The organism is Cupriavidus sp. FW305-27 (assembly GCF_058787995.1).
In genome coordinates, this window is the sequence record NZ_JBYTAG010000046.1 from 1 (window position 1) to 47815 (window position 47815).

General features: G+C 67.1%; 45 protein-coding genes. 16 read left to right on the forward strand and 29 right to left on the reverse strand.

What is annotated here, in order from left to right:
- Positions 1 to 17 precede the first annotated feature (17 nt).
- Both fliR and nadC read left to right on the forward strand, forming a co-directional pair.
- Positions 18 to 803, forward strand: a complete 786-nt coding sequence (gene fliR, locus AC3WRI_RS21275) for a flagellar biosynthetic protein FliR (RefSeq protein ID WP_011616678.1) — start codon at positions 18 to 20, stop codon at positions 801 to 803.
- Between the two features lie 123 nt (positions 804 to 926).
- A complete protein-coding gene (nadC, locus tag AC3WRI_RS21280; protein ID WP_492294031.1) occupies positions 927 to 1760 on the forward strand; it encodes a carboxylating nicotinate-nucleotide diphosphorylase in 834 nt (277 codons plus the stop codon).
- Between the two features lie 100 nt (positions 1761 to 1860).
- Here the strand turns inward: nadC and AC3WRI_RS21285 are convergent, their stop codons facing one another.
- On the reverse strand, positions 1861 to 2406 hold the full coding sequence (locus AC3WRI_RS21285; RefSeq protein WP_010810401.1) for a MarR family winged helix-turn-helix transcriptional regulator: 546 nt from the start codon (positions 2404 to 2406) through the stop codon (positions 1861 to 1863).
- Positions 2407 to 2760: 354 nt separating this feature from the next.
- Between AC3WRI_RS21285 and phnN the strand changes: the two genes are divergently transcribed.
- Positions 2761 to 4566, forward strand: coding sequence for a phosphonate metabolism protein/1,5-bisphosphokinase (PRPP-forming) PhnN (gene phnN, locus AC3WRI_RS21290; RefSeq protein WP_011616677.1), 1806 nt, complete (start codon positions 2761 to 2763; stop codon positions 4564 to 4566).
- Positions 4567 to 4609: 43 nt separating this feature from the next.
- Positions 4610 to 5602: a tripartite tricarboxylate transporter substrate binding protein gene (locus AC3WRI_RS21295; RefSeq protein WP_010810403.1), complete on the forward strand. Its 993-nt coding sequence runs from the start codon at positions 4610 to 4612 to the stop codon at positions 5600 to 5602.
- 156 nt (positions 5603 to 5758) lie between these two features.
- Here AC3WRI_RS21295 and AC3WRI_RS21300 read toward each other — a convergent pair whose 3' ends face one another.
- Positions 5759 to 6136, reverse strand: coding sequence for a TonB-dependent receptor domain-containing protein (locus tag AC3WRI_RS21300; protein ID WP_492294033.1), 378 nt, complete (start codon positions 6134 to 6136; stop codon positions 5759 to 5761).
- A 127-nt stretch (positions 6137 to 6263) separates the two neighbouring features.
- Between AC3WRI_RS21300 and AC3WRI_RS21305 the strand changes: the two genes are divergently transcribed.
- A complete protein-coding gene (locus AC3WRI_RS21305; RefSeq protein WP_492294035.1) occupies positions 6264 to 7082 on the forward strand; it encodes a hypothetical protein in 819 nt (272 codons plus the stop codon).
- A 90-nt stretch (positions 7083 to 7172) separates the two neighbouring features.
- Here the strand turns inward: AC3WRI_RS21305 and AC3WRI_RS21310 are convergent, their stop codons facing one another.
- On the reverse strand, positions 7173 to 8402 hold the full coding sequence (locus AC3WRI_RS21310; protein ID WP_492294037.1) for an RtcB family protein: 1230 nt from the start codon (positions 8400 to 8402) through the stop codon (positions 7173 to 7175).
- Between the two features lie 75 nt (positions 8403 to 8477).
- A complete protein-coding gene (locus tag AC3WRI_RS21315; RefSeq protein ID WP_010810406.1) occupies positions 8478 to 9443 on the reverse strand; it encodes a threo-3-hydroxy-L-aspartate ammonia-lyase in 966 nt (321 codons plus the stop codon).
- 336 nt (positions 9444 to 9779) lie between these two features.
- On the opposite strand from AC3WRI_RS21315, the gene AC3WRI_RS21320 reads away from it, so the two are divergent.
- Positions 9780 to 11231: a serine hydrolase gene (locus AC3WRI_RS21320; protein ID WP_492294039.1), complete on the forward strand. Its 1452-nt coding sequence runs from the start codon at positions 9780 to 9782 to the stop codon at positions 11229 to 11231.
- A gap of 110 nt (positions 11232 to 11341) precedes the next feature.
- Here the strand turns inward: AC3WRI_RS21320 and dmpG are convergent, their stop codons facing one another.
- The 17 genes from dmpG to AC3WRI_RS21405 all read right to left on the reverse strand — a co-directional run bounded on the left by dmpG (position 11342) and on the right by AC3WRI_RS21405 (position 27340).
- Positions 11342 to 12406: a 4-hydroxy-2-oxovalerate aldolase gene (gene dmpG / locus AC3WRI_RS21325; RefSeq protein ID WP_010810408.1), complete on the reverse strand. Its 1065-nt coding sequence runs from the start codon at positions 12404 to 12406 to the stop codon at positions 11342 to 11344.
- 17 nt (positions 12407 to 12423) lie between these two features.
- Positions 12424 to 13368: an acetaldehyde dehydrogenase (acetylating) gene (locus tag AC3WRI_RS21330; protein WP_454749404.1), complete on the reverse strand. Its 945-nt coding sequence runs from the start codon at positions 13366 to 13368 to the stop codon at positions 12424 to 12426.
- Positions 13369 to 13392: 24 nt separating this feature from the next.
- Positions 13393 to 13611 (reverse strand): 2-hydroxymuconate tautomerase, encoded by a 219-nt coding sequence (gene thmT, locus AC3WRI_RS21335; protein ID WP_255266301.1) that lies wholly within the window; start codon positions 13609 to 13611, stop codon positions 13393 to 13395.
- Entirely contained in the window at positions 13608 to 14396 is a 789-nt protein-coding gene (gene dmpH / locus AC3WRI_RS21340; RefSeq protein ID WP_492294041.1) for a 2-oxo-3-hexenedioate decarboxylase, read from the reverse strand. Before dmpH ends, thmT begins: the two co-directional genes overlap by 4 nt.
- Positions 14397 to 14432: 36 nt before the next feature.
- Positions 14433 to 15215 (reverse strand): 2-oxopent-4-enoate hydratase, encoded by a 783-nt coding sequence (gene dmpE / locus AC3WRI_RS21345; protein WP_011616672.1) that lies wholly within the window; start codon positions 15213 to 15215, stop codon positions 14433 to 14435.
- Positions 15216 to 15224: 9 nt separating this feature from the next.
- The gene (locus tag AC3WRI_RS21350) at positions 15225 to 16679 is read right to left on the reverse strand and encodes a 2-hydroxymuconic semialdehyde dehydrogenase (protein WP_492294042.1); all 1455 of its coding nucleotides are present in this window, start codon (positions 16677 to 16679) and stop codon (positions 15225 to 15227) included.
- Positions 16680 to 16794: 115 nt separating this feature from the next.
- The gene (locus AC3WRI_RS21355; RefSeq protein WP_011616670.1) at positions 16795 to 17730 is read right to left on the reverse strand and encodes a catechol 2,3-dioxygenase; all 936 of its coding nucleotides are present in this window, start codon (positions 17728 to 17730) and stop codon (positions 16795 to 16797) included.
- 71 nt (positions 17731 to 17801) lie between these two features.
- Positions 17802 to 18125 (reverse strand): 2Fe-2S iron-sulfur cluster binding domain-containing protein, encoded by a 324-nt coding sequence (locus AC3WRI_RS21360; protein ID WP_010810415.1) that lies wholly within the window; start codon positions 18123 to 18125, stop codon positions 17802 to 17804.
- An 11-nt stretch (positions 18126 to 18136) separates the two neighbouring features.
- Complete coding sequence (locus AC3WRI_RS21365) at positions 18137 to 19204, reverse strand: NADH:ubiquinone reductase (Na(+)-transporting) subunit F (protein WP_011616669.1); 1068 nt, start codon at positions 19202 to 19204, stop codon at positions 18137 to 18139.
- 37 nt (positions 19205 to 19241) lie between these two features.
- On the reverse strand, positions 19242 to 19601 hold the full coding sequence (locus AC3WRI_RS21370; protein WP_010810417.1) for a phenol hydroxylase subunit P4: 360 nt from the start codon (positions 19599 to 19601) through the stop codon (positions 19242 to 19244).
- Between the two features lie 32 nt (positions 19602 to 19633).
- Positions 19634 to 21154, reverse strand: coding sequence for an aromatic/alkene/methane monooxygenase hydroxylase/oxygenase subunit alpha (locus AC3WRI_RS21375; RefSeq protein WP_010810418.1), 1521 nt, complete (start codon positions 21152 to 21154; stop codon positions 19634 to 19636).
- 35 nt (positions 21155 to 21189) lie between these two features.
- Positions 21190 to 21471 (reverse strand): MmoB/DmpM family protein, encoded by a 282-nt coding sequence (locus tag AC3WRI_RS21380; protein ID WP_010810419.1) that lies wholly within the window; start codon positions 21469 to 21471, stop codon positions 21190 to 21192.
- Positions 21472 to 21503: 32 nt separating this feature from the next.
- The gene (locus AC3WRI_RS21385) at positions 21504 to 22499 is read right to left on the reverse strand and encodes an aromatic/alkene monooxygenase hydroxylase subunit beta (RefSeq protein WP_010810420.1); all 996 of its coding nucleotides are present in this window, start codon (positions 22497 to 22499) and stop codon (positions 21504 to 21506) included.
- A 50-nt stretch (positions 22500 to 22549) separates the two neighbouring features.
- Positions 22550 to 22774, reverse strand: a complete 225-nt coding sequence (locus AC3WRI_RS21390) for a phenol hydroxylase subunit (RefSeq protein ID WP_010810421.1) — start codon at positions 22772 to 22774, stop codon at positions 22550 to 22552.
- Between the two features lie 502 nt (positions 22775 to 23276).
- On the reverse strand, positions 23277 to 25004 hold the full coding sequence (gene poxR, locus AC3WRI_RS21395) for a phenol degradation transcriptional regulator PoxR (RefSeq protein ID WP_011616668.1): 1728 nt from the start codon (positions 25002 to 25004) through the stop codon (positions 23277 to 23279).
- 156 nt (positions 25005 to 25160) lie between these two features.
- Entirely contained in the window at positions 25161 to 26156 is a 996-nt protein-coding gene (locus AC3WRI_RS21400) for a tripartite tricarboxylate transporter substrate binding protein (protein WP_492294044.1), read from the reverse strand.
- A gap of 65 nt (positions 26157 to 26221) precedes the next feature.
- Entirely contained in the window at positions 26222 to 27340 is a 1119-nt protein-coding gene (locus tag AC3WRI_RS21405) for a muconate/chloromuconate family cycloisomerase (RefSeq protein ID WP_010810424.1), read from the reverse strand.
- 112 nt (positions 27341 to 27452) lie between these two features.
- Here AC3WRI_RS21405 and AC3WRI_RS21410 point away from each other — a divergent pair, with 112 nt between their 5' ends.
- Positions 27453 to 28343 carry a LysR family transcriptional regulator gene (locus tag AC3WRI_RS21410; RefSeq protein WP_010810425.1) on the forward strand — a complete coding sequence of 297 codons (891 nt, stop codon included), beginning with the start codon at positions 27453 to 27455 and terminating at the stop codon, positions 28341 to 28343.
- Positions 28344 to 28349: 6 nt separating this feature from the next.
- On the opposite strand, the gene AC3WRI_RS21415 is transcribed toward AC3WRI_RS21410, so the two are convergent.
- A complete protein-coding gene (locus AC3WRI_RS21415; RefSeq protein ID WP_492294046.1) occupies positions 28350 to 28523 on the reverse strand; it encodes a hypothetical protein in 174 nt (57 codons plus the stop codon).
- Between the two features lie 286 nt (positions 28524 to 28809).
- Between AC3WRI_RS21415 and AC3WRI_RS21420 the strand changes: the two genes are divergently transcribed.
- Both AC3WRI_RS21420 and AC3WRI_RS21425 read left to right on the forward strand, forming a co-directional pair.
- Positions 28810 to 29019, forward strand: coding sequence for a hypothetical protein (locus AC3WRI_RS21420; RefSeq protein ID WP_037025585.1), 210 nt, complete (start codon positions 28810 to 28812; stop codon positions 29017 to 29019).
- Positions 29020 to 29065: 46 nt separating this feature from the next.
- Entirely contained in the window at positions 29066 to 31270 is a 2205-nt protein-coding gene (locus tag AC3WRI_RS21425; RefSeq protein WP_011616665.1) for a phosphocholine-specific phospholipase C, read from the forward strand.
- A 123-nt stretch (positions 31271 to 31393) separates the two neighbouring features.
- Here AC3WRI_RS21425 and AC3WRI_RS21430 read toward each other — a convergent pair whose 3' ends face one another.
- The gene (locus AC3WRI_RS21430; protein ID WP_492294048.1) at positions 31394 to 32320 is read right to left on the reverse strand and encodes an MBL fold metallo-hydrolase; all 927 of its coding nucleotides are present in this window, start codon (positions 32318 to 32320) and stop codon (positions 31394 to 31396) included.
- A 327-nt stretch (positions 32321 to 32647) separates the two neighbouring features.
- Here AC3WRI_RS21430 and AC3WRI_RS21435 point away from each other — a divergent pair, with 327 nt between their 5' ends.
- The gene (locus AC3WRI_RS21435) at positions 32648 to 33622 is read left to right on the forward strand and encodes a Bug family tripartite tricarboxylate transporter substrate binding protein (RefSeq protein WP_010810430.1); all 975 of its coding nucleotides are present in this window, start codon (positions 32648 to 32650) and stop codon (positions 33620 to 33622) included.
- Positions 33623 to 33651: 29 nt separating this feature from the next.
- Complete coding sequence (locus AC3WRI_RS21440; RefSeq protein ID WP_051398593.1) at positions 33652 to 35103, forward strand: N-acyl-D-amino-acid deacylase family protein; 1452 nt, start codon at positions 33652 to 33654, stop codon at positions 35101 to 35103.
- Between the two features lie 13 nt (positions 35104 to 35116).
- Here AC3WRI_RS21440 and AC3WRI_RS21445 read toward each other — a convergent pair whose 3' ends face one another.
- The gene (locus tag AC3WRI_RS21445; RefSeq protein WP_136227853.1) at positions 35117 to 36025 is read right to left on the reverse strand and encodes a LysR substrate-binding domain-containing protein; all 909 of its coding nucleotides are present in this window, start codon (positions 36023 to 36025) and stop codon (positions 35117 to 35119) included.
- A gap of 192 nt (positions 36026 to 36217) precedes the next feature.
- Here AC3WRI_RS21445 and AC3WRI_RS21450 point away from each other — a divergent pair, with 192 nt between their 5' ends.
- Both AC3WRI_RS21450 and AC3WRI_RS21455 read left to right on the forward strand, forming a co-directional pair.
- Positions 36218 to 37684, forward strand: a complete 1467-nt coding sequence (locus AC3WRI_RS21450; protein WP_231881490.1) for an amidase — start codon at positions 36218 to 36220, stop codon at positions 37682 to 37684.
- Between the two features lie 66 nt (positions 37685 to 37750).
- Entirely contained in the window at positions 37751 to 38686 is a 936-nt protein-coding gene (locus AC3WRI_RS21455; protein WP_011616661.1) for a LysR family transcriptional regulator, read from the forward strand.
- 31 nt (positions 38687 to 38717) lie between these two features.
- On the opposite strand, the gene AC3WRI_RS21460 is transcribed toward AC3WRI_RS21455, so the two are convergent.
- Positions 38718 to 39689, reverse strand: a complete 972-nt coding sequence (locus AC3WRI_RS21460; protein ID WP_011616660.1) for an aliphatic sulfonate ABC transporter substrate-binding protein — start codon at positions 39687 to 39689, stop codon at positions 38718 to 38720.
- Positions 39690 to 39843: 154 nt separating this feature from the next.
- Between AC3WRI_RS21460 and AC3WRI_RS21465 the strand changes: the two genes are divergently transcribed.
- Entirely contained in the window at positions 39844 to 40209 is a 366-nt protein-coding gene (locus tag AC3WRI_RS21465) for a glyoxalase superfamily protein (RefSeq protein ID WP_010810436.1), read from the forward strand.
- A gap of 40 nt (positions 40210 to 40249) precedes the next feature.
- On the opposite strand, the gene AC3WRI_RS21470 is transcribed toward AC3WRI_RS21465, so the two are convergent.
- From AC3WRI_RS21470 to AC3WRI_RS21485, 4 genes are all read right to left on the reverse strand, one after another.
- Positions 40250 to 41626 carry a DUF1214 domain-containing protein gene (locus AC3WRI_RS21470; RefSeq protein WP_492294050.1) on the reverse strand — a complete coding sequence of 459 codons (1377 nt, stop codon included), beginning with the start codon at positions 41624 to 41626 and terminating at the stop codon, positions 40250 to 40252.
- A gap of 178 nt (positions 41627 to 41804) precedes the next feature.
- The gene (locus AC3WRI_RS21475) at positions 41805 to 43601 is read right to left on the reverse strand and encodes an ATP-binding response regulator (protein ID WP_011616658.1); all 1797 of its coding nucleotides are present in this window, start codon (positions 43599 to 43601) and stop codon (positions 41805 to 41807) included.
- Positions 43598 to 44287 (reverse strand): LuxR C-terminal-related transcriptional regulator, encoded by a 690-nt coding sequence (locus AC3WRI_RS21480; RefSeq protein WP_492294052.1) that lies wholly within the window; start codon positions 44285 to 44287, stop codon positions 43598 to 43600. The genes AC3WRI_RS21475 and AC3WRI_RS21480 overlap by 4 nt, the downstream gene beginning before the upstream one ends.
- A gap of 249 nt (positions 44288 to 44536) precedes the next feature.
- Positions 44537 to 45145 (reverse strand): glutathione S-transferase family protein, encoded by a 609-nt coding sequence (locus tag AC3WRI_RS21485; protein WP_011616656.1) that lies wholly within the window; start codon positions 45143 to 45145, stop codon positions 44537 to 44539.
- A gap of 116 nt (positions 45146 to 45261) precedes the next feature.
- On the opposite strand from AC3WRI_RS21485, the gene AC3WRI_RS21490 reads away from it, so the two are divergent.
- Positions 45262 to 46002, forward strand: coding sequence for a DUF3348 domain-containing protein (locus tag AC3WRI_RS21490; RefSeq protein ID WP_011616655.1), 741 nt, complete (start codon positions 45262 to 45264; stop codon positions 46000 to 46002).
- A 10-nt stretch (positions 46003 to 46012) separates the two neighbouring features.
- A partial coding sequence (locus tag AC3WRI_RS21495; RefSeq protein WP_492294054.1) for a DUF802 domain-containing protein occupies positions 46013 to 47815 on the forward strand: 1803 nt, incomplete at its 3' end.

The window sequence follows — 47815 nt, forward strand, 5'->3', positions numbered from 1 at the left end:
CCCCCTGACTCCCCGCCGTGGTCGAATTCACCTCAGCCCAGCTCTACAGCTGGCTCGCGGCGTTCCTGTGGCCTTTCTTCCGCATCCTGGCCCTGATCGGCACCGCGCCGCTGTTCGGTGAGTCCACCATCCCGCGCCGCGCCAAGATCGCGCTGTCCGCGATGGTCGCGGTGGTGGTGTCGCCCACCATCGCGCAGCTGCCGGTGGTGCCGGTGTACTCCTTCGGCGGGCTGATGATCATCCTCAACGAAGTCGGCATCGGCCTGGCCACGGGCTTTGCCATGCGGCTGGTCTTTGCCACCGTGCAGCAGGCCGGCGAAATCATCGGCCTGCAGATGGGCCTGTCCTTTGCCTCGTTCTTCGACCGCGCCGCCGGCGGCCAGACCATGGTGCTGTCGCGCTTCCTGAACCTGATCGCGATGCTGCTGTTCCTGGCGCTGGACGGCCACCTGCTGATGCTGGGCGCGCTGGTCGACAGCTTCAGCGGCCTGCCCATCGGCGGCACGCCGCTGTCCGCCGGCGGCGCCATGGCCGTGGCCCGCGCCGGCGGCATGGTGTTCTCGTCCGGGCTGCTGCTGGCGCTGCCGATGATCGCGGCGCTGCTGACGCTGAACCTGGCGATGGGCATCCTCAACCGCGCCTCGCCGCAACTGTCGATCTTTGCGGTCGGCTTCCCGGTCACGCTGTCCGGCGGCCTGCTGGTGCTGATGCTGGTAATGCCGCAGATGGGCACCTACATGCAGCATATGATCGGGGCGGGGCTGGAGGCGGTCGGGACGGTGCTGGGGCAGTTTGCGCGGTAGGTTTGCGCTTTATCTTAGATCTCGAATATTACTTGACATGGCGCCTGAAAGGGCTAGTATTGCGCCATGTACTTCGATCTCTAAGATTTATGAGGTACCGCAACCACCGTTCAGGAGCCCTTCATGTACGACATTTTCGCCACCGACAAGCTGATCGACCTCTGGCTGACCGAAGACATCGGCATCTGCGACTTGACCGTCCAGACCATGATTGAACCGGGAGAGACCGGCACCTTCTGCATGAACGCCCGCGAGCCGATGCTTATCGCCGGCATCGACGTGGCGGCACGCATCTTCGCGCGCTACGATCCGACGCTGTCGGTCGATGTGCGCGTCGCCGACGGCGACAAGGTTGAAAAAGGCGCGGTGCTGCTTAACGTGAGCGGCAATGCACGCAGCGTCCTGACGGCCGAGCGCACCGCGCTGAACATCATGCAGCGTCTGTGCGGCATCGCCAACCATACGGCAACCTATGCCCAGGCCATTGTCCATACCAAGGCGCGCCTGATCGACAGCCGCAAGACCACGCCGGGCCTGCGCGCGCTGGAAAAGCATGCGGTGACCTGCGGCGGCGGCCTGAACCACCGGCTGAGCCTGGACAACGGCGTGATGATCAAGGACAACCACATCGCCGTGTGCGGCAGCATCGCTGCCGCCGTGGCACGCGTGCGCCGCAAGCTGCCCGTGCTGACCAAGCTGGAAGTGGAATGCGACCGGCTGGAACAGGTGCACGAAGCACTGGCAACCGGTGTCGACGTGATCATGCTGGACAACATGTCGGTGCCCGACATGAAGGAAGCCGTGCAGATCGTCAACGGCCGGACCAAAGTCGAGGCGTCAGGCGGCATCCGCCTGGAAACGATCCGGGCCGTGGCGGAAACGGGCGTGGACTACATCTCCACGAGCAAGATCACCCAGTCGGCCCCTGCCGTGGACATCGGGCTCGACGAAGCCTGACACCCGCGGGGCTCAGGCCCCCTGACCGATTCACGCCTTCTACCCAAGGCATTCACCCTTGCCGTCTCGCCCGGCGAGGGTCTTTTCCGTTGCGGGTCGTCTACAGGTCCGAGAGCAGGCGCCCTACCTCCTGGGTGGACGGGACCCGCCGGCCATGTTCCGCCGACGCGGCTTCGTCGGCGACCAGCCGCTTCGCAATCGTGATCAGCACGCGGCGCGTGGTCAGCACGTCTTCTTCGCTCAGCCCTGCCACGCTGAGTTCATTCACCTCGGTCGCCAGCGGTTCAAGCTTGCGGCGCAGCCCGCGTCCGGTCTTGCTCAGGAACACATGCACCTTCTTCCTGTTGCCAGGAAGATGCGTGCGTTCCACGTAGCCCAGCGCCTCCAGCGCCTTGACTGCCGCAAACGTCGTCGGCTCGGTCACCCCGGCGCGTTCGCTCAGCTCTCGCTGCGACACGCCGTCATGGCGCCACAGGATACGCAGGATGGTCCAGTGGCCATACGAAACCGAATGTTCCGCCAGCCGCAGCTGCAGCGCCCGGATGTAGGCCCGGGCGGCATCCTTCACCAGGTGGGCAAGCCGTTCTTCATCGGCTTCATCCGCAGGCGTGATCGGGACCGGAGCATCCGGTTTCTTTGTGGCCATAGTCGTGAGGGAAAGTAGAGCGTATGCATGCGGCAGCGGACGGCCCGGTGCCAGCGACAGCGCACATGATAGCGCCTCCGGCGCTCGCACGCCGACATCACCGCTTCATCGGCCATGCCTCTCCATGTAGCGTTCACTCCATCAGTGCACGATGCCCGCAACCCATGCATGAGGCACCGTCACTGCGCACCCGTATCCCCGTGTTTTCCCCTACAAGTCCGCGAATCCCGCGTACACACTGGATTTGCGGGCGCTGGCCCGTTGTTTGCATTACCTTAGACATCGAACTTATCTTGACACCCCCCTGGCCGGTGCTAGCATAGCCACATAACTTCGACATCTAAGGTAATACTCATGAAGGCGACCGGCACATTCTTCTTTGTTGTGGGGCCCAGTGGCGCTGGCAAGGACTCCCTGATCGACGGTGCACGTGCCGCGCTCGACGGCGACTACGTTTTTGCGCGGCGCGTCATCACGCGTCCCGACGGGTCTGCTGGCGAAGAGCACGAAGGTGTCACGGAGGCCGAGTTCGCGCGGCGCCAGCGAAGCGGAGAGTTCCTGGTAACCTGGGACGCGCACGACCTGCGCTACGGATTGCCCAAGTCCCTGATGTGCGAGCTCGAACGCGGCCGCAACGTCGTGGCCAATGGCTCGCGCGGCGTCATCGCGGAACTCGCGGCGCGCTTGCCCCGTTTCGTGGTGGTCCTGGTAACGGCACCGCATGACGTGCTTGCCCGGCGCATTGCCGCACGCGGGCGGGAATCGGGCGACCAGGTTGCCAGCCGCGTGGCACGCGCGGGAGCTCCGGTGCCGCCACACGTCCCGTGTATCACGGTGTCGAACCACAGCACGCTGGAAGCAGGCACGGCACGCTTTGTCGAAGCCTTGCGCACCGGCACCAGGACATCCGCCGCCGAACGGCCGGCCAGCCGCACCAACCTTATGGCCAAGCTGCGCGGCGAGCCGCTCGACGAAGCGGCCTACGTTGCCGTGCTGCAGGACGCCATCGCCGGGCGCTACACCGAGGCCGAGCTGACCGAGTTCCTGGTTGCCGCAACCCGCACGCTCACGGACGAGGAAGTGGTGGCTCTGGCGCGCGCGCGTACCGCCTTCACACCCCGCATCGACTGGGACGAACCGGTAGTCGTCGACAAGCATTCGATGGGCGGCGTTCCCGGCAGCCGCATCACGCTGATCGTGGTGCCGATCGTCGCGGCCTACGGGCTGGCGATGCCCAAGACATCGTCACGCGCGATCACCTCTGCCGCCGGCACCGCCGATGCCATGGAGACCATCGCACGGGTCGACCTGGCGCATGAAGACGTGCGCCGATGCGTGGCCCAGGCACGCGCCTGCATCGCCTGGAACGGACGGCTGAACCATTCCGTGGTCGACGATGTGATGAACGCCATCACGCGACCGCTGCGGCTCGATTCGCGGCGCTGGTCGGTGGCGTCGATCCTGTCGAAAAAGTACACCGCCGGCGCCACCCACGTCATTGTCGACCTGCCCTACGGGCCGCAAACCAAGCTGGCAACACGCGCCGACGCCGAGGCGCTGGGCGCGCTGTTCGAACACGTCGGCAAGGGACTGGGCCTGCACGTACGCGCACTGGTCACGGACGGCAGCGGCCCGATCGGCCGCGGCATCGGCCCCGCACTGGAAGTGCGCGACGTCCGACTCGTGCTCGACAACGCTCCCGATGCGCCCGCCGACCTGCGCGACAAGGCCCTGCGCTTTGCCGGCGAAATCATCGCATTCGATCCCCGCGTGGACTCCCCCGAACACGGCATGCAAATTGCGGCGGCGCTGCTGCATGAAGGCAAGGCCAGGGCCGCGTTCGATCGCATCGCCGCCGCGCAGGGCGTCCGCTGCGATCCAGTGGCGCCGGGTACGCATACGCTGGTCGTTCCCGCCACCACGCGGGGCCGGGTGGCGGGCGTCGATGGCCTGCAGATTTCCGGCGTGGCGCGCGCCGCCGGCGCGCCGCGCGATGGCGGTGCCGGGGTCGACATGCTGTGCGCGATCGGTGCAAAGGTGGCGCCAGGGCAACCGCTCTACCGTATCCACTCGGACTCCGCTGAAGCGCTAGAGGCGGCTGCAGCACTGGTGCGCGCCGGCGGCGAGTGCTGCCAGGCGGTGCGTATAGACCCCGATTGACCGGCTTTCCCGCTTCCTTCACCCTAACCGACGAGGCATATCAATGAGACCCCTATCCGTCGTCAGCAGTCTGGCATCGCTCCTGTTTGTCGCAGGCAGCCTGGGCACCCTGCCCGGGCGCGCCGAAGCCAATATCGCCAGTACCTTCCCGCAAAAGCCGATCCGCATGGTGGTGACGTTCCCGGCCGGAGGGGGGACCGATTCTCTCGCGCGCCTGATCGGGGCCGACATCAGCAAGTCGCTGGGACAGCCGGTGGTGATCGACAACCGGCCCGGCGCCAGCGGCAATATTGGCGCCGAGTTCGTCGCCAAGAGTCCTGCCGACGGCTATACGCTGCTCATCGTCAACAGCAGCTTTGCCATCAACCCGAGCGTCTTCAAGAAGCTGCAGTTCAATCCCAAGTCCGATTTCAGCGCCGTCATCACCTTCGCTTCGGTGCCATCGGTGATCGCCGTGCCATCGCACTCGAAACTCCGCACCTTCAGCGACCTGCTGGCGGCGGGCAAGAGCCCATCACCCCCCAGCTATGCGTCGTGCGGCAACGGCACCCCGCAGCATCTGGCCGGCGAACTGCTCAAGGTCTCGGCAAGGATGGACATGCTGCACGTGCCGTACAAGGGTTGCGCCCCCGCCATCGCCGACGTGCTCGGCAACCAGGCCGATGTCAGCGTCAACACGCTGACCAACACCATCCCCTACCTGAAAAGCAACAAGCTGCGCGCGCTGGCCGTCACGTCGAAGGCACGCTCGCCGTTCCTGCCCGACGTACCCACCGTGAGCGAGCTTGGCGTGGCCGGCTATGACGTCGACCAGTGGTTCGGCATCCTCGCCCCGGCAAATACGCCGCCCGAGATCGTGCAAAGGCTCAACACGGAAATCGCCAGGGCCATCGCCAGGCCCGAGGTCAAGGCATCGCTGACGCAGCTCGGCTTTGCCACGACGACAAGCACGCCCGCTGAATTCCAGAAGCTGGTGAGCGCCGACATCGATCGCTGGCAGAAATTCACGACGAAGATAAATCTGCTCGTCGACTGACCCGGCTGGGGCACCGGCCAGGCCACAGCAGACGGATCCCCCGACTTCCCGTAGTACATCGTTGCCACGCGGGCGCAAGCCAGCCCCGTGAGAGCGCGTTCGTGCCTGCGGGATGGCCGCGACGATCCGGTGGCGCCGGGCCGCCTTCAGGCCGGATCAGAAGCCGACCGTCGCCGACATCATCAACGTACGCGGCTCGCCAATCGCGAGGCCGCCATAGCTGTCCACGGCCGCCCAATAACGGCGGTCGAACACATTGCGCAGATAGAGGCGAAGGGTCGCGTCTGTCCCGGCCATCCTGGTCCGGTAGCGCGCACCCAGGTCCATGCGCGTCCAGGCTGGCAAGCTCTGGGTATTGGCCTGGTCAACATACTGGCTCCCGGTGTAGGCAAGCGCGCCGCTCAGTGTCAGACCGGGCAGCCAGGCGGCATCCCATTCAGCGCCAAGGTTCACCTGCAGAGACGGGGCGCCGATGACGGCGCGTATCAAAAACGGAACCGATCTTGTTGTTTCGCATGTTTGCCGAATATACATGCTTGAAAAAACCGAGAAGAATCAAACGCGATGGCATGGATGGCATATTTGTTGCGGGAGCATTTTCGCGACGCCATCGTAAGCCAAGCCTTCCCGACAGCCTGGCATTTTGAGGATCGGCAGGAACGTGAAACCTGCGATTTATGCCAGAGCCTTCCTTTTCTGCCGCGGCGCGCCTAAAAAAATTTCGAATCCGGGGCACTTCCGTCAGGAGCCGGCGATGCCCAAGAGATTCTTATTTTTGTTCGCATTTTCGTTCTTACTTGGCAGCTGTGGCGGCGGCGGAGATGACGGCGGCAGCAGCGAGGCAGCGAGTCCGCCGGCGCAAACGCTGACAGTGCCGCTCACCACCGCCATGGCGGCGCTGGCGGCCAACGGCATAACCGCGAATTTTTCCATCTCCGGTTCAGTCGAGAATAAGCCAGTTTCAGGCTCAGGAACGCTCAACGCGGCGCCAGCCGATTCCGCCACGCTGAACAGCGCCGTTGTCCTGAAGACCACCGAAACCGTCATAGGCACAGTCATCACGAACGGAAACTCGGAGCCGTTTTCGGGCACCAGGTTAATCTTCAGAAACTCGGCAACCTTTGCCGTGGTCGCCATCGACCAGGGGGCGGATGGTTATGCGGCTTTCGCCGACTACACATTCCCGGCAACTGTAAAGGCTGGCGACTCCGGCCCGCTGGCAACCGCCACGATTTTCTCGGACAACACGCAAGCCGCGAAACTGGGCTCGCTCACCCAGTCCTTTTCCGTGGCACCCGATTCTGGGACCACGCTCCTCGTGACATTCCTCAACACAGAGTTCGATAACAGCAATGCCCGGGTCGGAGAGGAGGAAACCACGTTCCGGATCGACACCAGCGGAAACATCAGCTTTGTCTCGTCCAAGTCCACTTTCTTCGGTGCAAACGGACAACCGGTGGGCACGCTGATCTTCCAGTAGAGTGGCCCCGGCTGCAATGCCTCTGCGCAGGGCGGATTCAGTGCCGGATGCCCCTGCCAGAGGCCGCTCGGCGGCGAGGGCAACAGCCATTCAGCCTTTCACGCACACCACCTGCCGCAACGTGTGCACGATCTCCACCAGGTCAGCCTGCGCCGCCATCACCGCGTCGATGTCCTTGTACGCCATCGGAATCTCGTCGATCACCGCGGCGTCCTTGCGGCATTCGACCCCCTCGGTCGCATGCACCTGGTCGGCCACGGTGAAGCGGCGCTTGGCCTCGCTGCGGCTCATGGTGCGCCCCGCGCCGTGGCTGCATGAGCAGAAGGACTCCGGATTGCCCTTGCCGCGCACGATAAACGAGCGCGCGCCCATCGATCCCGGGATGATGCCCAGCTCGCCCACGCGCGCACTGACCGCGCCCTTGCGCGTTACCAGCACGTCGGCGCCGAAGTGATGCTCCTTCTGCACGTAGTTGTGGTGGCAGTTGACCGCCTCCAGCTGCGCCTGGAAGGGCTTGCGCAGCACGCGCTGCGCAGCGGCCAGCACCGCCTCCATCATCAGCTCGCGGTTGCGGCGCGCGTAGGCCTGGGCCCATGACACGGCGAAGATGTAGTCCTCGTAGTGCGTGGAGCCTTCGACCAGGTAGGCCAGGTCGCGGTCCGGCAGGTTGGCGAGGTGCTTGCGCATGTCCTGCTGCGCCAGCGAAATGAAGGTCGTGCCGATGGCATTGCCGACGCCGCGCGAGCCGCTGTGCAGCATGAACCAGACTGCCTGGGCCTCGTCCAGGCACACCTCGATAAAGTGGTTGCCGGTGCCGAGCGTGCCCAGGTGATTGCGATGGTTGGTGCGCGCCAGGTGCGGATACTTGTCGGTGATGCGGCGAAAGCCCGGCGCCATTTCGGCCCATGCCGCGTCAACGGGCGCCGGCGCCGAGCCCCAGGCCCCCTGGTCGCGCCGCCCGCCCTGCGCGGTGCGACCGTGAGGAACGGCGTGCTCGATCGCGCTGCGCAGCGGCCCGAGGTTGTCGGGCAGGTCAGCGGCGGTGAGCGAGGTCTTCACGGCCATCATGCCGCAGCCGATATCCACGCCCACCGCGGCGGGAATCACCGCGCCCACGGTCGGGATCACCGAGCCGATGGTCGAGCCCTTGCCCAGATGTACATCCGGCATCACCGCAAGATGGCGGAAGATGAACGGCATCCGCGCCGTGTTCAGCAGTTGCTCGCGGGCAGCGCCTTCCACCGGGACGCCGCGCGTCCACAGCTTGACCGGCTTGCCGGCGCCGGTGTCCAGCACGTCATAGTGGCGCTTGTCCGTCATGGCCGCCCCTGGCTTTGTCGTCGCGGATTGCAGGTTAGACGGCCAGGGCCAGTCCAGGATTCCCTGCCGCCCGACTCAGCCCAGCAGGAAGCTGCCGAAGGCGCCCAGGTCGACATTACCGCCCGAGATGATGATCCCCACGCGCTTGCCCTTCACATCCAGCTTGCCGTGCAGCACCGCGGCGGCGGCCAGGCAGCCGGTGGGCTCAGCCACGATCTTCATGCGCCCGGCGAAGAACTTCATGGTGTCGACCAGTTCCGCATCCGACACCGTGACGATGTCCGTCACCAGCTCGCGGATCACGGCAAAGGTGTGGTTGCCCAGGAACGGCGTCTGCGCGCCGTCGGCAATGGTGCGCGGGGTGTCGATGCGGACGATCTCGCCGCTGCGCAGGCTGCGCTGGCCATCGTTGCCGGCCTCGGGTTCGACGCCGTACACGGCACAGCCGGGCGACATCGCCCGGGCCGCCACCGCGCAGCCCGACAGCAGCCCGCCACCGCCGAGGCACACCACCAGCATGTCCAGCGGCCCGGTTTCCTCGAACAGCTCCTTGGCCGCCGTGCCCTGCCCCGCCATCACGTGCGGATGGTCATACGGCGGGATCAGCGTCATGCCGCGCTCGGCGGCGATGCGCCGGCCCAGCGCTTCGCGATCGTCCTGGTAGCGGTCGTACAGCACCACTTCGGCGCCATAGCCGCGCGTGGCTTCGATCTTGATCGCGGGGGCGTCCTGCGGCATCACGATCACCGCCTGCACGCCCAGCAACCGGGCCGACAGCGCGATCGCCTGCGCATGGTTGCCGGAAGAGAACGCCAGCACGCCGCCCGCCTTCTGCTGCGGCGTGAACTGGGCGATGGCGTTGTAGGCGCCGCGGAACTTGAAGGCGCCGATGCGCTGGAAGTTCTCGGCCTTGAAGAACAGTTGCGCGCCGGTGGCCACGTTCGCGGTGGCGGAGGTCAGCACCGGGGTGCGGTGAGCCGCCGCGCGGATGCGTTCGTGTGCGGCGGCGACGTCGTCGAAGGAGATAGGCAGGGCGGTCATGGCGGTGGCAAGGAGGCTGGGACCGGCCAGTTTACCCGCCCCGGGGCCACCTTGCAGCCAGGCCGGCCCGGCGTGGCGCTATGCCGCGGCCAGCCTGTGCGCCGCGCGCCGCTGCGTGGCCAGCGTATCGGCACCCCGGTCCGTGCTCCTGTTGCGCTGGCTAACGACGCGACGCGCCGAACTGATCCCTACGAGAGAGGGGCATGGCGTGGCCAGCAGGAGGAATGGCTGTCAACGCTGGGGATGTTGCAAGCAAGGCACAGTCACTTCGACCCGGCGATGACTGCGTCGCCAGGACATGGCAGCATACGGAGCCCATGCCCCCAGGAATGCCCCATGCTGAACGGATTCGATGCACTGGTCGAAGAGTCGATGGCGGACTGGAAGATCCCCGGGCTTGCGCTGGCCGTGATCCGCGACGGCGAGCCCGTCCTGATGCTGGGCTACGGCGTCCGCGACAGCGCCGGATCAGCACCGGTGACAACGGCCACGCAGTTCATGCTGTGCTCGATCACCAAGTCCTTCACCGCGGCCGGCCTGGGCCTGCTGGTGGACGAGCGCAGGCTGGACTGGGCCACGCCCGTGCGCGACCTGATCCCGGGATTCCGGCTGCACGATGCCGTCGCCACCGAGCGCATCACGGTGCGCGACCTGCTCTGCCACCACAGCGGCATGCCGCGCCACGACTGGCTCCATACCCCGGGTGACCTCGACACCGGCGAACTGCTGGCACGGCTGCGCCACCTGGCGCCCAGCCGTGACCTGCGCGAACGCTGGCAGTACCAGAACCTTGGCTACGTGATCGCCGGCCATGTGGCCGAGCGCCTCAGCGGCCAGCGCTGGGAGGACTTCACCGAGGAGCGCCTGCTGCGGCCGCTGGGCTTCTCACGCTTCGGTTTCTGCGCCGAGGCCCTGGCCGCCGCTCCCGACCACGCGCACCCGCATACGATGGTTGCAAGCGAGTGCTTGCGTGCGAACTGGTCCTCCATTGTGAAGCCGGCCGGTGGCCTCGCCACCTCGGTGGAGGACCTGGCGAAATGGATGCGCTGCCTGCTGGATGAAGGCAAGGTTGGCGGGCGTGCCCTGCTATCGCCGGCGATCGTGCGCGACATGATGACGCCAGGCGTGCATATCGGCATGTCGGAGTTCCCGGAGATCGGCGATCAGCATTACGGCCTTGGCCTCACGGTCGAGCAATACCGCGGCGAGCGCACGGTCTCGCACAGCGGCAGCTGGCTGGGCTGGGCGGCGCTGATGACGCTGATGCCATCCAGGCGTATCGGCATTGCGGTGCTGACCAACCGGGCACCCAGCGCGGTGACCGCGCTGCTGACCTATGCGGCCCTGGACCAGTTGCGCGACCATGCGCCCATCGACTGGCTCGGCCGCATGCGCGCCCGGCGCCAGGAAATGCTCGCGCAGCTGCGGGTCGACAAGTCGGCACGACAGGCGCGGCAACACACCGGCACCGCTCCCAGCCATCCGCTGCACGACTACGCCGGCGATTACTCCCATCCCGCCTACGGGCAGATCACCATCGATACCGATGGCGATGCACTCTCCTGGCGCTGGCGCGGCATGTCCGGCCAGCTCGCCCATCGTCATTACGATGTGTTCACCACCGCCGAAAAACCCGCCGAAATCCATCCCGACAACCTGGCCCTCACCTTCCTCTACAACCGGGAAGGCACCATCGACCGCATTGCGGCACCGCTGGAACCGCTGGTCGACGATATTGTCTTCCACCGCATGGCAAGCGGCGACGCGACCACGGCGGGGACCGACTGACGCGCAGGTTGCCGCGCAGCCGGCCCTGGCCATCGAGCGTGAGCGCCCGATGCTGGCGATCGTTGCGGCGCGCGCCGCGCCGGCGTCGCCCTGACCGCGCCTGCCGACGCTCAGGCCACCGCCGCCGACGGCACTGCCTGCCCCGCCTGAGCACTGCGCCGCGCCAGCAAATCCAGCGCCACATCCACGATCATGTCTTCCTGCCCGCCCACCATGCGCCGCCGGCCCAGCTCGACGAGGATGTCGACCGTGCCCAGGCCGTAGCGCGCCGCGGCGGCCTCGGCATGGCGCAGGAAGCTTGAATAGACCCCGGCGTAGCCCAGCGCCAGGGTCTCGCGGTCGACGCGCACCGGGCGGTCCTGCAGCGGGCGCACGATGTCGTCGGCGGCATCCATCAGCGTGTAGAGGTCGCAGCCGTGCTGCCAGCCCAGGCGTTCGGCGGCGGCGATAAAGACTTCCAGCGGGGCGTTGCCGGCGCCGGCACCCATGCCGGCCAGGCTGGCGTCGACGCGGTCGCAGCCCTCTTCCACCGCGACGATGGAATTGGCCACGCCCAGGCTCAGGTTGTGATGGGCGTGCATGCCGGTCTGGGTTTCCGGCCTGAGCACATCCTTGAAGGCGCGGAAGCGCTCGCGCACGTCCTGCATGCCCAGCGCGCCGCCGGAATCGACCACATACACGCACTGGGCGCCGTAGCTTTCCATCAGCTTCGCCTGCTGCGCCAGCGCCGCGGGCGTGGTCATGTGGCTCATCATCAGGAAGCCGACGGTGTCCATGCCGAGTTCGCGCGCATATTCGATGTGCTGGCGCGAGACATCGGCTTCGGTGCAGTGCGTGGCCACGCGCACCACGCGCGCGCCGGCATCATAGGCGGCGCGCAGGTCGTGCACGGTGCCCACGCCCGGCAGCAGCAGCGTGGCCACGCGGGCATGGCGCACGGTCTCGGCCACGGCGGCGATCCATTCCAGGTCGGTATGGGCGCCAAAGCCGTAGTTGAAGCTGGAGCCCGACAGCCCGTCGCCGTGCGCGACCTCGATCGAATCCACGCGCGCGGCGTCGAGCGCGGCCGCGATGCGGCGCACGTGCTCCAGGCTGTACTGGTGGCGGATGGCGTGGCTGCCGTCGCGCAGCGTCACGTCCGAGATGTAGAGCTTCTTGGTGGGTTGTGCGGTCATCTTTGTCTCCCTGCGGCTCATGCGGACAGCCGGGTCTCGGCCAGGCGCTCGGCGCAGGCCAGTGCGGCGCTGGTCATGATGTCGAGGTTGCCGGCATAGGCCGGCAGGTAATGGGCGGCGCCCTCCACTTCCAGGAAGATCGAGGTCTTGAGCCCGCTCATCGGTCCCAGGCCGGGGATATTCAATGGCGCCGACGCGGCGATACGCTCGAACTGCACGCGCTGCTTGAGCCGGTAACCCGGTACGTAGCCCTGCACTGCCTGCGCCATCGCTTCGACGCTCGCCGCAATTTCCGCTTCATCGCCGTCCTCCGACAACGTGAAGACCGTGTCGCGCATCATCAGCGGCGGTTCCGCCGGGTTGAGCACGATGATGGCCTTGCCGCGCGCGGCGCCGCCCACCGAGCACAGCGCCTGGCTGGTGGTCTCGGTGAACTCGTCGATATTGGCGCGCGTGCCCGGCCCGGCCGACCTGCTCGAGATCGACGCCACGATCTCGGCGTAGTGCACTCTGGCCACGCGCGACACCGCCGCCACCATGGGGATGGTGGCCTGGCCGCCGCAGGTGACCATATTGATGTTGGGGGCATCCAGGTGCTGGTCCAGGTTGACCACCGGCACCACGTACGGGCCGATCGACGCCGGCGTCAGGTCGATCACGCGCACGCCGTGCTGCTGCAGCACGCGGTTGTGATGCGCATGAGCACCGGCCGAGGTGGCATCGAAGGCGATGCGGATATCGCCGAAGCCCGGCATGCCGACCAGCCCGTCGATGCCCTCGGCCGTGGTCGGCACGCCCAGGCGCGCGGCGCGGGCCAGCCCGTCCGACGCGGCATCGATGCCCACCATGGCGCCCATCTCCAGGCTCCGGCCGTGGCGCATTACCTTGATCATCAGATCGGTGCCGATATTGCCGGAGCCGATGATGGCCACCTTGTGGCGGCCGCTTGCTTTCATGTCCATGTCGTTGTCCTTATCGCGTGGGCGTCAGCGGCCCAGTTCCGTGGCGGTCTTGCCGCCGATGCCGAACTGCGCCTTCGGTACTTCGGTGATCATCACGCGCACGGTTTCCACCGGTGCGCCCACCGCTTCGACCGCGGCATCGGTGAGCGCGCGGATCAGGCGCGCCTTCTGTTCGTCGGTACGGCCTTCGATCAGGAAGACCTGCATGATTGGCATGGTGTGTCTCCTTGCTACGCGGTTCAGGTGAAGCGCATCGATACCGTGCCCAGGTGCTGGTAGCGAACGGTGATGTTGTCGCCGGCCGCCACCGCGATGGCCTCGGTCACGCCGCCGGTCATGATGAAGGTGCCCGCCGGCAGCTCGCGCCCGCGCGCCCCAAGCATATTGGCCAGCATGGCGACGCTGCTGGCCGGATGCCCGAGCACCGCCGCGCCGGCCGCGGTGGCCACCACCTCGCCGTTCTTCTCCAGCACCACGCCCAGGTTCTTCAGGTCCAGCCCCTCGGCGCCGCGGTGCGTGCCGCCCACGACGAAGCGCGCCGACGAGGTGTTGTCGGCAATCACGCTCTTCAGGTCGAAGCGGAAGTTCTCGTAGCGCGAGTCGATCACCTCCACCGCCGGCACCACGAAGTCCGTCGCGGCCAGCACGTCGCCGATATGGCAGCCAGGCCCCTTGAGCGGCGCCTTCAGCACGAAGGCGATCTCGGCTTCCACCTTGGGATGGATCAGCGTGCCGGTATCGATGGCGGCGCCGTCCATGCAGGCGCCATAGTCGGTGAGGAAGCCGTACACCGGGTCGCTCACGCCCATCTGGCGCATCTTCGCGAACGAAGTCAGGCCCATCTTGAGCCCGGCGATGCGGGTGCCGCGCGCCTCCTTGCGCGCGCGGATGGCGTCCTGGATGGCGTAGGCGTCGTCCCAGTCCATGTCCGGGTATTCGTCGGTGATCTTGCGCACCGCCTCGCGCTGCAGCTCGGCGTTCTCCAGGTGCTCGGCGAGCCGGGCAATGGTGTCGTGTGTCAGGTTCATGGCATGTCCTGCGCTGAATTGAAAAATGGGTCGGGTTCAGACGAAGCGCACGCCGGCCGAGCCGATGCCGCCCAGGCTGATGCGCAGCTGGTCGCCGGCGGTTACGGGCACCATCGCGGCAAGAGAGCCGGACAGGATCACCTCGCCCCGCTTCAGGCCAATGCCCAGCCGGCCAAGCGTATTGGCCAGCCACGCCACCGCATTGACGGGATGCCCGAGCGCGGCCGCGCCGGCGCCGGTCGCGACGATCTCGCCGTTTTTCTCCAGCGTCATGCCGACCGTGCCCAGGTCCACGCTGCGCGGGTCCACCGCGGCATCGCCCAGCACGAACACGCCTGACGATGCGTTGTCAGCCACGGTGTCCTGGATGCGGATCTTCCAGTCGCGGATGCGCGAGTCGACGATCTCGAAGCAAGGCAGCACATAGGCGGTGGCGCGCAGCACGTCGGCATTGGTCACGCCCGGCCCCTCCAGGTCTTCCTTCAGCACGAAGGCAATCTCGCCTTCGGCCTTGGGCGCGATCAGGGTGTCGGCGGGAATCGCCGCGCCGTCGGGGTAGACCATGCCGGACAGCAGGTGGCCAAAGTCGGGCTGGCGCACGTCGAGCATGTCCATCACCACGCGGCTGGTCACACCGATCTTCTTGCCGACCACGCGCTCGCCGGCGTCGAGCCGATGCTGCACCATCGCCAGCTGGATGCGGTAGGCATCGTCGATGCTCAGCTCCGGCCATGATTCGGTCAGCGGCGCCACCGGGCGACGGGAGGCCAGCGCATGGTGCAGGCCGGCGCCGATCTCAAGGATAAGTTCGTTATGCATGACGGGACCTCACAGGCGGACGCAGACGTTGCGCAGCTCGGTGTAGAACTCGAGCGAATGGACACCGCCCTCGCGGCCGATGCCGGACTGCCTGGCGCCGCCAAATGCGGTGCGCAGGTCGCGCAGGAACCAGGCATTGATCCAGCAGATGCCAACGTCCAGCGCGCTGCCCATGCGGTGCGCGGTGCCGAGGTCGCCGGTCCAGACCGTGGCGGCCAGGCCGTACGGGCTGTCGTTGGCCAGCGTGATGACTTCCTCTTCGGTGTCGAACGGGGCGATATGGCAGCACGGCCCGAAGATCTCCTCGCGGATCACGGCGGCGCTTTCCGGCAGGCCGGTCCAGATGGTGGGCTGCACCCAGGCGCCTTCGGCCAGCGCCCCCGGCATCTGCGGCACGCCGCCGCCGGTGACCACGGTGGCGCCGGCCCCGGCGGCCTTGCGGTAGTAGGACAGCACCTTGTCGCGGTGCTCGTGCGACACCAGCGGGCCCATGTTCACGCCGGGCTCGGTGGGCCGACCCAGCTTCAGGCCCTCGGCCTTCGCCTTCAGCGCGGCGACAAAGCGCTCGAAGATCGGCCGCTGCACGTAGACGCGCTCGGTGCCCAGGCACACCTGGCCGCTGTTCTCGAACGCCGAGCGCGTGATGCCGGCCACGGCCTTGTCGAAATCCGCATCGGCGAACACGATGCCCGCGTTCTTGCCGCCCAGCTCGAACGACACCGGCCGCACGCCGTTGGCCGCTGCCTTCATGATGGCCTCGCCGGTGCGGGTCTCGCCGGTGAAGGTGATGCCGTTGACCTGCGGGTGCGCGGTCAGGAACGCGCCGGCCGAATCCGGGCCAAAGCCGTGCACCACGTTGTAGACGCCGGGCGGCACGCCGGCCTCGTTCATCACCTCGCCCAGCAGCGTCGCGGTGGCGGGGGTCTCCTCCGAGGGCTTGACCACCACGGTGTTGCCGCAGGCCAGCGCCGGCCCGACCTTCCATGTCATCAGCAGCAGCGGCAGGTTCCACGGGCACACCACGCCGATCACGCCGCGCGGGCTGCGCACCGCGTAGTTGATGGCCTTGCCGCCGTCGGGCGTGTCCATGGCAAAGCTTTCGGTCGGCACGTTGCGGATCAGGTCGGCAAAGACCTTGAAGTTGGCCGCGCCGCGCGGGATGTCGATATGACTGGCCAGCCCGAAGGGCTTGCCGGTATCGGCAATCTCGGCCTGCACGAATTCGTCGAAGCGGCGGTTGATGCCGTCGGCCACCGCGTGCAGCAGCTCGACCCGCTGCGCCACCGTCATGCGGCCCCACGGTCCCTGCAGCGCGCTGCGCGCGGCCCGCACCGCGGCGTCGACCTCGGCCTGTCCGGCCTCGTGCACGTGGCCGATCAGGCTGTTGTCGGCCGGATTGCGGTTCTCGAAGGTCCGCGCGGTGCCGACCCACTCGCCGTTGATGAAGTTCTTGAAGTCTTTCATGTTGTTTCTCTGGTATTGAAGCATTCGTGCACGGCAATCCTCCGCTCATCGATTGGGTGCTCCCTCTCCCGCAAGCGGGAGAGGGAGCAAACGAGCGGGAGGCGAGCGTTCGCGCTCAGGTCAGCACATTCAAGAACGCTTCGTTCAGCTTCCTGTCGTGGTAGAAGATCGCGCGCCCCAGCTCGTTATCGGTCCAGGTGATGGTGGGCTTGTCCGGGTAGTGGATATAGCCGCCGGAGAAGACCTCGTTGCGGTTGCCCGAGGGATCGAAGAAGTAGATCGTCGCGCCACGCGTAATGCCGTGACGGGTCGGGCCGATGTCGAGCGACACGTCCTTCTTGGAGATGATGTCGGCCGCCTTCAACACTTCGCTCCAGTTATCAAGCAGGAACGAGGCATGGTGGAAGCGGTTCTTCTCCGGGTGGCGGATAAAGGCAATGTCGTGCGCCTTGTTCGAGCAGGTCAGGAAGGCACCGATCAGCATCTCGCCGTCGGCCCCGGCCACGACCTGCTCGGCCAGAGAAAAGCCCAGCACGTCGCGGAACAACTTGACGGTGCCGTCGACATCGTCGCCATACAGCAGGCAGTGGTCGAAGCGGCTGGGCGCCATGCCGCGCAGGTCGTCCGGCCAGGGGTCGGGATTGAGGTCGCCGGTCTTGCAGCCAAGCTTGTCCTTGTCGGCAAAGAGTTCGATCGCATGCCCTGTCGGGATGGTGAAGCGAAAGCGCACGCCGGTATGCGGGTGCTCGCCCGCGGCGATCCACTTGCAATCGCTGGCCAGGCCGGATTGCTCCACCTCCTGCGCCAGCCGCTCCAGCGTGTGGCCGCTGTCGACGCGAAAACCCATGTAGTCCATGCCCGGACTGTCGGCCTCGCGCAGCACCACGCTGTGGTGGTCGTGCTCGTCCCATGCCTTCAGGAACACCCGGCCCTGCGCATCGCGCGCGGTTTCGATCAAGCCGAGTACCTCGGTGTAGTGTTTCAGCGCCGGTTCCAGCTCCAGCACGCGCAGGGCTACATGCCCCGGTCGCAATACGCCTGTCAATGCCATGATGGGTCTCCTGGTGTGGTGGGGTGGCGTTGTGTGGGTGCCACCTTCCTTGCTTGTGCTTCGTTTGCGTGCTACCGGCCCTGTTCGCGCCACCGCTGCTTTTCCAGGCAGCGCTGCAGCAGGGCCACCGGCCGCAGGCGGATATCGCTGTCCGGGTAGGTCTTGCAGGCCAGCACCAGTCCGTCGCGCTGCTCCGCTTCGGACAGGCAGGCGCGGCTCATCTTGCCGGCGTGAAAGTCGCCGGCTTCGATGCGGACCTTGCACACGCCGCAGCCGCCGCCGCGGCAGCCGGCGGGGATGCCGCGCTGGCCCAGCACTTCCATGGCCCGCAGCAGGTTCTGCTCCGCCGCGCAGGGGTAGCGCAGCCCGCTGCCGGCGATCTCGACGGTATGCATGGCCGGCCTCCTCAGATCTTGAACAGCGGACTGCGCGCGCTGTTCTGCGCATCGGCCGCGGACAGGAACTTCTCGGTGTGGATATCCGCCTCGAACAGCCGGCCCTGCATCAGCGTGCGGATGCAAGCCTCGATCATCGGCGGCGGCCCGCACAGGTAGGCCTTGTGGCCGCGGAAGTCGGCATTGCCGTCCTGCGCGTAGAGCTGGTGCAGCACGTCATGCACGTAGCCGCGCGCGCCGCTCCAGCCGCTGTCGGCGGGTTCGTCCGACAGCGCGGGCACGTAGCGGAAGTTGGGGTGGGCCTGCGCCAGTGCCTGGAACTCGGCGTCGTAGTACAGCTCGCCGCGGTTGCGCGCGCCCTGCACCAGCGTCATCGGCAGGGTCTCGCCGGCGGCCAGCAGGTCCAGGATCATCGCGCGCGGGCTGGACAGGCCGGAGCCGCCCGCGAGGAACAGCATCGGCACCTGCGCCGACTTGCGCACGAAGAAGCGGCCATAGGGCGCTGAGAACGACAATTCGTCGCCGACCGCCAGCTGGTCGTGCAGGTAGCCGGTGGCCTGCCCGTCCGGCACGCGCCGCACGTGCAGCTCGACCAGCTCGTCGCCCGGCGCGTTGGCCAGCGAGAACGCACGCGGCTGGTCGCAGCCCGGCACGTTCAGGTTGACGTACTGACCGGCCTGGAAGGTCGTGCGTCCACCATCCTTCACACGCAGCCAGATGCCCAGGATGGTGGGCGTCAGGGCGCGCGTCTCGACAACTTCGGCGCGATAGTCGGCCAGCGGCAGGCCCAGCGCATCGGCGTCTTCCTCGATGTCGGCCTCGATCACCAGGTCCGACTGCGCGGTCGCGCAGCAGGCCAGGCACTGGCCGTTGTCGCGCTCGAAATCCATCAGCGCGAAGCTGGAGGCCTCGCCCTGCTCGACCTCGCCGTCCACCACCTGCACCTTGCAGGTGGCGCACAGCCCGTGGCAGCAGGCATGGGGCAGCCACACGCCGTTGCGCAGGCAGGCGTCCAGCACGGTCTGCCCGGGAGCGATGGGGATGGTCTGCCCGATCGGTTCAATGGTCAGCGAATACATCTTGGTCTCCTTCCGGTGGTGCGTTCGACCATGCGCCTCAGCTGCGGCTGCCGCCGATGCCGTCCAGCCCCGGCGTGCGGAAGCGGATCACGTCCTTGTGGCCCAGGCCGTTCTCTTCCAGCGAGCGGTCCAGGTCGGGCTGCCAGGGCTGGCCGCCGCGCAGCCACTGCACCTGGCCCCAGTCGATGCGGGCAAAGTCGGGGTGGTAGCCGTAGACGCCGGGCAGCACCTTGTCGACCACGTCGCGCAGCGGCATCGACGGCGGGAACGGGAAGCAATGCGGCGCGCAGAACAGCAGGTGGCCGTCCCAGCCGATATAGAGCAGCCGGTTGCCGTGGAACACGGCCTCGCGGTCGGCCGCCTCGAAGGCGTAGTCGCCGATGGATACGACGGGCATGGTTGTCTCCTTGTCTTGTGATGGGGGCCGCTTCAGGCGGCGTCCGCGGCAGGCCCGATGCCCTTCCACGCGTTCCAGTTGCGCTGGTCCTGCGAGCCCTCGAAGTCGAGGTTGTCAGCGCCCGGGTTCAGCCGGTACCACTTGAGCACGTCCTCCAGCGTGGCGCCGCCGCAGTTGCCCTGGTAGATCTGGTGCACCGGCAGCCAGGCCTGCGCGTACTTGGCGGGCTCGTCGTCGAAGATGTCCTTGCAGCCGTCCGAGCAGAAATGGAACTTCATGCCGTGGTAGCTGCTTTCGCGGTAGCAGGTCTGGGTCGGGTCGTCCGGCTCCGAGAACACCATCGGGATCTGGCAGGTCTGGCACAGCATCGGCAGCGTGGTGTTGTAGAAGCGCTCGCCGGCCTGCTGGCGCTCCTGCCAGTGGTCCAGGCGCGGCTTGTAGTAGCGCTCGAAGGTCTGGGGGTACTTCTCGGCCAGCCATGCCATCTCGTCGGCCTTGGGCACCCAGGTGTGGAAGCCGGCGGCGCCCGCGTAGTTGTAGAAGGTGGCCCAGGCCTCGTGCGTGATGCGGTCCTTGGTCCTGGTGGCCACTTCGTGGTACTTGGGCATGCGCAGGCCGTAGCGCTCCAGATCCTTGAACAGGGCCCCGCCCGCCTGCTCGAAGTACATCTCCCAGGCCTCGGCCCACGACATCACGCGCTTGGGCAGCATGTAGTCCATCATCATGCCGACCAGCGTGAGCAGTCGGAAGCCGCGCCAGAACCACTTGTCCAGCCACTTCTGCAGGATCGGGATATTGCCGGGGTCCTGCTCGCACAGGAACTTGACCACTTCCAGGCCCAGCGTCATGTGGCGCGACTCGTCGGACTGCGCGGAGAAGCCGAAGGTCACCGTGGCCATGTCGCCGTTGTAGGCGGCGCCGGACATGAACGGCATGAACAGCAGGTTGGTCAGCACATACTCGAACGAGAACGAGATCGCGGTGATGAACTCGAACGGCCCCGCGCTCATCGCGTCCTCGAAGTAGGACTTGGGCACCGACAGGTACCAGACCCGGTCGTGCATGTGGCGCCATTCGCCAAAGCCGTGGAAGTACTTGTTGTAGACCGACAGCGTGTGCAGCTGGGTCTGGGCGTGGCGCAGCTCGTCGACCGACTGCATCTGCGCCGCCACGCGCGCGCCGGCGCCGCGGAAATGGCGGCCCAGGTGCGCGTAGCCGCGGTGGGCGGCGTATTCCAGCGGCGTCACGCCGGTCAGGAACAACCGCAGCGCGTTCAGGTAGCGCGGGTCGGATACGTTCAGGTGGCCGTTGTTCTGCACGAACGAGTCGATGATCGCGTACAGCTTGCGCTCCTTCTCCGACTGGTACTTCCAGTAGGCATCCATGGTCATGCGGAACGGGTCTTCCCATTTGTCCCAGTCGTGGATGCGGATGCCCTCGTACTTGTCGAACGGGAAGACCTTGTCCATCGGCTCGTAGGTCGTTTCCCAGGCCAGGTCCCGCGTCATCGAGGCGTACTTCTCGCGCAGGTTGAGCTTCTTGCGTGCGTCCATGATGTCTCCGTGATGTTCTGTGTGCCGCTGCCCGGTCAGGCGTTCCAGCGCAGCGTGAAGGCGTCTTCGTCTTCGTCGATGTTTCCGCACAGCGAGATCAGGTTCAGGTGGATCTCCTGCAGGTCCCAGTCGCGGCCGAGCTTGCCGGCCACCAGTTCGCGCACGATGGTCAGGTGGCCGGGGGCGTCGATCTTGACCATGGCGGGAAACTGCGACACCACCGCATGCGGGTTGGCCTCGGTGATGGCGTCGATGATGGGTCGGGTGTCGTCGTTGTTCTGCAGGGCGATATAGACGTTGGCAGCGGTGGCTGACATGGCGTGTCTCCGTGGGGTACGTCGTGGGCGGATCAGGCAGCCAGGCCGAGCCTGCCCAGGCGGACTTCGAACTGCTCGCGGCACAGCGCCACCATCTGCGCGCCGTCTTCGCCGGTGAGCGCATCGGCCACCGGCACCAGCGCCTGCGCCACCTCGGCGCAGGCGGCGCGCGCCCAGCCCGACAGCAGCGCGCGGTTGGCGTCGGACTCGGCCGCTGCGGCCTGGATCACGGCATCGACCCAGCGTGCGTGCTCGTCGCGCCAGTCGTTCATGAATTCGGTCAGCACCGCCAGCCCGGTGCCGCAGGCGCGCGCGATCACCGCGTCGGCATGCTGGTAGACCAGCGGGTAGAGCAGTCCGTCGAGCACCAGGTTCTGTGCGACGAAGGTCTCGAACCAGTCCCCGGTGACAAAGGTGTGCTCGACAAAGCGGCGCAGCGGCTGCCACGCGGCGCTCTCCAGCCAGGCCACCCTGGCCCGCTCCAGCGCCACGCCGGTATTGCCGTCCAGCAGCATGCCGATGCGCGACAGGTATTGGGCGATACCCAGGCGGTCCATCGCGCAATAGGTGCAGGCCTGCGTGATGGCCGTGCCCCAGCCATAGTCGGCGCAGTAGAAGTTGTTCATGTTGGCGCCCCACTCCACATGGCGCAGCGGCAGCAGGCCAACGGCCAGGCGTTCCTGCCATTCGGCCGGCAGCGCCTGCAGCAGCCCGCGCTTCTCGACGAAGGCAAAGCTCTTTTCGGTTGCATCCTGCTGGCGCCCACGCGCGGTCACGTAGGCGCCGTAGTAGAACTGGCGCGGGTCCTTCAGCGCGTACCAGTCCTGCATCACGATCGCCGTGCGGCGCTTGTCATACAGCTCGAAGCCTGGGTCCCAGGTGGGGCGGTAGTGGAAGTTCACCTCAGACTGCACGTCGTAGGTCGCCTCCTGGTAGCGCGACGCCGGCTTGTCGCCGAAGCGGCGCGCGACATGGCCGTAGGTCTGGCGCAGCGGCTGGATCTGCTGGGTCTTGATATCGACTTGCATCGCTTGGTCTCCTGTATCCCTTCTCTCTTTGTGATGCGGTGGCTGCGGCGTCAGTCGTCGGCTTGCGGCTGCGGCGCGGTTTCCAGCGGGGGCAGGAAGCGCACGCGGTTGACGCAGCAGAAGGCTTCGAACATCGGTTCCGGCATGATCAGTTCGACGTTGAGCTCCGGGTCGGCCACGCTGAAGGCGAACTGCACAAACCCTTCGGGGGTGCGGCCCTCGACCCGCACATAGCGCGGCGTGGCTTCGAACAGGGGAACCGACGGGGTGTTCATGGCGCGCTCCGTTGCGTTGGCTGGACGCAGGCCTTACTGCGAAGACCGTGCCAGCAAGCGCGAAGCGTTGTGGGACAAGGGTTACGGGGAATTGGCGATGGCGAGCGTGCGCGTTAACCCGGAAAGGTCCGCGCGAAACGCATCGATGAATTGATGAAGCTGCGCACAGGTCTTGATCAAATGATCAAAAGCCGCGCCGGGCGGGCGTTTGCGGGCAGCGAGCAGATGCGGATGGGATTGCCCTGCGGCGCAGCAGCGTGCGTGGGCAACCTGGGTGAGAAGACTTGATCTGGCAGGGAAAAATCGCTGGCGCGGTGCAGCATCGGGCAACTTCGGGCCGATGCGCGGCCCGGAGGGGCTGCATCAAATGATCAAGTGGGGAAGAAGCTGGAATTCGAGGCGCTTGGAAGACGCGATCGATGTTGATGACCACCGGCGCGCTCCCTCTCCCGCAAGCGGGAGAGGGGAGCAAACCCTCGGCACTTGAGGCGAGGAAACGGCGTCAGTTACCGTTGCCGTGCCCGTTACCGGCACGCGTACCGCGCATCTTCCACCGATACGCCAGCTGCGGCCGCGTAATGCCGAGCAACCGCGCCGCCTGGCTCATGTTGCCGTCGGCGCGCTGCATGGCCGCCTCCATCAGCACGGTCTCGACGTCGCCCAGCGCCAGCTGCTGCTCTGACATCTGGTCCAGCAGCGCATGGACCGCGGCTTCGCGCAGGTCTGGCAAGGTGCCGCCCGCGCCCAGCCGCGGCGCGGTATCCACCACCGGTGCCACGGTGCCCGGCAGGAACAGGTGGTCGGCCGTGATCTGGCCGCCCTGGCTGGCCAGGATCACGCCGCGCTCGATCACGTTCTCCAGTTCGCGCACATTGCCGGGCCAGTCATAGTGGCGCAGCTCGGCCAGCGCGCGGTCGGTGATGCCGACGATGCGCTTGCCGTGGCGCGCGCCGTAGCGGGCCACGAAGCGCTCGGCCAGCGGCCGGATGTCGTCCAGGCGCTCGCGCAGCGGCGGGATCGTGACCGGGTAGACGTTGAGGCGGTAGTACAGGTCCTTGCGGAAGGTGCCCTGCTTCACGGCTTCGGCCAGGTCGACATTGGTGGCGGCCACCAGCCGCACATCCACCTTGCGCGTGCCGGTGCCGCCCACGCGCTCGACCTCGCCTTCCTGCAGCACGCGCAGCAGCTTGGACTGGGCCGAGGCGGACAGCTCGCCCAGTTCGTCCAGGAACAGCGTGCCGCCATGCGCACGCTCGAAGCGCCCGGGGCGCGACTGGCTGGCGCCGGTGAAGGCGCCCTTTTCCACGCCGAACAGCTCGGACTCGATCAGCTCATCGGGAATCGCCGCGCAGTTCACGGCAATGAAGGGCTTGTCGGCGCGCCCGCTCACGCTGTGCAGCGCCTGCGCGAACCGCTCCTTGCCCACGCCGGTCTCGCCCAGCAGCAGCACCGTCACGTTGCTGGCCGCGGCCCGCTGCAGCAGGCCCCAGGCGGCACGGAAGCCGGGCGAGGTGCCGACCAGGTCGGCCGGCGTGGCCGGGGTGCCCTGCAGCGCGCGCAGGTGCTCTACCTCGCTCTGCAAGGCGATGATGGTTTCGATCACGGGATCGGGCTGGTACAGCGCCAGCGCCTGCGTGCCGTCTTCCCAGGCTTCCACCGGCTTGCCGATGATGCGGCAGTGCGGATGGCCGCAGGCGATGCACTCGACCTCGCGGTACAGGATGGTGCGCCCCATCAGCGCCGAGGTGTAGCCGGTGGCGTAGCCGATCTGCATCCAGCAGGCAGGCTCGTCGACGATGCCGAACAGCTGGCGGTGGACGTCGCCCTCGAAAGAGTCTTCCCACAGGAATTCGCCATCGTAGATGCCGGCGGCGATGTCGATGTCGACCTTGACCGGCGTGACCCGCACCACCCCCTCGATGGTATGCAGGCAGGGCCCGATCTCCAGCTGGCCGAAGTCGCTGTGGCCGGCGCGCAGCTTGCGCGCGACCTCCGCATCGCGCATGCCCGAATGGAAGCCCATGCGCATGAACAGGCCGCGCGCGCGCTCCATGCCCAGGGTGTCCACCAGTTCCTTGCGCAGCGCGCCCAGGGCGGCGGTATGGATCAGGATCATGCGCTGCTCGTCCAGCCAGATCGCACCCTCCTCCATGGCGAAGCGCAGGCGGCGGGCAAGATCGGCCAGGCCATCGCGCATGGTGGCCGAGAACTTGTCGGTTGAACTGCTCATTGTCTCCCCTCAGTGCCGGCGGGTGATCCGCTCGAGTGTGCCTTTCGGCTGGCATCTTACGCACATTATGTGCCAGGGAGACGGGGGCAGGGCAATGACATTCCCCCGGAGCATTTCCGGGGGCGTCTCCCTATGAACCGCGTTGGTCCGGGCCGCTCAATCCGCCCGGATACCCCGCTGGCGGATCAGCACACCCCACTTGTCGGTTTCCTTCGCCAGGTGCTCGCGCAGCACCGCCGGCGAACTGCCGATCGGCTCGGCGCCGATCAGCGCCAGCCGCTTCTGCACCGCAGGCTTGCGCAGCGCCTCGAGCATGGCGCGGTTGAGCGTGTCGATGACCGGCTGCGGCGTCTTCGCCGGCACGAAGGCGGCGAACCACGGCGACAGCTCATAGCCCGGCAGGCCGGCCTCCGCCACCGTCGGCACGTTGGGCAGCGCGCTGGAGCGCTTGCTGGTGGTGACCGCGATCGCCGTCAGCTTGCCCGATTCGATATGCGGCCTGGCCGAGGTGATGCTGTCGAACATGTAGTCGACCTGGCCGCCCAGCAGGTCCGTCATGGCCGGGCCGCTGCCCTTGTAGGGGATATGCAGCATGTCGACGCCGGCCATCGAGGTGAACAGCTCGCCTGCCAGGTGGATCGAGGTGCCATTGCCCGCGGAGGCATAGGTGTACTTGCCCGGCGCCGCCTTGGCGTGCGCCACCACGTCCTTGACGGTGCTTTCCTGGCGCCGCGCCTTGCTGGCCACCAGCACGTTGGGCACCACCGCCAGCAGCGACACCGGCGCGAAGTCCTTGACCGGGTCGTAGCTCAGCCGGCCGTACAGCGCCGGGTTCACGGCCATGCCGTTGGCAACGATGATCATCGTGTAGCCGTCGGCGGGCGCGCGCGCCACCAGTTCGGCGCCGATATTGCCGCCGGCGCCCGGCCGGTTCTCGACCACGATGGCCTGGCCCAGCGTGCGCGACATGTCTTCGCCCAGCGTGCGCGCGATATTGTCCATGGCACCGCCCGCGGGGAACGGCACGATCCAGCGGATCGGATGGTCGGGATAGGCCGCGTGCGCGGCCGGCGCTGCGAACGACAGGCCGGCAGCCAGTGCCAGCGCCCCTGCGCGGCCGGTGCTTGCCAGCCGCTGGAATAACGTTTTCATAGTCTCCTCACTGCTTGATGCGCCCCGCGCATATAGCGCGTCATGCGGGGAAGTTGCCTGCCAGTTCAGCCGCGCCGGTAGTGCGCCAGCTTGTCTTCGTCCAGCGCCAGCCCCAGGCCGGGGCCTTCAGGCAGGTGCAGGCTGAAGTCGCGGTACTCGGGGCGCTGCTGCACGATATCGTCCTTGAGCAGCAGCGGTCCGAACAGCTCGGTGCCCCAGGCCAGCTGCGGCAGCGTGCAGAAGCCATGCGCCGCGGCGATGGTGCCGACGCTGCCCTCCAGCATGGTGCCGCCGTACAGCGCGATGCCGGCGGCGTCGCCCACCGCGGCGGTGCGCAGCATGCCGAAGATGCCGCCGGCCTTGGCGATCTTCAGCGCGAACACGTCGGCGCCGCCGATGCGCGCCAGTTCCATCGCGTCTTCCGGGCCGCACACCGCTTCATCGGCCATGATCGGCACCACGAAGCGCGCGGCCAGCCGGGCCAGCGCCATGCGCTGCTCACGCGGAGTGGGCTGCTCGATCAGGTCGATGCCGGCGGCTTCCAGCATGGCGATGCCGGTGGCGGCGTCGGCCTCGTTCCAGGCCTGGTTGACGTCGACGGTGACGCGCGCCCGCTCGCCCAGCGCGCGCTTGATCGCGGCCACGTGGGCCACGTCGTCGCGCACGCTGCGCCGGCCGATCTTCAGCTTGAAGGTATGGTGGCGGCGCTCGGCCAGCAGTTGCTCGGCCTCCGCGATGTCGCGGGCGGTGTCGCCGCTGGCAAGCGTCCACAGCACCGGCAGGGTCGAGCGCACCGCGCCCCCCAGCAGCGTGGCCAGCGGCACGCCCAGGCGCTTGCCCTGCGCATCCAGCAACGCGGTCTCCAGCGCTGACTTGGCGAAGCGGTTGCCGCGCGCGACCTTGCCCAGGCGCGCCATCGCGCCATGCACGTTGGTGGCATCCTGGCCAGCCAGCGCGGGGGCCAGGTAGGTGTCGATGGTCAGCTTGATGCCTTCCGGACTTTCGTCGCCATAGGACAGGCCGCCGATGGTGGTGGCCTCGCCGATGCCCTCCACGCCGTCGCTGCAGCGCAGCCGCACGATCACCAGCGTCTGCTGCTGCATGGTGGCCATGGCCAGCTGGTGTGCCCGGATGGTGGGCAGGTCCACCAGGATGGCTTCCACCGAAGTGATAGTCGTGGTCATACCTTGTCGATGCGAATTGATCATTGAAGCCAAGTATGCGGCTTGACTTTGCCGGCGTCCAAGACCGATGATGTCTCAATCGATACCCTACAGGTATGGGAGCAGGACACCAATGGAACTCCGGCACCTGCGTTATTTCCAGGTCGTGGCCCAGGAACTCAACGTCACCCGCGCCGCCGAGCGGCTGCATATGGCGCAGCCGCCGCTGTCGCGCCAGATCCGCCAGCTGGAAGAAGAAGTGGGCGTGGCACTGTTCGACCGCGTCGGCCGCGGGCTGCGGCTGACCGAGGCCGGCCGCTTCCTGCTGGAGCAGACCACCCAGCTGACGCAGCGGCTGGAAGAAACCATCGAAGGCACGCGCCGCATCGGGCGGCAGGACAAGCGCTGGTTCGGCATCGGCTTCGTGCCGTCGGTGCTGTATGGCGTGCTGCCGGAACTGATCCGCGAACTGCGCGAATCAGACCGGCACGACCAGCAGGTAGAGGTAGGACTGGCCGAGATGATCACCGTGGAGCAGATCGAGGCGCTCAAGGCCGGCCGCATCGACCTGGGCTTCGGCCGCATCGCGCTGAACGATCCCGCCATCCGCCAGCAGGTGGTGATGGCCGAGCCACTGGTGGCAGCGCTGCCCGCACGCCTGCCCGCGCCGCGCCGCAAGGCGCTGACGCCACAGGCGCTGGCGGCGCAGCCGTTCATTCTTTACCCGGCCCGGCCGCGGCCCAGCTATGCCGACCACCTGCTGTCGATGTTCCGCGCGCAGGGCCTGCAGTTGCGTGTGGCGCAGGAGGCCAACGAACTGCAGACCGCGCTGGGGCTGGTGGCGGCCGGCATCGGCATCACGCTGGTGCCGGCCTCGATCCAGCGCCTGCATCGTGACGACGTGCGCTACTGCCCGATCGACGCGCCGGGCTTCGTGTCGCCGGTGATCATGAGCTATCGCGAAGGCGACACGTCACCGTTCCTGGCGCGGGCGGTGGAATGGGTGATGCGGCAGGCGCAGTAAGCTGCATCAGGTGCCGGTGAACTGCGGCGTGCGCTTTTCCTTCCAGGCCAGCGCGCCTTCGCGGATGTCCTGCGACTGGGTGGCCCGGCTGATGTCGCCAGCCAGCTCCTCGGCATCCAGCGCGCCGCGCCCGATCGCGTTCAGGTGCCGCTTGTGTGCACACGATGGGGCCCCACGCACGCCAGCCTGACTGAGAGCGGGCGGGGCCAGCCAGCAATTGCCAACTCTGCCAGCGCGACACTTTTGGTTACAAAACCAAATCGCCAAATGTGTTTGATGTCAAACATCTGACATTTGACCAATCAACAATCGCTCGCTGTCACGACAAGCCAAGGCCAACCGCACCCGAACCGGCCAGTTCCCCGCGCTTGTCGTCCGCGCGGCGGAAGTCCATGGGCCTGCATCCGATGTCGGCGCATGGGCTCGGCAATCGTTATCCCCCTCAACGACTACAGGGCATGCACACATGAGACCTTCATTGCTGTCGCGTTCCGCCCGGCCATGGCTGGCGGCCGGCACCCTCACCCTCGCACTGATGCTTACCGCCTGCGGCGGCGACGATTCGCCGGGCGCGACGGGCGGCACCCTCCAGCCCAGCGGCGCCAATGGCACCAAGCCGGACCAGCCAGGCAAGCCTGACCAGCCCGGCACCTGCACCACGCGTTGCGCCCCGTGATGCGGGCCCGCTTTCCGATCCAGCGACAGACCGACCAGCGACAGCCATGACCTTCAACCCGTCTAAGCGACATTTCCTCAAGACCAGCCTCGGCACCGGCGCCGCCGCCGCGGTGCTGGCCAGCTTTCCGCCCAGCATCCGCCGCGCGCTCGCCATCGAGGCCAACAACGCCACCGGCACCATCCAGGACGTCAAGCACGTCGTGATGGTGATGCTGGAAAACCGCTCGTTCGACAACTACTTCGGCACCTTCAAGGGCGTGCGCGGCTACGGCGACCGCTTCGCGATCCCGTTGCCCAATGGCAAGAACGCGTTCTACCAGACCGATGCCAACGGCAACCTCCTGACGCCCTACCATCTCGACGAAACCCAGGGCAACGCGCAGCGCGCGGGCGGCACGCCGCACACCTGGCCCGATGCGCAGGCCGCGTGGGACCACGGGCGCATGGACCGCTGGCCGGTCGCGAAGAAAGCGCTGTCGATGGGCTACTACGATGACGCCGAGATCCCGTTCCAGCGCGCGCTGGCTGACGCCTTCACGCTGTGCGATGCCTACCACTGCGCGATGCACACCGGCACCATTCCCAACCGCCTGTTCTACTGGACCGGCAGCAATGGTCCCACCGGCGACAACGTCGCGGTGATGATTAACGAGTTCAACGCGGGCGCGGATGTTGGCCCCTCCACCGAAGGCTGGACCTGGAAAACCTATGCCGACCGCCTGCAGGCCGCCGGCGTGGGCTGGAAGGTCTACCAGAACGTGCCGGACAACTATGGCTGCAACCAGATGATGAGCTTCCGGCACTGGCGCGCAGAGATGGAGAAGATGCCCGTCGGACGCAAGCTCTCCAACACCGCCGGCACCGGCGTCAACCCGCCCTACAACCCCGACATCGACGACCAGTACAGCCCGCTGGCCAAGGGCTTCTGCAACACCATGTCCGACGGCGGCTTCCTGCAGTCGCTGCGCGACGACGTGCTCAACGGCAAGCTGCCCGAGGTGTCGTGGATCATCCCGCCGGCCGAGTTCAGCGAGCACCCCGGCCCGTCCAGCCCGGCCAAGGGCGGCTGGTACGTGCAGGCCATCCTGGACGCGCTGACGGCATCGCCCGAGGTCTGGAGCAAGACCGTGCTGCTGATCAACTTCGACGAGAACGACGGCTTCTTCGACCACAGCCCGCCGCCGACCGCGCCGTCGCGCAACCTGGACGGCACGCTGGCCGGCAAGTCGACCCTCGACGACGCGCAGATGGCGTACGAGTACTTCAACTTCCAGCCCGCCACGGCCAAGCAGCCGCCGCAGGACGGCAAGCCCTTCGGCCCCGGCCCGCGCGTGCCGCTGTGGGTGGTGTCGCCGTGGAGCCGCGGCGGCTGGGTCAACTCTGAAGTGTTCGACCACACCTCGGTGCTGCGCTTCCTGGAGGCGCGCTTCGGCGTGATGGAGCCGCAGATCAGCGCCTATCGTCGTGCCATCTGCGGCGACCTGACCAGCGCCTTCAACTTTGCCACGCCCAACACCGAGACCCTGCCCACGCTGGCCGGCCGCACCACCCGTGCCGACGCCACCAGCCTGACCGCATGGCAGCAGACCCAGCCGGCGATCCCGGTGCCGGCCACGCCCGCGCTGCCTGAGCAGGACACCGGCACGCGTCCGTCGCGCAAGCTGCCATATGAACTGCATACCAGTGCACGCGTCGATGCCGCATCCAAGGCAGTCCGCCTGCTGTTCGCCAACGCCAGCACCAACCAGGCCGGCGCGCTGTTCCACGTCTATGACAAGCTGCACCTCGACCGCATTCCGCGCCGCTACGTGGTCGAAGCCGGCAAGACGCTGGACGACGTGTGGAACATCAATGCCGACGGCGGCAAGTACGACCTGTGGGTGCTGGGGCCCAACGGCTATCACCGCTCGTTCTCCGGCGATATCAACGAAGCGGTGACCACGTCCACCGAAATCCAGGTCTGCTACAACCCGTGCAGGAAGCCCACGATCCAGGTGAAGCTGCATAACGACAGCGATGCCGACGTGACCTTCACCGTCACGGCGCTGGCCTACCGCGACGACGGCCCGTGGACCCAAAGCCTGAAGCGGGGCAAGGTGGAAACGCTGGAATGGCCGGTGGCCGACAGCGGCAACTGGTATGACTTCGTCGTGACCTGCGAGGCCAGCCCGTCGTTCGCGCGGCGCCTTGCGGGGCGGATGGAGACCGGCGAGGACGCGGTCAGCGATCCGGAGATGGGAGTGGTTTGATGCCCTGCCTGCGGGGATGAGCGGAGTCCGTCGTGCCTCGGCGTGGCGGGCTCTTGCATGCAGCATGCAGGATCAAGGCGCAGTCGCATCGACTTGCCAGGTACAGCCATCGCATTGACAGCCTCACCGCCCCATGCTGTATTCGGCCGGCACCCACGCGAACCCCTTGCCCTCGCGCCGCACGTGGCCGATACCCGGGAAGGAGATATGCGCCGCGCCCACCCAATAGCCCTTGGCCGCTGCATCCGCCATGGCGCGCTTGCGCATCTTCACCGCGGCCGTGGAATCCACGTCGAAATCGATGGCTACGCCGGGCTCGGGGAACTGCAGGTGCTGCGCATGGATGGTGTCGCCCCACAGTTGCAGCCGCTGTCCTTCGCTACTGATCTCATAGAACGTGTGGCCCGGCGTATGGCCCGGCATGCGCAGCGGACGGATGCCGGGAAACAGCTCATGCTCGTCGTCGAAGCTGCGGACCTTGTCGGCTTTCAGATAGGGTGCGAACACTGCCTCCGCCTGCGCGAAGTTGTGCCGCTGGCCCGATGCCGCCCTGGCGGCGTTGGCCGGATTCAGCCAGAACTCAGCGTCGCGGCGGTCGACGTAGACCACGGCATTCGGGAATATGGCCTTGCCATCGACGGCAAGCCCGCCGGAGTGATCCACGTGGATGTGGGTCAGCAGCACCGCATCGATCTGCTCCGGCTGGTAGCCGGCCGCACGGATGTTGTCCGGCAGCTTGCCGCCCACGCCCGGGCCAAACAGGCTGCCCGCGCCCGCATCGACCAGCACCAGGTGCTGGCCGGTGTTGACCAGGAACGCATTGACAGAGGTCTCGGGCTGAGTGGACTGGTAGTTGCGCGCCTGCACCGACGCAATGTGCTCATGCGACGCATGCTTGAGCAGCTTGCTGATCGGCACGTTGACAGTGCCGTCCGACAGCGCCGTGATCTCGAACTTGCCGAGCTTCATGCGGTAGTAGCCGGGCGCCTGCGCGCCGACCTGGGGTGCGCCGGCATGTGCCGGGATGGCTACCACTGACCAGAGCAGCATACCGACCAGAAGTGCGCAGTGCCACAGGGGGGGCTTAGCCGGGGAATGAGGTGTGTTCATTGTGTTTGCCTGGAAAATGACCGCGAGCGAAAGGGATGCCCGCGTGTTGTGCAGGATTCTGGCGGCCGCGACGGCATCGCACAAATCGATTGGAATGATTGCCGGTATCGCTACAGGCGATACCGCAGCGGAGGCCGCGCGAGCCCTGTGGCGCCCGCGTCATTCATTCCGCCACGGAAACTATCGCATCAAAAAACTTCACTAGGCCCGCACGGGGCCGTCGCCGATACTCGTCCACAGTTACACCACGACGACGAGGGAGTCAGCATGAGGAAGTCAGCAGTTCAAGTCCTGGCCGCGGGGATCTTCGGCGCGCTGCCATGGGCACCGGCGGCCGTGCAAGCGGCGTGGCCGGAGAAGCCGGTGCGCCTGATCGTGCCGACCGCGCCGGGCGGCGCGCCGGACATCGTCGCGCGCCTGTTCGGCGATGCGCTGTCCAGGCGCCTCGGCCAGGCCGTAATCGTCGAGAACCGGCCGGGCGCGGGCGGAAATATCGGCATGCAGGCGCTGCTGGCCGCACCGTCGGACGGCTATACGATCGGCTACGGCAACAATGCCACGCTGTCGACCAATCGCTTCCTTTACAGCAAGCTCCCCTACGATCCGGACAAGCTGGTGCCCATCGTCGGCCTGGTCACGACCTTCAACATCCTCGCCGTCAATCCGTCGCTACCGGTCAAGTCCACCGGGGAACTGGTGGCATACTCCCGCGCCAATCCGGGCAAGCTCTCCATGGGCTCGGCGGGCAACGGCACCACCAGCCACCTGGGCGGCGAGCTGTTCAAGGTCATGGCCAATCTCAGCATCACACACGTGCCCTACAAGGGCAGCACGCCGGCGCTGCAGGACCTGGTCGGCAACAACGTGCAGTTGATGTTCGACAATGTGCCTTCGATCGGACCGTACGTGACGTCCAACCGCGTACGCGCGCTGGCGGTGACCTCAAGCAAGCGCTCGCCGCACTTCCCGGATTTGCCCACCATGGCGGAGGCCGGCCTCAAGGGCTATGAACTGACGGCATGGGCGGGCCTGGTTGCCGCGCCGGGCACTCCCACCGAGGTGATTGAGCGGATCAACCGGGAAATCAACGCGATCATCAATGACCCGGCATTCCGTGCCCAACTGGACAAGCTCTCATTCGATCCGCTGGGCGGCACCGCGCGCGACTTCCAGGCGCTGATCGCGAGCGAGACCGTCAAGTTCGGCGAGCTGGTGCGCAAGAGCGGCGCCAGGGTCGATTGAGAGAGAACACCATGCAAACGCACCAAGACCTGCACTTCAAACTGATCATCCGCAATGGCGACGTCATCGACGGCACCGGCGCGCCGCGCCGCACGGCCGACGTCGGCGTGGCGGATGGCGAGATCGTCGCCATCGGCAACCTCGCGGCAGCGCGGGCAGATACCGAAGTCGATGCCACCGGCCTGATCGTAGCGCCTGGGTTCATCGACACGCACACGCACGACGACTGGATGGTGTTCCAGTCCCCCGACATGCTGCCGAAGGTCACGCAGGGCGTGACCACCATCATCGCGGGCAACTGCGGCATCAGCCTGTTCCCGCTGGTCACCGACAGCATTCCGCCGGCTCCGCTCGACATCATGCGTGGCGGCTACCGCTTCGATTCTGTGCGCGCCTACCGGGAAGCGTTTGCGGTGCGGCCGGCGGCTGTGAATGTCGCGGTGCTGGTGGGGCAGTCCACGCTGCGCGCCAGGCGCATGGGACAGCTCGGCCTGCCCGCCAGCGATGCCGAGATCGAGAGCATGCGCCAGGATGTGGAGAACGCCCTGCGCCAAGGCGCGATCGGAGTGTCCACCGGCACCTTCTATCCGCCTTCGGCCGCGGCACCCGAGGATGAAATCGTGCGCATGTGCGAGCCGATGAAGCGGCTCGGCGGTGTGCTGGTGTCGCATATGCGCGATGAGAGCGACAACATCAGCGAGTCGATCGACGAGACCGCGCGCATTGGCAAGGCGCTGGGCGTATCGACCGTCATCTCGCACCACAAGCTGGTAGGCAAGCAGAACCATGGCCGCAGCCGCCATACCCTGGCCCAGGTGCGCAACCTGGCCGAAACCATGCCGCTGTGCCTGGACTGCTATCCGTATGCGGCGTCATCGACCATGCTGCGGCCCGAACGGGTGCATCAGTGCGACCGCATCCTGATCACGTGGTCGGCCCCGCACCCTGAGGCCGCGGGGCGCTACCTGGAGGACCTGGCGCAGGAGTGGGGGCAGACGCGCCATGAGGTTGCAAGGCAGCTGGTACCAGGCGGCGCGGTTTACTTCATCATGGACGAGACGGACGTCCGCGACATCCTGACCTATCCGGACACGATGGTCGGCTCAGACGGCATTCCCTCCGACGAAACCCCACACCCGCGGCTGTGGGGCACGTTCCCGCGCGTGCTGGGGCTGTACTCGCGCGACCTGGGCCTGTTCCCGCTGGAACGCGCGGTCCACAAGATGACCGGACTGCCGGCGCAGCGCTTTGGACTGGAGCGGCGTGGAGAACTCAGGCCGGGCCATGTCGCCGACATCACCGTCTTCGATCCGGCAACGATCCAGGACCGCGCCACCTTCGACGACCCGCAGCAGCCGTCAGTGGGCGTGCGGCATGTGTTCGTCGCCGGTGAGGCCACCCTGCGCGACGGCCTGCCGGCCAGCACCCGTCCCGGGCGCTTCGTCACTTCCACCCTGGTGAAGGCGGACCAGGCCGGCTGAGGACGCGCTTCACCTAGCGCCCGCTTGCATCGGCGCTTTGCTCAAGCAGCCACGCGATGAAGGTCTGCATCGCCGGGTTGTCGCGCTTGTCCTCCGGACAGATGAAGTAGTAGGCCTTGGGTGAGACATAGGGCTCGTCGGACAGGCGCAGCAGCCGGCCGGCCTTGATGTCTTCACCCGCCACATAATCGGGCAGCAGGGCCACGCCCATGCCGCTGACGGCGGCCTGCAGACCCATGGTCAGCAGACCATAGCGTGAGCCGTCGTCGGGATGCGGCAGCTTGATCCCGGCCTGCCGGAGATAGGCGGGCCAGGCCTCCAGCGCGGCGATCTGGTGCAGCAGCGGCAAGCGCTTCACGGCCTTGGCCAGCGTTCCGCCGCCAGGCAGCAACTCAGGCGCGCACATCGGATAGAGCACCAGCGGCATGACCTTCAGGCTGAAATGGCGTGGCGGCGGCCCCGCGCAATACATGATCGCCGCATCGAGCCCGGTGCTTTCCAGGTCGACCGGCCCCACCTTGGTCGTGACGTTTAGCTGGATCTGCGGCTGCGCCTTGACGAACCTGAGAATGCGCGGCAACAGCCAGATATTGCCCAGCGAAACCGGCACCGACAGGTTCAGCCGCCCGCCCGCGGCGCGGCCGGACTGCACCTCCATGGTCGCTTCCTCCAGCAGCGCCAGCGCCTTGCGCACGTTCCTGAGGTAATCCTCGCCCGCGGGTGTCGCCGCCACCGCGCCTTTGCGCCGGTTCAGCATGCGCGCGCCGAGGAACGATTCCAGCTCGGTGATCTGCTTGCTGACCGCGCTCTGCGTCAGGCAGAGTTCCTCGGCCGCCCCGGTGACGCTGCCCGTGCGGGCCGTGGTCTCGAATGCGATCAGGTTCGCCAGCGCAGGCAGGTGGCGGCCGTTTGTACTTTTCATGGCGGTAGGGCGTGACGGGAAGCCGACTTCGGTTTGAGGGGCCGTTCGCGTGCTGGCATTGTCATCCATTCATTCCCTGAAGGAAAGAAGCATGGACAAAACTTCCATTGCCTGCCGGCACGGCTGCACCAATACTGGCGTCATGCCGCCTGATTGCCGATGACTCCGATGCCTGCTGCCGCCCCTCGCCTTGTGCCTGATCGTTTCGACCTTCTCGAGGCCTCCATCGGGGAACTCGCCGCCGCCATGCACGCCGGCCGGATCAGCGCAGCGGGTCTGGTGGACTACTACCTCGCGCGTATCGCCGCCTTCGACAAGGACGGGCCGCGCATCAATGCGATCAGTTGCATCAATCCCGCTGCCATGCACGAGGCGCGAGTCCTGGACGACGAACTGCGCACGCACGGCCCGCGCGGGCCTCTGCACGGCATACCGATGGTGGTCAAGGACAATATCGATACTGTCGGCATGCCGACCACTGCCGGCTGCGCGGCACTGCGGCAGGCCTACCCGCGCGCCGACGCGGCCTGCGTGGCGCGCCTGCGCGCGGCCGGTGCCATCGTACTGGCCAAGACCAACATGTCGGAACTGGCCGCCTCTAACGGGCGCTTCGGGTACAGCTCTGCCAACGGCCTGACGTTGAACCCCTATCGCTTATCCCGCAACGCCAGCGGTTCCAGCAGCGGCACCGGTGCGGCAGTGGCGGCCAATTTCGCGGCGTTCGGGCTGGGGACCGATTCGTTCGGCTCCGTGCGCGGTCCGGCATGCGTGCATGCGCTGGCCGGTATCCGGCCTACGCATGACCTGGTGGAGTCGGCCGGCGTACTGCCGCTGGCCACATCGTTCGATATCGTCGGGCCCTTGGCCCGTAACGCCGACGATGCGGCCATGGTCCTGGATGCACTGGTGCCGGGCTCAGGCGTTATCGCACAGCCGGCGTCGCTGGCTGGCCGCAGGCTGGGCATCGTGACCGACTTCGCCGGAGGCAGCGACGAGGTCGACGCGCTCTTTGCAACCGCAACGGAGGCGATGCGGGCGGCGGGCGCCGTGACGATACCCGTGCGTCTGCCGGCATTGGCGCTCACGCTCTACGCCGACCTGCTGGACGCTATCGTACAAGCGGAATGGGTGCGTGGGCTCGATGCCTACCTGGGACAGTTGCCGGGCGGTGCTCCGGCCAGCACGGCCGCACTGCTGGCGCACATCACCACCACGGACCTCTCCACGGATGCGCACCAAATGAACCCGCTTACGCTTGCCGCGCTGCGGCATGCGTTCGAGATGCGAGACACGCTGCCCCAGGCCAATGTTGCAGCGGCACGCCGCTTCGGCGCCATGCTCGACGACATCCTGCGCGGGCGTGGCCTGGAGGCCCTGGTATTTCCCACGCTGGCCTGCCCGGCCTCGCCGCGCTTTGACATGGCGGACGCCACTTACCATTGCCGGGCGCAGCAGCCGCTGGCGGCAATGCATATGGCAAGCGCCAGCGGCTTTCCGGAGGTCAGCGTACCCATGGGATTCACGTCGGCTGACATCCCAGCCGGGGTGTCGTGGCTTGGACGTCCACGCAGCGATGCCGTGCTGCTGGCCATTGCGTCGGCCTTCGAGCGCGCGACCGGGCACCGCCGCCCACCCGTCAGCACGCCGGCCCTGGCATGACGACGGCCGGCTTGCCGCGGATTGCACGCGATGTTCCAATGCCCTATCTGCGGGGGAGGGTAGCAGATGAGCATTAAGGAAGGCCATTTTCGCGGCGTCGACCTGAACCTGATGGTAACGCTGACCGTGCTGCTGCGCGAGCGCAGCGTCTCGCGCGCCGCGGCGCGCCTGCACCTGGGACAGCCAGCCGTCAGCGGTGCACTGGCACGGCTGCGGGAGATGTTCGACGACCCGTTGCTGGTACGCACCGCTCACGGCATGGAGCCGACCGAGCGCGCACTGGAACTCGAGCGGCGCCTGCTGCCGGCCCTCGGCGAGATCGAGGCCGCCCTGCTGCAGCGGCGCGACTTCGACCCGCTTACGTCGGACCGGACTTTCGTGGTCGGGATGCCGGACTGGGTGGAGCTATGGCTCGCGCCGCGCATTCTGCCGAGCCTCAGCACCTGCGCGCCGGGCGTGCGACTGGCCATCGTGCCGACGGACCCGTTCCGTGGCACCGAGATGCTCGAGCGCAATGAGATGGACCTCGGTATCGGGCCATTCGCCAAGGGCGCGGCATGGCGGCGCGAGCGCGCCTGGCAGACCATGGGCTTTCGCTGCGTCTATGGGGCCGCGCCGCTGGATGCCTGCCAGATCCTGTCGCTGCAAGACTATCTGCGGTTTCCGCATGTGCTGGTGTCATATCGCGGCGCTTTCGACAGCACCGCCGATACGTGGCTGGCCACCCAGGGCCAGGCGCGGGACGTGCGCTACAGCAGTGCGCGCTTCGCCAGCGTACCGGCCATCCTGAAGGGAACCGCTGCACTGGCAACGGTGCCGGCGGTGCTGGCGGACCAATGGTGCGCCACCGAAGGCCTGCGCCAGCTTCCCTGCCCCGTGCCGATGCCTGACTTCACGGTGACCGCAGTCTGGTCCGCGGCAAGGGACAATGATGCGGGCCTGATGTGGCTGGCAAATACGTTCGCCGGGCTTGCACAGGATGGCGTGCCCGCTGGCATATGACGCTTCCCTGACGGGCGATGCTCGGACCCGGTCAGGCCTTGCGCCAGACTGGCGAAGAAGAAATCGCTACCTTGCGCGGCAGGATCTGCTGCGCGGTGAAGGCATCGGCGATGCGCTGCTGCTCGGCCAGCGCGGCGGCGTCGACCGTGCGCACCGCATAGCTGCGCCGTGCGTTCGCGGCTTCCACGGTGGCCGCATCCAGGCCGATCAGTGGCGCATGCCAGCGCGCTGCCTCGGCCGGATTGCGCTTGACCCAGTCACCCGCGTCGCCCAACGCATCGAACACCACCTCAAGCACCTCGGCATGCGCGCGCGCGAACGGCGTCGCCGCCAGGTAGAAGCGCCGATAGCTGGCCAGCCCCTCGCCATCGCGCAGCAAGCGCGCATTGGCCTGGCGCTGCACCGCGGCCAGGAACGGGTCCCAGATCACCCATGCCGCCACGCTGCCGCGCTCGAACGCCGCGCGGGCGTCGGCCGGGCTCAGGTATGCCGGTTCGATATCGCGGATCGACAGACCCGCGCGCGCCAGCGCTTCCAGCACCAGGTAGTGCGCGCCTGCGCCCTTGGCAAATGCCACCCGCTGCCCCTTGAGCTGCGCCACCTCGCGGATCGGCGAGTCGCCACGCACGACAATGGCCTGTGCCTGCGGCGAAGGCGTCTCGCTGGCGTAGTAGGTCAGCGCGGCACCCGCGGCCAGCGCAAACGGCGGCACCGCATCGGCCACGTCGGCGCTCAGGTCGATATTGCCGAGGTTCAGCGCTTCAAGCAGCGGCAAGCCCGAGGTGAATTCGTACCACTGCACCGTCACCCCCTTGGGCGCCAGCGCCTTCTCCAGCGTCTGCCGCGACTTCAGCAGGATCATCAGCGTGGAGGACTTCTGGTAGCCGATGCGCAGCGCGGTCTGTCCTTGCCCCCAGCTGACGCCTGGCAGCACACTGGCGGCAGCTGCGGCGCCCGCTGCCGTCAGAAGCAGGCGGCGGCGTGAGTCGTGGGTCGGGTTCATAGCGGTGTTCCGGGATTTCATTGGAGCGCCAGCTTAGTCACGGGCCCGCACAAAGCCAACGAAGATTGTCGCGGATGCTTATGCGCCGCGCGCGCGGATCACCGCGGGCCGGCGCTATCATCTGCCATTCCTGCGCAACTACCGAACGAAAACCATGAACCTGTCTGCCGGCATCCCCATCCTCCGGATCTTCTCGGTCGACAAGGCCAAGGAGTTCTACCTCGACTTCCTCGGCTTCTCGCTCGACTGGGAGCATCGGTATGAAGAGGGATTTCCGCTGTACGCGCAGGTCAGGCGCAGCGGCCTGACGCTGCACCTGAGCGAGCATTATGGCGACGCCACGCCCGGATCGACGGTGTTCGTGACGGTGGAGGATGTCGATGCGCTGCAGCAGGAGCTGTCTGCCAAGGACTATCCGTACGCGAGGCCCGGTGTGGAGGATGTGGGCTGGGGGCGGATGCTGCAGGTGGCCGATCCGTTCGGGAACCGGCTGCGGTTTTGCGAGGTGGCGGAGGATTAGGCCAGCACTGGCAGGCGCCTTCCTGCCAAGACTGGCCCGCTCAGTTGCGCTTGACCAGCGGCGCCGGGAACCACTCCCCGGACAGGACCGGCTGGTCCGCCCCATAGAGCCGGAACGTCAGGTGGTAATTCTTTCCCTTGGGCGTGGGCAGCCAGTTGCCGTCAGGCGCGTCCTTCGGCCTGGCAGGCGCGAAGTACAGCGTCAGCGAACCGTCCTCGCCATAGCTCAGCCTGGACTGCTTGTTGATCAGGAACCGGTTCTTCACATTCGGGATCACGCGGAAGTTTTTGGCATCCACCGCAATCACCGACCAGAAGTATTTGACGTGGCGCGCGGGCAGCTCGTCCTTCGGGAAGGTGATGGTGTAGGTATTGCCGCCGTCGAGCTTGGTGCCGGTCCCGTCTGCATCCGTCTTGAAATAGACGACCTCATCCGTGCTGTTGGCCCAGATCCCGCCCAGGTTGATGCGGGTGCGGGTCTGGAAGTCGCTGCCGTACTTGCCGATGGTAGCGGGCCGGTTCCAGCCGTTCCTGATGGTACCTGCGGTGGAGAACGACTGTAAGAACGCCGGCAGCGTCTTCTCGCGGATGACCTTGTCCACCCGCGCGCGTTCGGCGAGGCTGCTGGCCACCGCGGCACTCACCGCGCGCACCTTGGCCTGGATGGGCTCCATGCCCGGATTGATGTCCGGCTCGGAGCGAAGCGCAACGGCTGCCGAGTCAAAGGCTTCAACGCCGGGGAGCTTGTCATTGCTGAAGGCGGGCGTGGCAGGTACCGGGGCAATCGTCGCCGTGCCAGTGATCCGTGTCGTGATCCGATGCTGCAGGGCAATGGCCTGCTTCTTGTCTGCGCCGATTTCCACCCGGGCCAGCACCCGCGAGGTCTTGCCCGGCAGGTCGATGCGCCTGGCATTGGGCGAAAGTGCCGCAGTGGCACCCTTCAGGCACATCGCGAATTCGCCGCCTGGATGGTCCGGATAGTTGCGTTCGTTGATATTGGCGACGGTTTCGCCCCAGCCGTTCAGGAACTGAATGGTGTAGTAGCGCCCCTTGATGGCCGGCACGCTGAAGACCGTGCAGGTCTTTTCGTCGACCGCAATCCAGGCCTCGCTGTAGGCGACATCCAGATTGGGGTTGGCCCACGACACACCGCCGACGTCGCGATGAATGATCCGGTTCCACTGGAAACCTTCTTTCCGGAAGTCGATTTGCTGCTGGCGCAGGACAAGCAGCCGGCCCAGCAGGTAGATGTAGGCATCGTTGATGTCCTGTTCCGACACCGCGGCCGGCGCGGAGCCCGACGAGACAGCCGACGCGGCAGCCAACGCCGCAGCCGGCGGGTTACTGCATCCGGCCAGGCCCGCGAACATGGAAACGGCCAGCACCGAGGCACCGACGGCGCGGTTTGAGATAGACATGGGGCCCTCTCTTTCCAGTATCGCGATTTGCGGTCGCTAGACTGTCGCTGAGAGGTGGAAAAAAGTGAACTAAATAAATTCTTCAGGTGATCTGAATAAAGTCGATCCGGACACTTCTTTCGCCCCGGAGATGCCTGAGTGGGGCCACCGCCGCAAGCAGAACCACCGATCTATGCTGTCAGGCAGCACAAAGCCATTGGAACAACAAGGCATGCAGCTGCGACGGCTCCAGTGGCTTGTGCAGGACCAGATAGCCTTCACGCTCGGCCTGCTGGAGCGCCTCGGAATCGAACTCGCCGCTGACCATGGCGCCGCTTGCGTCCGGGCAGCGTTCGAACAGCGCCTTGAGCACCTCGAAGCCGCTCTCGCCGGAGCGCAGGCGCTGGTCGCACAGGATCGCCTGGGGCTGCAGGCCGGCATCGACCAGTGCCAGGGCTTCCTGCCCCGACGCCGCGCACGCCGCCTGCACGCCCCAGGCCTCCATCAGGCTGGTCCACGCGGCGGTCACCAGCGGGTCGTCCTCGACGACCAGGCAGACGCCCTGCAGCAGGGTGGACGCCGACAGGCCTTCGGGTTCGTAGACCGGCTCGATCGCCGCCGGCGCCAGCGGCTTCGCTTCGGGAAAGCGCAGCCAGAACCTGGAGCCGCGGCGCTCCACCGAGTCCAGGCCGTAGGTGGCGCCCATCAGGGTGGCGCAGCGCGCCACCACGGCAAGGCCCAGCCCATGGCCCGCGCTGTCGATGCGCCACGCATGTTCGTTGCGATAGAACGGCGAGTAGACCCGCCCCTTCTCTTCGATCGCGATTCCCACGCCGGTGTCCCAGACCTCCAGCAGCCAGTGGCTGCCGCGCCGCCGCGCGGACACCAGCACCCCGCCGCGCTTGGTATAGCGCAGCGCGTTGTGCACCAGGTTGACCAGAGACTGGCGCAGCAGTGCGGGATTGGCCAGCACCGCGGCGGCGCCTGCGGGCAGGCGCACGCGCAGGTCCAGGCCGCGGCTGCGCGCCTCTTCCCGGAACAGCGACGCCACCTCTTCGACCAAGGGCGCAAATGCCACGGCGGTATTGCGCGGGCTGGCAATGCCGCCTTCGATCCGGGACAGATCGAGCAGTGAGTTGAACATCAGGTGCACCGAGCGCACGCTGCGCCGCAGGTCGTCCAGCGGCGGGATCAGGGCCGGGTCGCGGTTGCGCCGCGCAATGGCTTCGATCAGGAAGCCCATGGCATGCACGGGCTGGCGCAGGTCGTGGCTGGCGGTGGTGAGAAACAGGTTCTTGGCCTGCAGGGCTTTCTCGGCCTCTTCCTTGGCCAGCCGGTAGCGCTCGGCCAGGCGGATGCCGTCATCCTCCATCCGTACCTGCTGCCGGAAGAACTGGTTGGCGATCAGCGCGTGCCGGTAGATGGCCAGCGCATACAGCAGCGCCAGCGGCAGCACGAACGGCCAGTGCTCAGGGAAGCTGCGCGGGGTGTTGACGATCTGCAAAGTCCAGCAGGCAACGAAGAAGCGCTGGAATACACCGAGGATCGGCGTCTGGTGCGTGGCATTGGCCGCCACGATGGCGGCGATGCTGATATACAGCAGCAGCTTGAAGTCAAAGCCCCCCAGGCTGGCCGTCAGGACCGCGGCCAGCGACAGGCAGAAGCCGTGCACCAGCGCCACGCGCTGCACAAACGGCAGCCAGCGCCGGACCAGGGCGTCATCGTCTTCCCGCTCTTGCTTGTAGCGCCGGAAGCGCAATTGCATCCACACCGCCGCGGCGCCATACCCCAGTGTCCAGGCCAGCAGCGCGCCGCCGTCCAGCTTCTGGACATACAGCCAGATGACGAAAGGCATCCCCACGAACGGAATCGCATTGACGCTGAACACCAGGCGCCCGAACGTCATGTCCAGCAACCGCGCACGCGCGCGCGGGCTGATGCCGGCATCCGCATCCGGGCGCGACAAGCCCAGCAGCCGGGCGAGGGCCTTCTTCATGACTCCAGCCTGCGTCCGTGCAGCAGGGCGATAGCCTCGATCCGGTTGCGCACGCCGAGCTTGCCGAGGATCGCGGTGACATGCTCCTTGACGGTCTGCTCCGACACCGACAGGGTCATGGCGATGCGCTTGTTCGGCAGGCCGCGCAGCATCATGCCAAGCACCTCGGCCTGGCGCGCCGTCAGGCCCAGTCCGCTGGGCTCCAGCGGCAACTCGCGCCGCGCCGACGGCGGCCCCGCCTGCTGGAACCAGCGCCGGCCCTGGCGCAGCGACGCCACCGCAGTGGCGAACACCTCCGGAGGCTCGTTCTTCAGGATAAAGCCGTGCGCGCCGGCCTCGCGTGCCTTGATGCAAACGCGCGCATCGTCGTCGGCGCTCATCACCAGCAGCTTGCAGGCGGGCAGGCGCGCCGCGGCTTCGCGCAGCAACCCGACCGCGGTGCCGTCCGGCAGCCAGAAATCCACCACCAGCAGCGCCGGGCAGCCCTCCCGTTCCGTCAGCGCCGCGCATTCCCGCGCATCGGCTGCATGCAGGGCAGCGTCAAACCCGCAATGCGCCGCAAGGTAGCCGGCAATGCCGCGCGCCATCAACGGGTGGTCATCCACCACGATGGCATAGTTGCGGCACGCGCTGGCGTCGATGCTGGCGTCGTTGTTGTTCTCTGCGGCGCCTTGACTTCTTGTCATGAGTTCCCACCCCGGTTCGCGCGTATGGTCTTGTCGATTGGTCTCGTCGCCTGGTCAGGTGGATTGTATTACCTTGACTGCACATGGGCACTCCGGCGCCGGGGCAAGCCCCGGCGCCTGGCGCTTACAGGCCGAACAGGCTGCGCGTATCGCAGAGGAAGCCGGTGCAGCGCGTTCCACAGGGGGACTGATGTTGCATCGGAATGCCTGCGATTGGCACCCTACCGCGGTAGGCGCGCCAGCGGCCATCTATGCGCAGGGCAATGCCTCGAATGCGGGTAGCCGCTCAAGCGCCGCGGTCAGCGCAACCAGCGCCGGATGCCGCGCCGGATCGACCGCGCCCGGCATCATGAACTGCGAAAAGGTCCAGGTGACCGCGGCGGTCAGCTCGGCCTGGCCGGTTTCCGCCTCGCCAGCCGGGACCGGACGCGTGGCGAGTTCCGCCTCCAGCAGGGCAAAGGCGCTCTCGCGCTGGGCATCGACACGGTCCAGCCACGGCTGGTGCAGCTTGCCCGCCGGCCGCTGGCTGTGCTCATAGAAGTTCTGCACCACCTTCTCGCTCGCCGCCAGCGCCAGCCCGACGATGCGCAGCGCGGCCTGCCGTGACGCGGTTTGCGCCGGCATCAGGCTGCGGCCCGCCAGTGACTCGGCATAGTCGATGATAAGCGTCGAGTCCATCAGTACGACCCCGTTGTCGCAGACCAGCGAAGGCGCCTTGACCACCGGGTTGATGGCATGGAAGCGCTCGAATTCACGGAAGACGGACACCGACTCATGCGTGAACGGCAACCCGAGCAGGCGCAGCGAGATCGCCGTGCGGCGGACATAAGGGGAATCAAGCATGCCAACCAGTCTCATGGTTTCACTCCGTGGTGGGATGGGTCCGGGACGGATTCCCGCCAATCATCCACCACGCCAGCCGGCCACGCCACCGCCCGGGCGTGTAAACTGCTGGATTTTTCGAATCCGGCGCAATGTTACAAGTGCCCCGGCGCACAGGTTTCAGCGGCCCGACGCTCGTCCGCCTGCTGGCTCGCCTGACTGACGCCGATGCCCCTCCTCCTGCAAGCTCGCTCTCGAGCCAGCTGAGCCAATGGCTTGGCTGGGCGGATGCGATCGCGCTGTCATCGGCGCTGAAGGCCAATGCGCCGGCAACGCCGCCTGCCGCACGTGCTGCCGACAGCACTGAGGCACGCGAATGCGCGCGCGTGCGCGCCGCGCTGGCCGGTGCCATCGTGGAAGACACCACGCTTGCCGGCAAGCGGCGCGGGCCGGGCCGGCCGTCCGCGCTGCCCGACCCCGTGGACGCGCAGGTCGACTACGCGGTCTATCGCCAGCGCTACCTCACGCTGCAACAGACCATGGAGACCGCGATCGGCGACCTGCGCGGGCGCCTGCGCGGCGCGTTGTCCGGCCACGCACCCGGCATGGCCAAGCTGGCCATGGTCGATGCCGTGATGGAGCGCGTGCTGGGCGCGCGCGAACAGAGCCTGCTGGGCGCCGTGCCGACGATGCTGGAGCCGCACTTCCAGCGCCTGCGCCAGGCCGAAGCCGCGGCGCTGGCCGAAGCCCAGGCCGCGGGACAGCCCGCAACGGCCAGGCCCGGTGCATGGCTGGGGGTATTCCGCAAGGATATGCAGAGCGTATTGCTCGCCGAACTCGACATCCGCTGGCAGCCCCTTGAAGGCTTGCTGGCGGCGCTGCAGGACAGCTAACCAGAACATCATGACCCGATACCTTACCCATATTGTCGCTTTCCTGGCGGGCCTGGCCATCGTGTGCTGGATCGCCGCCGGCTATGCAGGCACGAACTTCCTGGCGCTGGCCGTGACGCTGCTGATCGGCGGCTGCTACCTGGCGGGGGCGTTGGAGCTGTACCGCTACCGCCAGGCCACCGCCACGCTGGCGCAGGCCGTCGCCGGATTGTCCGAAGCGCCGGCCAGCCTTGGCAACTGGCTGGAACGGCTGCATCCCAGCCTGCGCGACAGCGCCCGCCTGCGCGTGGAAGGCGAGCGCGTCGGCCTGCCCGGCCCCGCGCTGACACCCTACCTGGTCGGCCTGCTGGTGCTGCTGGGCATGCTGGGCACGTTCCTGGGCATGGTGGCGACCCTGCGCGGCACCGGCATCGCGCTGGAGACCGCCACCGACCTGCAGGCCATCCGCGCCTCGCTGGCCGCACCGGTCAAGGGCCTGGGCTTTGCGTTCGGCACCTCGGTCGCGGGCGTGGCCACGTCCGCGATGCTGGGGCTGTTGTCGGCATTGTGCCGGCGCGAGCGGATCCAGGCCGCGCAGGCGCTGGATGCCCGCATCGCCACCACGCTGCGTCCCTACTCGCGCGGCCACCAGCGTGATGAAGCGGTCCGGCTGCTGCAGCGCCAGGCCGACGTGATGCCGGCACTGGTCGAGCGCATGCAGGCCATGATGACCACGATGGCCGAACAGAACCAGGCCCTGACCGAGCGCCTGGCCGCCAGCCAGGACGCCTTCCACGGCAAGACCGAAGTGGTCTACACGCGCCTGGCGTCTTCGGTCGAGCAATCGCTGAAGGACAGCATCGCCGACAGCGCCCGTGCCGCAAGCGCAGCGATCCAGCCCGCGGTGGACGCGACCATGGCGGGCCTGGCACGCGAAACCTCGGCCTTGCGCGACAACGTGACCCAAGCCGTGCAACAGCACCTGGATGGGGTATCGAGCCGCTTCGAGAGCGCCACCGCGGGCGTTGCGGATACCTGGAACCAGGCGCTGGCCGGGCATCAACGCGCGAGCGAGGCACTGGCAGCGGACCTGCGCACATCCCTCGACGGCTTTGCCCAGACCTTTGAACAACGCTCGGCCGGGCTGCTGGACAATGTCGCCACCCGGCTCGACACGGCAGCCGCCAGCGCTGCCGACGCATGGCGCGAGGCGCTGGCGCGCCAGGAGCGCACCGGCGAGAAGCTCGCCGGCGACAACCGGCAGGCCCTGACGGCCGCCGCAGCCGCGTTCGGCGAGCATGCGGCGACACTGGTGCGCACCGTGGGCGAGTCGCATGCCGGGCTGCAGACGCAGCTGGCCGCGCACGACGCGCAGCGCCTGTCGGCCTGGACCGATACGCTCGGCACCATGACGACTGCCCTGCGCCAGGAGTGGGAACAGCTGAACGCGCATACGGTAAGCCGCCAGGACGAGATCAGCACTACGCTGGCGCAAAGCGTGCGCGACATCTCGGCCCAGACCCAGGCGCATGCCAGCCAGACCCTCGCGGAAATCGACCGCCTGGTGCAAGCCGCGTCGGACGCGCCGAAGGCGGCCGTCGCGCTGCAGGCGGAACTGGCTGCGCGCGATGCACAGCGCTTCGCCGCCTGGACCGATACGCTCGGCACCATGACAGCCGCGTTGCGCCAGGAGTGGGAACAGCTGAACGCGCACACGGTAAGCCGCCAGGACGAGATCAGTACAACGCTGGCGCAGAGCGTGCGCGACATCTCGGCCCAGACCCAGGCGCATGCCAGCCAGACCCTCGCGGAAATCGACCGACTGGTGCAAGCC

What these genes read in the sequence shown, in the direction of transcription:
- nadC (WP_492294031.1), top strand. Translation starts at nt 927, where the DNA reads ATGTACGACATTTTCGCCACCGACAAGCTGATCGACCTCTGGCTGACC.
- AC3WRI_RS21285 (WP_010810401.1), bottom strand. Translation starts at nt 2,406, where the DNA reads ATGGCCACAAAGAAACCGGATGCTCCGGTCCCGATCACGCCTGCGGAT.
- phnN (WP_011616677.1), top strand. Translation starts at nt 2,761, where the DNA reads ATGAAGGCGACCGGCACATTCTTCTTTGTTGTGGGGCCCAGTGGCGCT.
- AC3WRI_RS21295 (WP_010810403.1), top strand. Translation starts at nt 4,610, where the DNA reads ATGAGACCCCTATCCGTCGTCAGCAGTCTGGCATCGCTCCTGTTTGTC.
- AC3WRI_RS21300 (WP_492294033.1), bottom strand. Translation starts at nt 6,136, where the DNA reads ATGTATATTCGGCAAACATGCGAAACAACAAGATCGGTTCCGTTTTTG.
- AC3WRI_RS21310 (WP_492294037.1), bottom strand. Translation starts at nt 8,402, where the DNA reads ATGACGGACAAGCGCCACTATGACGTGCTGGACACCGGCGCCGGCAAG.
- AC3WRI_RS21315 (WP_010810406.1), bottom strand. Translation starts at nt 9,443, where the DNA reads ATGACCGCCCTGCCTATCTCCTTCGACGACGTCGCCGCCGCACACGAA.
- AC3WRI_RS21320 (WP_492294039.1), top strand. Translation starts at nt 9,780, where the DNA reads ATGCTGAACGGATTCGATGCACTGGTCGAAGAGTCGATGGCGGACTGG.
- dmpG (WP_010810408.1), bottom strand. Translation starts at nt 12,406, where the DNA reads ATGACCGCACAACCCACCAAGAAGCTCTACATCTCGGACGTGACGCTG.
- AC3WRI_RS21330 (WP_454749404.1), bottom strand. Translation starts at nt 13,368, where the DNA reads ATGGACATGAAAGCAAGCGGCCGCCACAAGGTGGCCATCATCGGCTCC.
- dmpH (WP_492294041.1), bottom strand. Translation starts at nt 14,396, where the DNA reads ATGAACCTGACACACGACACCATTGCCCGGCTCGCCGAGCACCTGGAG.
- dmpE (WP_011616672.1), bottom strand. Translation starts at nt 15,215, where the DNA reads ATGCATAACGAACTTATCCTTGAGATCGGCGCCGGCCTGCACCATGCG.
- AC3WRI_RS21350 (WP_492294042.1), bottom strand. Translation starts at nt 16,679, where the DNA reads ATGAAAGACTTCAAGAACTTCATCAACGGCGAGTGGGTCGGCACCGCG.
- AC3WRI_RS21355 (WP_011616670.1), bottom strand. Translation starts at nt 17,730, where the DNA reads ATGGCATTGACAGGCGTATTGCGACCGGGGCATGTAGCCCTGCGCGTG.
- AC3WRI_RS21360 (WP_010810415.1), bottom strand. Translation starts at nt 18,125, where the DNA reads ATGCATACCGTCGAGATCGCCGGCAGCGGGCTGCGCTACCCCTGCGCG.
- AC3WRI_RS21365 (WP_011616669.1), bottom strand. Translation starts at nt 19,204, where the DNA reads ATGTATTCGCTGACCATTGAACCGATCGGGCAGACCATCCCCATCGCT.
- AC3WRI_RS21370 (WP_010810417.1), bottom strand. Translation starts at nt 19,601, where the DNA reads ATGCCCGTCGTATCCATCGGCGACTACGCCTTCGAGGCGGCCGACCGC.
- AC3WRI_RS21375 (WP_010810418.1), bottom strand. Translation starts at nt 21,154, where the DNA reads ATGGACGCACGCAAGAAGCTCAACCTGCGCGAGAAGTACGCCTCGATG.
- AC3WRI_RS21380 (WP_010810419.1), bottom strand. Translation starts at nt 21,471, where the DNA reads ATGTCAGCCACCGCTGCCAACGTCTATATCGCCCTGCAGAACAACGAC.
- AC3WRI_RS21385 (WP_010810420.1), bottom strand. Translation starts at nt 22,499, where the DNA reads ATGCAAGTCGATATCAAGACCCAGCAGATCCAGCCGCTGCGCCAGACC.
- AC3WRI_RS21390 (WP_010810421.1), bottom strand. Translation starts at nt 22,774, where the DNA reads ATGAACACCCCGTCGGTTCCCCTGTTCGAAGCCACGCCGCGCTATGTG.
- poxR (WP_011616668.1), bottom strand. Translation starts at nt 25,004, where the DNA reads ATGAGCAGTTCAACCGACAAGTTCTCGGCCACCATGCGCGATGGCCTG.
- AC3WRI_RS21400 (WP_492294044.1), bottom strand. Translation starts at nt 26,156, where the DNA reads ATGAAAACGTTATTCCAGCGGCTGGCAAGCACCGGCCGCGCAGGGGCG.
- AC3WRI_RS21405 (WP_010810424.1), bottom strand. Translation starts at nt 27,340, where the DNA reads ATGACCACGACTATCACTTCGGTGGAAGCCATCCTGGTGGACCTGCCC.
- AC3WRI_RS21410 (WP_010810425.1), top strand. Translation starts at nt 27,453, where the DNA reads ATGGAACTCCGGCACCTGCGTTATTTCCAGGTCGTGGCCCAGGAACTC.
- AC3WRI_RS21420 (WP_037025585.1), top strand. Translation starts at nt 28,810, where the DNA reads ATGAGACCTTCATTGCTGTCGCGTTCCGCCCGGCCATGGCTGGCGGCC.
- AC3WRI_RS21425 (WP_011616665.1), top strand. Translation starts at nt 29,066, where the DNA reads ATGACCTTCAACCCGTCTAAGCGACATTTCCTCAAGACCAGCCTCGGC.
- AC3WRI_RS21430 (WP_492294048.1), bottom strand. Translation starts at nt 32,320, where the DNA reads ATGCTGCTCTGGTCAGTGGTAGCCATCCCGGCACATGCCGGCGCACCC.
- AC3WRI_RS21435 (WP_010810430.1), top strand. Translation starts at nt 32,648, where the DNA reads ATGAGGAAGTCAGCAGTTCAAGTCCTGGCCGCGGGGATCTTCGGCGCG.
- AC3WRI_RS21445 (WP_136227853.1), bottom strand. Translation starts at nt 36,025, where the DNA reads ATGAAAAGTACAAACGGCCGCCACCTGCCTGCGCTGGCGAACCTGATC.
- AC3WRI_RS21455 (WP_011616661.1), top strand. Translation starts at nt 37,751, where the DNA reads ATGAGCATTAAGGAAGGCCATTTTCGCGGCGTCGACCTGAACCTGATG.
- AC3WRI_RS21460 (WP_011616660.1), bottom strand. Translation starts at nt 39,689, where the DNA reads ATGAACCCGACCCACGACTCACGCCGCCGCCTGCTTCTGACGGCAGCG.
- AC3WRI_RS21465 (WP_010810436.1), top strand. Translation starts at nt 39,844, where the DNA reads ATGAACCTGTCTGCCGGCATCCCCATCCTCCGGATCTTCTCGGTCGAC.
- AC3WRI_RS21470 (WP_492294050.1), bottom strand. Translation starts at nt 41,626, where the DNA reads ATGTCTATCTCAAACCGCGCCGTCGGTGCCTCGGTGCTGGCCGTTTCC.
- AC3WRI_RS21475 (WP_011616658.1), bottom strand. Translation starts at nt 43,601, where the DNA reads ATGAAGAAGGCCCTCGCCCGGCTGCTGGGCTTGTCGCGCCCGGATGCG.
- AC3WRI_RS21480 (WP_492294052.1), bottom strand. Translation starts at nt 44,287, where the DNA reads ATGACAAGAAGTCAAGGCGCCGCAGAGAACAACAACGACGCCAGCATC.
- AC3WRI_RS21485 (WP_011616656.1), bottom strand. Translation starts at nt 45,145, where the DNA reads ATGAGACTGGTTGGCATGCTTGATTCCCCTTATGTCCGCCGCACGGCG.
- AC3WRI_RS21490 (WP_011616655.1), top strand. Translation starts at nt 45,262, where the DNA reads ATGTTACAAGTGCCCCGGCGCACAGGTTTCAGCGGCCCGACGCTCGTC.